This window comes from Brevibacillus sp. MCWH (assembly GCF_013096935.1).
Classification (GTDB): domain Bacteria; phylum Bacillota; class Bacilli; order Brevibacillales; family Brevibacillaceae; genus Brevibacillus; species Brevibacillus aydinogluensis.
This window is the reverse complement of record NZ_SDLF01000008.1, coordinates 115217-172887: the sequence shown is the minus strand read 5'-3', so window position 1 is coordinate 172887 and position 57671 is coordinate 115217. Positions and strand designations below refer to the sequence as shown.

Below are 57671 nucleotides of genomic sequence, written 5' to 3'. Positions count from 1 at the left end.
GGATCGCGGCGAAAGCGGACCGGCTGATACACGGGGGCGGTGGAGCCCAGATCGACGTAGACCGGCTCTCCTCCCCATTCCGGCAGCCGGACGATGACCGCCGTATGGGAGGTTCCCACCGGCACGAGATGTGCAGAAAAGCCCAGCTCGCGCAGCAGCCAGAGGAGATTGGCGTGGATGGCGTAGCAGGTGCCGCCAAACCCGCAGCGGACGGCGTCGGCAACAAACTGTTCAGGCGAGGGGAGGCTCTTGTGCCCCGGCCGCCGGGCCTGCAGCAGTTTGCCGACGTTTTCAAACGGAAACGCCTGCAGATGAGCGCGGCACAGTTCGCTGAGGAAGGCGTAACTGGCCGGGCGCGGCGCTATTCCCAGATGATGGAGATAGGCAGATGCCCAAGCGGGTAACCGCGACATGGAAAACCTCCTTACGAGACAGATTTCCAGGCGTGCACGGCGAGAAGCGCCCAGCCGGCCAGGAACAGGACGCCGCCAAATGGCGTGATTGCCCCGAGCGCTTTGATGTTGGTGAAGCTGAGGGCGTACAGGCTGCCGGAAAAGAGCAGGGTGCCGACAGTGAAGCACCAGCCCGCCCAGGTCAGGACAGACGATTCAGGGTACCATTTGCACAGCAGGGCGACCAGCACCAGCGCCAGCGCATGTGTCGTCTGGTAGGTAACCCCGGTGTGGTAGACGCCGAGCAGGTAGTCGTTCAGTTTGCCTTTCAGCACATGGGAACCAAATGCGCCCAAGGCGACGGAGAGAAAACCGCTGATAGCGCCAAGCAATAAAAAGATACGCACGAAACATTCGCTCCTTTGTGTAACGATATGCATATATAGCGTTATTGTACCGCAATCACGGCGTCCATGCCCAATTGCAAATTGTTGAACGCGAACTTTGGCCTTTCGTCCAGACCGTCTCACAACTTGCGACATAGGATGCAGTAAGGCGGCAGCTTTCTGATGTCGCCGCCGCAGGAGGTGAGCAGCATGGGCAAATGGACAACGCTGGTGGGCGGCCTCGTAGGCGGTTGGTCCTTTTTGAAAATTCCGCTGGAAGGCACGTTCCTCTCCTTTATCGATCCTGTCGTCGATGGTGTTGGTATCGTGGCGGCAGTCGTGTTCTCGGGTGCACTCATTTATTATGGCGTACGCGACTGGATCCAAGGTTAACAACCGGATTAGTGCAGACAGCGGCAAAGACGTCCCGGCAAAAGGGGCGTCTTTGTCATTGGCCAGCTCAAAGGTGGTCGGCTTTACATCGTCGTCTTGTCGAGTGCTCTCATGCAAGCTGCTCCCATATACATAGTGGAGAGAAGAAATGGGGGGAAGCGACATGACCAACGACGAACGCAAGGAACTGGAGCGCTCGATTGAAGAAATCACGGAAATCGCCAAAGGCTTCGGCCTTGACTTTTACCCGATGCGCTACGAGATATGCCCGGCTGACATCATCTACACGTTTGGCGCGTACGGCATGCCGACGCGGTTCTCGCATTGGAGCTTTGGCAAATCCTTTTACCGGATGAAGCTGCAGTACGACCTCAATTTGAGCAAAATCTACGAGTTGGTGATCAACTCCAACCCGTGCTACGCATTTCTGTTGGACGGCAACACGCTGATCCAGAACAAGCTGATCGTCGCCCACGTCTTGGCCCACTGCGACTTTTTCAAAAACAACGTGCGGTTCTCCAACACCAACCGCGACATGGTGGAGAGCATGGCGGCCAGCTCGGAGCGGATTCGGCAGTACGAGATCAAGCACGGCAAGGAGGCAGTGGAGTCGTTTTTGGACGCCTGCCTGTCCATTCAGGAGCACATCGATCCCAGTCTGCTGCGGCCGAAACTGCGCTGGAAGCGGGAGGTGGAGGAGACGACCGGCAAACCGGGCAAAACAGAGCGGACCACGCCGTACGACGACCTGTGGCGGCTGGATCGCACAGACGAACAGCCAGCCGATCAAGGGAAGCCGACCCGCAAGTTCCCGCCCGAACCGGAGAAAGACCTGCTGTTGTTCATCATGGAGTACAGCACTGTTCTGGAGGACTGGCAGCGGGACATCATGACAATCATCCGCGAAGAGATGCTCTATTTCTGGCCGCAGTTGGAGACGAAGATCATGAATGAAGGCTGGGCCACCTACTGGCACTTGCGCATCCTGCGGGAGTTGGACCTGACGGAAGCGGAGACGATCGACTTTGCCAAGCTGCACGCCTCGGTGATCCAACCGTCGCCGACCAGCATCAATCCGTATCATCTCGGGCTGAAAATTTTTGAGGATATCGAGGAGCGCTGGGATAACCCGACCAAGGAAGAGCAGGAGCGCTATGGACGCAAGCCGGGACAGGGAAGGGCAAAGATTTTCGAGGTGCGCGAGTTGGAGTCGGACATCAGCTTTCTGCGCAATTACCTGACCAAGGAGCTGGTCGAAAAGCTGGACTTGTACCTGTTCGGCAAGCAGGGAAACGACTGGGTGGTGACGGAAAAATCCTGGGAACAGGTGCGGGACGGCCTGGCCGCGACGCGTGTCAACGGCGGCTTTCCGTACGTCATGGTCGAAGACGGCGATTACCTGCGGGCCGGCGAGCTGTACCTGAAGCATTACTACGAAGGATTGGAGCTGGATGTCAAGTACCTGGAAAAGACGCTGCCGTACATCTACCAGCTTTGGGGCAAAAACGTCCATCTGGAGACGGTGATCGAGGAGCGTGCGGTGCAGTTTACCTACGATGGAAAAAAGGTGCACAAACGGTTTTTGTAAATGAGTAATGATATAGATAGAAGACAAAAAAAGGCACAGCCCAGACTCCCCCCTCACCGCGGCTTACAAAAGCAAAGCCCCAAACCCCCTGATCAGCAGGGAAGTTTGGGGCTTTGCTTTGCCACAATTTCCCTTTGTTTTCCAAGCGGACTCAAGTATTTTCAATAGCACTTGGTCACGCTCGGGCCTTTGCCTTCGTCTTGCTTGTCAAGAGGAAGGCGGGTATGGCCATTGCCGCGGTCATCACGGTAGCGACAAGAAAGCCGGTGTGATAGGCGGCGGCTTCATGCGGGAGAGCGGGAACGGCTTGCCGCAATTGCAGGGCCACGACCGTTGCCAGTACGCTCGAACCGAAGGCACCGCCGATATTCTGGATAATGCGCGTGGCGACGCTCGCTTGCGGAACTTGATGGCCGGAGAGCCCCGTATAGGAATCCGTCATCACCGGAATCGTGATGCCGCCGACACCGATTCCCCGAATAAACAGTGCAAGGCCGATCTGCCAATAAGGAACGTCCGGCGGGAAAAGGATGAACGGAACGGTTCCCGCGACCGTAATCGCCGTAGCGGCCAGGACAATAAGCCGGGCTCCGATCCGGTCGGTGAGCGTCCCAATAACGGGTCTGGCGAGCAGCATGCCCGCACCTTGCGGAATGAGCGCGAGCGCGGCGGAGATGACGGAGTCGTGCCGAACATTTTGAAAGTACAAAGGCAGCAGCAGCATGGCGCCGTTCGTCCCGAAACCGGCCAGGAACAAGGCGATGACGGACCCGGTGAAGCTTTTGTATCGGAACAGGCTGAGGGGCACGATGACGGCCGAGGAGCGGACAAGGGCGTAAACGATATAGGCGATCGTCAAGATAACGCCCAGCGCGATAAAGCCGATCGAAGCCCCGCCGCCAAAACTGCCGCCTTCCGCCCCCCGCGAGATCCCGTAGATGAAACTTGCGGAAAGTCCGCCCAGCAGCAGAATGCCGGTCCAATCCAGCGCAGCGCGTCTGTTGGTGGCGGGAAATCTCGGCATTTTCATGGAAATCAAAGCCAGGGCGATGATTCCGATCGGGACATTGATGTAGAAAATCCAGCGCCAAGAGGCATACTCCACGAGCAGTCCACCGGCGACCGGGCCGAGGATGGGGCCGAGAATGATGGGCAAGCCCACGATGGCCATCAAGCGCCCCATTTGATCCTGTCCCGCGGCTTGTACAAGCAGCGTGGTCAGCAGGGGAATGATCAGCCCGGCGGCAAACCCTTGCACAATGCGGAACGCAATCAGGCTTTCGATGTTCCAGGACAACCCCGCCAGCAGGGAACTGAGCAGGAACAGCAGCTCCGCGATGAAATATACGGATTTACCCTCAAACCGCTGAACCAGCCAGCCGGAGAAAGGGACGGCGATGGCCAGGGCCAACACATAGCCGGTCATGACCCACTGCACCGTTTCCAGCGAAGTTTGAAAATCCCGGCTGAAATGATTCACCGCGATGTTCACCATGGTGGTGTCCAGCATGGGGGCGACCGCTCCGAACACCAGCACCAGTGCGACGCGGACAAGATCTTTCGGCAGTGTTCCGTCGGTTTGATTCACGTGCGTCCACTCCTTAGTTAAGGTACATGATGTATCTTATTTTCGAAATAAGTATACATGCTTTTTGAATAAGGTGCAACATGTATCTTATTTGTTGTATAATGATTGCAGCATCTTTCGGGAGGAAAAGTCATTGAAAGCGGAACGAAGACGGGGAGAAGAACTGGAAAAGGCGATTCTGGACGCTGCGTACGAAATCATCGAAACATCGGGGTACGAGGAAATGACCTTTCAACGCGTTGCCCGACAGGCGCAAACCAGCCGAACGGTCATTTACCGCCGGTACGAAACGCCCGTTGATTTGCTGCATGCCCTGGTCCAGTACAGGTCCACCCGGGCGATGGGCGGCAGAATGATCGATTTGCTCAGGGACCAGGGAAGTCTGCGCGCCGATTTGCTTGAGGTCGTCCGCATCTACCAGCGGTTTTTCGATGCCATCGGGCAGAAGCTGATGAGCGCCGTGATGACCGAATTCAGCAGAGATTATGAACGGTTCCGGGACTGGTTCGAACAGGCGCTCGACAGCAATGTGAGGATTATGAAGACGGTGGAAGAAAACGCCAAGCGGCGCGGAGAAATCACCCATGATTTTACCGAGTTGCAAATGCGTCTCCCCTTCGATCTTCTGCGTGTCGAAAATGTTATCCGCCACGAGAGGATCACTGCCGCGTATTTGACCCGTCTGGTGGATGAGGTGCTGCTGCCGGTGTTCTCCAAAGATCAGAAACATTAAGCTGCCCGCGTTGACGGATGAGAAGCATCTTAAAGAGCATAATGGGGTCTGCAAAAGCACATAAAAAAGAGAAGGCATTCTCAAGGATGCCTTCTCTTTTTATGCGCGGTGTTGCTCAGCTTATTTTCCTGCCGGTGAGAGTCCGGTCACAGGAGGGGCCAAGCCCCAGTTATGCTAGAACTCGGTCGGAAGGTCAATATCGTTTAAATTAGTTGGTATTGCCAAGAGAGTTTGAGGATTTCGGGAATGCGGGCAGTTCTCTGTCTGGCTCCTTTTTGGAACCGATGAAAAGTTGCAAGAAAATCATCGCTGTGCAGATCACGGCTAGTCCGACGAAGGCGAACACAATGCTGTTTGTCATGTCTTGTATCCATCCAACCAAAAACGGTCCAAGTGCTCCAATCGCATATCCCACCGATTGTGTCATGGCGGACCATGAGCTGGCATCTTGTGCGTTCGATGTTTCGTCAATCGGCAGCATCAACCCTAGAGGGAAGAGACCACCACAGCCAATACCGAGAAGAATCGCAGAAATCCATGGTGAACCAGAAAGGATGACAAGCAGTAACCCTGCCAATTCAAGCAAAGAGCATGCAACCATCCATAGAAGTCGATTTGGATAACGATTAACCAGCATCGGAATCAAGAAGGTTGCCGGAATTTGAACCAATGTGAAAAGTGTAAGCATGTTGCCAGCGTAAATCTTACTGTACCCCATGTTTGAGACGGCTGGTGCAAGCCATGCTGTAATGGAGTAGAACAAAAACGCCATCATTCCGAAAAATACTGTCAAAAGCCATGCCCTATGATTTCTCCAGGGCAACTGCCCCGCGTTTTTCAGAGAAGATGATTGATCAAGATTCGGCTCTACACGTCTTGGTACAAATAACCACCAGGCAGGCAAAGCGATAACGGCAAGTATTGCCCATAAGCCTAATGCTGATCGCCAGGAGCCATTTAAGGCATTTTGGAAGGGAACGGATAGACCTGCGCTTAGGGCTGCTCCAGCCACCATTGCTACGGAATAGACACCGATCATGGCAGCCACCTGGCTGGGAAAATAACGTTTAATGAAACCAGATAGAAGCGGACCCGCAGTCGCAATACCGATGCCAGCGATCAGTGAGGTCAGTAGCAGGAATGTATAAGAAGGCGTAAACCATCGGAGAACAGTAGCTCCGCCCACGAGCACTAGAGCTAACGCTATCATCCGTTCGATTCCATGACGAATTCCCAACTTGACAGCTATCGGAGAGAAGATTCCCATACATAGAACCGGTATAGAGGTGAGAAGACTGGCAGAGGATGCGCTCATTCCGAGATCGCTCCGAATCGTCTCTAATAGCGGCGAAATCGAAGAAATAACCGGCCGCAAGTTTAGAGATGCCAAAAATAGGGCGATTACCAAAAGCGTTGAACGAGGTTTCATTACACTCACTCCTTAAAACATCACTGGCGTGAATACTTTCTTGTGAATGAGGTTAAGTTTAAAATACACAAGTTAATTGATCAATATTATGATTTCTATTAAAATGATAGAAAAAAAAGAATGATTGAAATGGGATGGGGCCATTATGGATCTTAGACAACTAGAATACTTTGTCGCTGTATGCGAGGAACTGCACTTTACCAAAGCAGCGGACAAATTGGGCATATCGCAACCGACGCTCAGTCACCAGATTCGATCGTTGGAAGATGAAATTGGGATGCCGTTGTTTGATCGGATTGGCAAACGAATCGCACTAACCGAAGCAGGCAGACTGCTGCTAGAATACAGTATCCAGATGTTCAGAACCCGAAAAAATGCAATCGACGCCATTGATGAACTGCGCAATCAACAGCGTGGAACACTGGTCATTGGCGCGATCCCATCTGATCTCGATTACAGAATTACACAACTATTAATCGATTTTCACCATGAATTTCCTCATATACGACTAACCGTATTGACATCAATCGAAATCTTGAAGCAAGTATTGGATATGGAAGTGGATATTGGAATTGCAATCCTGCCTCTCCCAGATGAGCGGATTGTGAGAATTCCCTTATCCCGCGAAGAGTATGTGCTGGTCGTATCGGTGAACCACGAATTGGCGGATCGAAGCTCCATCGAGTTGGAGGAACTTCGACATATTAGAACCGTGATGTACCCGAAAGGCACGCTTGGACGCGAGATAGTCGATGATTGTTGTAGAAAGCGTGGCTTCAGCTTAGATCCTATTATTGAAACGACAACACCTTTTTCGCTTATTCGATTAGTCAAAGCGAATATCGGTGCGACAATTCAACCACTGCCACTAATTTTATCCATGAATGATCCCGACTTGCGTGCCATCAAGATCGAGGGAGGCCCAACTCGGGATATCGGTATTATTTATCGCGTTGACAGGTTTCTTAGCCATGCGGCGAAAACATTTATCAAGAGATTACAGGATGAGTTACAAGGGGGAAACTGGGCCAATCGTTGAAAGCATATCCGGTGTAGTCTCCGGCTTGCACATCTCAAGGCCTCTCCGGGTATACACATGCCATCGCTCGCGAACTTTTCCAACCCGCCCCAGCTCGTCAAACCTGTCCGCATAGTATGTAACATGGAAATGGCGATCTCTGCTCTGCGTGTAACAGCTGTTCCGTCCACGAGATTGGAAACGTCCCCCATCCTCTCGAAAAAAACGACATTTTTTTGAGAAAAAATTGAACAAAACGTGAACAAAGTGTGAAAAATGTGTTACAATAGAGCCATCAATCAAAGAAAACGGACAGGGGTTGGATGCGATGGACCAATTGAGCAATGGTATCAAAGCTGCGACAACCTTGAAATGGCTCGCGTGGGCAGCTACAATACTTGGTGCTGTTTTGCTTATGATGAATGTAAGCGATTTCCGTGCGGATAATTTTGGACTGATGGCGGCGATTGGATTGCTGATCGGCGGCATGAACATCTTTTTGCTGAGCACGGTGTTCCAGTTACTTCACACCGAATCGTAGGAAATATACGGCAATTCATGAACTGATCAAATAAAATAATGAAGAATTTGGGTGAAAGCCCTCTCAAGACGAGCGATCTTGAGAGGGCTTTTCTCTTGAAAAATCAACCATTATTAGGTGGCGGTTAGAAAAACAGGATATTGGTAACAAAGTTTTGAGCAAAAAGTGAAGTATATGTGAACACTTTGTCACGAAAAAGCGGCGAATTCTTGAACGGTGTGCAAACGAAGGTACAAAACAAATGCGCTTTTGATACGATATGAAGGCAAAAAGCAAGTTTATTAAAACTGAATGTGAACGGTCGTTTCCTTTCTGTTGGAACGTTAGGAGGGGTAGGAAGAAATGGCAGCTAGAAAGTGGCTCGGACGGGTCCAGTTTTGGATCATGGCGGTATTGGCCTGCGTCCTGTTGAGCGGATGCGGGAGCGAATACCTGGTCCTCAATCCGAAGGGGCCCGTTGCTGAAACGCAGTACAATCTGATTATTACTTCCATTATTCTCGTCTCGATCGTGATCCTGCCGGTGTTTGCGATCACCTTCTACATCGTATGGCGCTATCGGGACAAACCGGGGAACAAGGCTCCGTACCAACCGGAATGGGCGCACAACACCACGCTGGAGCTGATCTGGTGGGGGATTCCTGTCGTCATTATTGCCATTCTTGGTTATTTTACGGTGCGCGATACCTATGCGCTGGTTGAGCCTCCCAAAAAAGACGTAAAGCCGATCACGGTACAGGTTACGTCGCTCGACTGGAAATGGTTGTTTACTTATCCTGAACAAAACATCGCTACTGTCAACTACGTGCATATTCCGACGGACGTTCCCGTTCAATTTGAGCTGACCGCCGAGGCGCCGATGAACTCGTTCTGGGTACCGCAGTTGGCTGGCCAGATCTATACGATGCCGGGCATGGCGATGGGCTTGTGGATGCAGGCGGATGAGCCGGGTGAGTACTACGGCACCGGGGCCAACTTCACGGGGAAAGGCTTTGCCCACATGCAGTTCAAGGTAATTGCCGAACCGCAGGAGAAGTTTGACCAGTGGGTGCAGCAGGTGAAAAACACTGCGCCGGGCATGACCAAACAGGATTACGAAAACCTGGTGAAACCGGGTCTGTCCGACCGCTTGACGTATTCGGCTTTCCCGAAAGGGCTGTTCGAGGAAATCGTGATGAAATACGGCCACGTACACGGCAATCATCCAAACGGCATGAACCACTACAAGAACAATCTGAAAAACAACGACAATCAACACGAAGGACATCAAGGCGGTGGAGCGCACAGCAGCCACGGCGCGAATGACGCCCAGGCTTCACACCAGCATGAAATGTCCGTATCGAACCAGTAACACATAAACGGAAAGGGAGGAGGATCACCGTATGTGGGAGGACATCAAGTCTTTTGCATCCACGTTTTTTGTCACCGGTGACCCGTTGATTTACGGGGCGGATGTGGCTATTGTGCTGACCACCCTGGCCATCGTGTTTGTCCTGACCAAGTACAAAAAATGGGGCTGGCTGTGGCGCGAATGGTTGACAACCGTCGATCACAAGAAGATCGGGATCATGTACCTGATCTGCTCGCTCTTGATGCTGTTCCGCGGCGGCGTGGATGCGCTTCTGATGCGGATGCAGCTCACCATGCCCAATGTGGAGTTTCTTCACTCCGAGCACTACAACGCGATCTTTACGACGCACGGCACGATCATGATTCTGTTCATGGCGATGCCGATGATGTTCGCGCTGTTCAACATCGTCGTGCCGCTGCAGATCGGCGCGCGCGACGTCGCGTATCCGTTTTTGAACGCACTCAGCTTCTGGCTGTTCTTCTTTGGTGCAATGCTGTTCAACCTCTCCTTTGTGATCGGGGGTTCTGCAGAGTCCGGCTGGCTCGCGTATCCGCCGCTGTCGGAGAAAATGTTCAGCCCGGGTGTCGGACAGGACTTCTACATCTGGGGGATTCAGATTTCCGGTATCGGTAGTTTGGCCACCGGGATCAACTTCCTGGTGACCATCCTGAAAATGCGTGCACCGGGCATGTCGCTGATGAAGATGCCGCTGTTCTCCTGGTCGGTTCTGTCGAGCTGTATCACGATTATCTACGCGTTCCCGATCCTGACGGTGACGCTGGCACTGCTCTTCATCGACCGCTTCCTCGGCGCTCACTTCTTCACGATGGACGGCGGCGGGAACCCGATGATGTACGTCAACCTGATCTGGATGTGGGGCCACCCGGAAGTATACATCGTGGTGCTGCCGGCCTTTGGTATCTTCTCTGAGATCGTGGCAACGTTCGCCAAGAAACAGGTTTTCGGTTACAAGTCGATGGTCTTCGCAATGGTGATCATCAGCGTGCTGTCCTTCTTCACCTGGGTGCACCACTTCTTCACCATGGGTGCGGGGGCAAACGTCAACGCGTTCTTTGCGATCACGACGATGGCAATCGCCATTCCGACCGGGGTGAAGGTGTTCAACTGGCTGTTCACGATGTACCGGGGACGGATTCAGTTGAAACAGCCGATGCTGTGGACGATCGCATTTATCCCGTGCTTCCTGGTCGGGGGTGCGACCGGTGTGATGCTGGCTGTCGCTCCGGCGGACTACCAATACCACAACAGTTACTTCCTGATCGCGCACTTCCACCAAGTGCTGATCGGCGGGGTCGTGTTCGGATACCTCGCAGGGATTTACTACTGGTGGCCGAAAATGTTTGGCTTCAAGCTGGATGAACGCTTGGGCAAATGGGGCTTCTGGCTCTGGAACATCGGTTTCTACGTCTGCTTCATGCCGCAGTACGCACTTGGCTTCATGGGCATGACCCGACGCCTTTACACGTACGGATGGGACCTCGGCTGGGCACCGCTCAACATGGTTTCTACCGTCGGCGCGTTCTTGATGGGATTCGGCTTCATCTTCCAGGTATGGCAGATCGCCTACAGCATTAAACACGGCGAGCGCGACACCACGGGCGACCCGTGGAACGCACGCACGCTGGAATGGTCGATTCCGTCTCCGGCGCCGCTGTACAACTTCGCTGTCATTCCGCAGGTCAAAGAGCGGGACGACTGGTGGGCGACCAAGCAGGCGAGAGCAAACGGCACGGCAAACGAAACGCCGGCCAAGCTGGAGCCGATTCACATGCCGAAAAACTCGGGCATTCCGTTTATCATGTCGTTCTTCTGGTTCATTGCCGGATTTGGTTTCGTATGGGGCTGGACCTGGTGGATCGTGATTGGTCTGGCAGGTGTCGGCATCTCGATGCTGGTGCGTTCGTTCCAGTATGACACGGACTACTACATCCCTGTGGACGAAGTGAGACGCACCGAGGCTTCTCTGGGGAGGGCTGTATAATGCAACAAGCGATGGCACATCATGACCACGACCACGGACACGAGGACCACGAATCTCTCAAGGTCGTCGGGTTCTGGATCTTCCTGGTTACGGACTGCGTTCTGTTTGGCACGTTGTTTGCCACCTATGCCGTATTGATGCACAGCTACGCGGGTGGGCCGACCGGTAAAGAGCTGTTCCAACTCCCGGGCGTGATTGCTTCTACGTTTATCCTGTTGACCAGCAGCTTCACCAGCGGGGTGGCGATGCTGGCCATGCACAAGGGAAAAGTGAAACAGGTGATTGGCTGGCTGGCGATCACTGCCATCCTGGGTCTGTCGTTCGTCGTGCTGGAAGTGACCGAGTTTGCACATCTGGTCTCGGAAGGCGCCGCCATTTCCACCAGTGCATTCTGGTCCGCGTTCTACGTGCTGGTGGGTACGCACGGTCTGCACGTGACGCTCGGTCTGTTCTGGATGGCTGCGCTGATGATTCAGTTGGGCAAACACGGCATCACGGCGGTCACCAAGCGCAAAGTCACCAATCTGGGCCTGTACTGGCACTTCCTTGACGTCGTCTGGATCTTCCTCTTTACGGTCGTCTATCTCATGGGGGTGATGTAAGATGATGCAACACGACAGTCATGGTCACGGAGAGGGGCACGGCTCCCTCAAGTCGTACGTCATCGGGTTTGTTCTGTCGATCGTGCTGACCATCATCCCGCTGGTGCTGGTCATGAACAAGGTGCTGACCGGTACTGCACTGGTTGTTGCAATCATGGCGATGGCCGTTCTGCAGCTGTTCGTACAGTTGTTCTTCTTCATGCACATCCGCGAAGGGGAGAAACCCCGCTACAATGTGCAGGCACTGATCCTGGGCGGAGTGATCGTGCTGACGATCGTCGCCGGCTCCATTTGGGTCATGAGCTTCAACACCATGGTGCAGTAAGGTCGAAAGACAAGGCGAAACGAGGCGAAACCTCTTGGGCTATCAAGCTCAAGAGGTTTTTTTGTTGAGACTGGCCCCGATGTGCCCGGTGGATTTTCTTTTTTCCATACTTGGTATATGATTAAGTTGGGTATCATAAAAACTGGAAGGGGGCATGTCAGAATGTACGAGATTGCGATTATTGGGGCAGGACCGGCAGGAGCCAGCGCGGCGCTGTTTACGGCGAAGGCTGGCAAAAAAACGCTGCTGATCGACAGTGACAAGAGCATCACCAAACGAGCCTGGGTGGAAAATCACTACGGCGTAATGGAGATCACCGGGCCTGACCTGGTGGATATCGGGAAAAAGCAGGCGGAAAAATTTGGCGCGGAATTGGTGTCCGGCCAGGTGACCAACATCGTCAAAACGGAACAGGGCTTTACGCTGGAGACAGACAGCGCAGGGACGTTTGAAGCGAAACACGTGATTCTCGCTACCGGCATCCTGGTCGATCTGGCGGAAAAGATCGGCGTGGCGACCAAGCCCGGCACCGAGCCGCGGATCAAAACGGTGATTGACGTCGACCGGGACGGCAAGACCAGTGTGGAGGGCATTTGGGCGGCCGGAACGTGCGCCGGCGTCAGTGTGCATACGATCATCACCGCCGGTGACGGGGCCAGGGTGGCGATCAACGTCATCAGCGAGCTGAACGGCGAGCGCTACGTCGACCACGACGTGCTAAAAAGCTGATACTTGTTGAAATTTCCATATCCTTCTCTCCGTATAGACCAGGAGGGAAGGTTTATTTTTTCCGGGCCACATTGGCAATAATCAAGTTCATAGAGAAGTTGAAAGAGGAGGAGATCGGCGTGATTGCCAAGAAGTCGAATGTGAAATTTGTGGTTGCCGGGCTCCTGCTCGGTCTGTTGATGGCGTCCATGGACAACACGATCGTCGCCACCGCGATGGGTACGATCGTCGGCCAGTTGGGCGGTCTGGACAAGTTTGTCTGGGTCACGTCGGCGTACATGGTGGCGACGATGGCGGGGATGCCCATCTTCGGCAAACTGTCCGACATGTACGGCCGCAAACGGTTTTACGTGTTTGGGTTGATCGTGTTTTTGCTCGGATCGATCCTCTGCGGGACGGCAGGCAGCATTGTTCAGCTCAGCATCTACCGGGCCATCCAGGGGATTGGCGGTGGAGCGCTGATGCCGATTGCCTTTACGATCATTTTTGACGTGTTCCCACCGGAGAAGCGGGGGAAAATGACTGGCCTGTTCGGAGCGGTGTTCGGCACGTCCAGCGTTGTCGGTCCCCTGCTCGGCGCCTACATCACCGATTACTTTGGCTGGCACTGGGTCTTTTACATCAACGTGCCGATCGGTCTTCTGTCGCTCTGGTTCATCTCCGCGTACTACAAGGAGTCGCTGGAACACAGCAAGCAGAGCATTGACTGGTGGGGTGCGATCACGCTGGTGGGAGCGGTGGTCAGCCTGATGTTTGCACTGGAGCTGGGCGGCAATCAATTCGCCTGGGACTCTGCGGTGATTCTCGGTCTGTTTGCCGCGTTTGCCGTGCTGTTTGCCGTGTTTTTGTACGTGGAGAGACGGGCGGCCGAGCCGATCATTTCGTTTTCCATGTTCAGACAGCGGCTGTTTGCCGCGAGCAATATGGTGTCTCTTCTGTACGGCGCGTCCTTCATCATCACGACCGTCTACATTCCGATCTTTATCCAGGGAGTGTTTGGCGGCTCGGCGTCCAACTCGGGGCTGCTGCTCACTCCGATGATGCTCGGATCGGTACTCGGCAGCCAAACGGGCGGGATGCTGACGACGAAGACCAGCTACCGCAACATCATGCTGCTGTCCGCCGCCTTTTTCCTGTCCGGCTTGTTTTTGTTGGGGACGCTGACACCGGAGGTCTCGCGCAGTCTGGTGACCGTCTACATGGTCCTTACCGGGTTTGGCGTCGGTTTTTCCTTCTCCGTCCTGGGCATGGCTGCGATCCACAACTTTGACATGCGTCAGCGCGGTTCGGCCAGCTCGACCAACTCGTTTTTCCGCTCGCTGGGCATGACGCTGGGCGTGAGCGTGTTTGGAATCGTACAGCGCAACCTGTTCCAGAGCGGCTTGGAAGAGGTATTTGCCGGTGGAAGCGGCATTCCGGCAGGGGGGCTGGTTGACCCGCGGGCGGTGCTGACTCCGGAAACCCGGGCGTCCATTCCGGCACCTGTCCTGGAGCAGATTACCGCAGTCCTCTCCTCGTCGATTGCGCAGACGTTCATGTGGGCGCTGATTCCGGCCTGTCTGGCGGTCGTAGGGATCCTGCTGATGGGCAAAGAGCGGATAAGCATACCCGCTGCACAGGTACGGCCCAAAACAGCGGAGCGGGGAAGAAGATAAACTAAAAGGCGAACACAGCCCTCGTGCACCGGAATGATCTCCGGCTGCATGCAGGGCTGCTTTTTTGTGCGTGGAGCATTATCAGATCAGGCCTGATTGGTTCGGGCGGGTTCAATAAATTCCAGCAATATAATATTATAGTAAATATTGGTAGAAGGTAAATGCAAGCGTGACGTGTTTTCGCTGCTGTTCAAAGAACGAAGGGGGACAAACCATTTTGCAAGGAAAAACGTACCTATATCTGATTCCCGCAGTCATGGCCGCGATCCTGGTCGCCTGTTATCCCTTTGATTTATTTGACAGAATCTTCGTACTCCCACCCGAAAGACAGACGGTCCGTGAAGAAGAAGTGCTGCAAACCGTTGCCAGGATAAAAGACAACGTAACAATCGGCTCAACCAAACAAGAAGTCGCCGCACTGTTCGGTGACAGGTACGTTCTCGTGGATGACCAGGGGGATCTCGAAAACGGCTGTGATGAATTCTGGCTGTACCGCTTTTTCACCGAGGAGGATTACCAGTCCTCTGTGCCCGACCATGTCATTGATCAAGAGGGGATTCGCAGCGGAAAAGTAGGAGCCGCCTTCTTCATCGGCTGGAAAGATGAACGAGTCTACCTGTACACCATCGCTTACCTTCAAGGCCCCAATCGCAATCTGCATGTTTACTCCAATGTGAATGGAACCAGAGCAGAAGAAATTTTGAATCCAGATGGCTCGATGGCGCCCGTCGATTAAAAGTCAGCCCATTGCCCGCTCGCTTTTTCCTTCCTATCCACGGCCACTTTTGTTATGATGGAGACAAGTGCCGGTCATGTGCGGCACCGACAACTGCATACGGCAAACAGGTCTTCACCTGCGCGGACGCTTCCGGGCGGGTGAAGTTAAAAGGGAAGTTTGGTGAAAATCCAACGCGGTCCCGCCACTGTAAGAGGGGAGTTTTCCTTCGCGGCGACAGCCATCCACTGCTCCAGCGGGAGTGGGAAGGAGAAGGAAAGCGGCGATCCTCAAGCCAGGAGACCTGCCTGTTTTGCGTGAGCACTGATTTCCTTCGGGTCAAAGGAAAAGGTGAGGATTGTCGTGGACGTCGTGTCGACGCTTTGCTTCCTTTGGTTTTCGAGGAAAGCAAAGCGTTTTTTAATTGTATCTGAAAAGACACCGTGAACGGTAGATGAGCTGGCACAAGGGGCGGACCGTTTGGCATCGCGTCCCTGGTTGGCCGGCCAGAGGGGGAGGAAATGGTCGATGAACAAATCCGACAACAAGCGAGGACTGGTCCTGGTGTACACCGGGGACGGAAAAGGGAAGACAACGGCGGCGCTGGGGCTGGCCGTACGGGCGACCGGCCGCGGCAAGCGTGTGTTGGTGGTACAGTTTATCAAGTCGCCGGAACGCACCTACGGGGAAAAAATCGTCTTTGACCGGTTGGGCATCGAGATGGTGCAAAAAGGCATCGGCTTTACCTGGACGAAAACGCCCGAGGAGCACCGCGCCGCTCTGCGGGAAGCGTGGCGATACGCCAAGGAGCAGGTATTGGGCGGCGAATACGACATGGTGATTCTCGACGAATTGAACAACGCGCTGGCGATTGATCGTTTTCCCGTAGCGGACGTGCTGCCGCTGGACGATGTAGTGGACACGATCAAAAACAGGCCGAGCCACGTGCATCTGGTGATTACGGGACGGGACGCGCGGCCGGAAATCATCGCGATTGCCGATCTGGTAACGGAGATGAAAGCGGTCAAGCACTACTATGACGAAGGCATCCCCGCCGTGCTGGGGGTGGAGTATTGATGACCGCCGTGTTGGAGGTGTTCGGTCACGGCGGCGATCTGGTTACGGCGGCGGAGCGCTTCGGTGTGGAAGTCGGGCAATTTGTCGATTTCAGCGCCAACATCAACCCGCTGGGCCCGCCTGCCCGCGTGCTGGAAGGACTGCGGGAGGTGCTGCCTCGGGTGGTTCACTATCCCGATCCGGGGCACCGGTCGTTTCGCAGCGCATTGGCGGCAAAGCTGAACCTGCCGGCATCGTGGCTTCTGCCGACCAACGGGGCGGCCGAGGCGATGGCCCTGGCGATCCTCGCACTGAAGCCGCAGACGGTCGGCATCGTCACGCCTTGTTTTTCCGAATATGCCCAACTTTCCAGGCAGTTCGGCGCCCGCGTGCTGACCTGCCCGGGGCGGGAAGATCGCGGCTTCAAGCCGGACGAGGCGGAGCTGGACCGGCTGTTTGAACAGGCAGACCTTGTCTTTGTCGGTTCTCCCAACAACCCGACCGGCCTCTTGTATGAACCGGAAGAACTGCTGCGGATGGCCGGCTGGACCGACAGGACAGACACGCATCTGGTGATCGACGAGGCGTTTCTCGACTTTGTCGCGGAGGAGCGTCAGTTTACGCTGGCAGACCAGCTTTCCCGGTTTCCGCGCGTGCTGGTGATGCGCTCGCTGACGAAGATGTTCGCCATTCCCGGGCTGCGCCTCGGCTACGCCGTCGCCGTGCCCGCGCTGATTGAGCGGCTGCGGGAAAAGCAGGTCAGCTGGAGCGTCAACAGTCTGGCGCTTGCGGCCGGGGAGCTTTGCCTGGAGGAAGCGGACTACGAAGCGAAAACCAGACGGCTGATTGCCAAAGAGCGTTCCTATCTGTCCGGTGCCATCGCGCAGGAACTGGGCTGGCGCGTCTGGCCGGGCGAAGCCAACTTTCTGCTCGTGCGCTGTCCGGCTCAGATAACGGCGGCGGAACTGCAGGAGCTGCTGGGCAGACGGGGCATCTTGATTCGCAGTTGTGCCATGTACCCCGGCTTGACGCCCGGTGATTTTCGCATCGCAGTCCGCACCCGGCCGGAAAACGACCGCCTGTTGACGGCCTTGCGGGACGTCTGGCGTGAAAGGAGGGAGCGGCGCTGAGCCTGATCGTCGTTACCGGAGGCGTCCGCTCGGGGAAGAGCCGCTTCGCCGAAAAACTGGCTGCACAGGCGGGAGGCCCCGTCTTGTACGTGGCCACCGGCCAGGCATGGGACGAGGAAATGAAGCAACGGATTGAGCGGCATCGGGCGCGGCGGCCCCGCAATTGGGGACTGGCCGAAACAGATGGCACCCTGGCTGTGACCCTGCCGCAACTGAAGAGGTATCCGGTGGTGCTGTTGGACTGCCTGTCGACGTGGGTCAGCACACGGCTGATGAGTGTGCCGGAAGCGTCCTGGCGGGACGAAGCAATCGGGCGGGCGCTCCTGGAGGAAGCGGAGCAGTGGCTGGATGAAGCCTGCAGCGACGGCCGTACCGTTATCGCCGTGACCAGCGAGGTGGGTCTGGGCGGCGTCGCGATGACCAAGCTGGGCCGCTGGTTTGCCGACGTGCTGGGCGACGTCAACCAGCTGGCCGCCAGCCGGGCTGATACGGTCTATGCCGTTTTGGCAGGCATTCCCTGGAGGATAAAAGGATGAACGCGTTTTTTCATGCACTGTCGTTTTTTTCCCGCATCCCTGTTCCCTGGCTGCGCCCGTCGGAAGAGGCCTGGAAGAAGAGCGTCGTCTGGTACCCGGCTGTCGGACTGGTGATCGGCCTCGTGCTGTGTGGGGTGCATCAGGCGGCCTTGTGGGCGTTTGCGCCGCTGACTGCTGCCGTGTTGACGATGGCCTGCTGGGTCTACATCACCGGCGGACTGCATCTGGACGGCTGGATGGACCTGGCCGACGGTCTGGGCAGCAGCCGGCCGCGGGAACAGATGCTGGCGATCATGAAAGACAGCCGGACCGGAGCGATGGGGGTGCTGGCGGCGATTGTGCTGCTTCTGGTCAAGACGGCGGCGCTGGCCGAGCTCGACCATTGGCAGCTTGCCGCCTGTCTGCTGCTGGTGCCCGCCGCCGCACGCACGCATGTGCTGCTGGCGATCCGCTGCTGGCCGTACGTCACCGGAGAAAAGGGCGTCGGCAAAAGCATCGGCGAGGCGCTCCGTCCTTTCCACATCGGCGCCGGTTATCTTTTTGTGCTGGCGTTGGGCTGGTGGCTTGCCGACATCCGGGCGGTGACGGCTGTCGTGCTGTCGCTCGTCATCAGCCTGCTGTTTGCCCGCTCGGTCGCCGGCAAGCTGGGCGGCCTGACCGGCGACTGCTACGGCGCCCTGATCGAGAGCGCCGAAGCCGTGATTCTGCTCATCCTGATCGGGAGCTGGTGGCCGTGAGGTGGATCTGGGTGAGACACGGACAGACGGAGGAGAACCGCACCGGCCGCTACCTGGGACACAGCGATGTGCCGCTGAACGAACACGGCTGCGCCCAGGCGGAGCAGGCAGCCCGGATGCTCGCTTCGGAACGCCCGGCGGCGCTTTACACCAGCGATTTGCTCCGCTGCCGGCAAACGGCGGAACGGCTGGCAGCTGTCTGGGGACTGGGGCCCCGCGCCGTGCCCGCCCTGCGCGAGCTGTCGTTTGGCGCGTGGGAGCGGCTCACCTATGACGAGCTGATGGCACGGGACGGCGAACTCGCCCGCCGCTGGTACGACAATCCGTTTGACTGTGCGCCGCCGGGCGGGGAAACCCTGACCCAGTTGGGGGAGCGGGTGGATCGCTGGCTGATGCAGCTGATGAGGTCTGTTTCCATGGACGATACCGTCTGTCTGGTGACCCACGGCGGTGTTATCCGCTGGTTTCAGGCGGCCTGGGTGGAAAACGATCCCCGCCGCTACTGGCAGGTGGACGGCGTGGGCCACGGCGGCGTTATCGTCGCTAAGTGGGACGGACGCCGCTGGACGGCGGCACGGATGGAAGACAATCCTTCTGCATCGGGCGAGAAGCATGTTTCCATGCAGAGCAGCTTGTGAGCCCTGCCGCAGAGCGGCGATTTGCGGGAAAAAAAAGCCCATTCCTGCCTCCCGCATGGGTAATAGAACGGAACCACCGCGTGTGGAAACAAAGAGAGGGACGAGATGAACGAGGCATTGATATTGCTGGCAGCGTACGGGATAGACCGGGTGGTGGGCGATCCGCGCAGTCTGCCGCATCCGGTGGTCGGAATAGGCTGGTGCATCATGGGGCTGGAGCGGCTGCTGCGCGCGCTGGTCAAGCGGGAAGAGCACCTGAAAGCGGCCGGTATTTTGTTCCCGCTGTTGATTGCAGGCGGCAGCCTTGTCGTCACCTGGGCACTGCTGTACGCGGCGGGATGGGTCCATCCCTGGCTGGCCATCGCTCTGGAAGTCTGGCTGATTTCCACCACCATTGCCACCAAAGGCTTGGCCGACGCCGGCATGGAGATTTTTCACCACCTGCAAAGAGGTGATTGGGCGGCGGCCCGCCAGTCGCTCTCCATGGTCGTCGGCCGGGACACGGAGCAGCTGGATGAATCGGAAATTTGCCGGGGGGCGGTGGAGACCGTGGCGGAGAACATCGTCGACGCGATCATCTCTCCGCTGGTGTACGCCGCGCTGGGCGGCGCGCCGCTGGCGATGGCCTATCGGGCGGCCAATACCCTGGACTCGATGGTCGGCTACAAGAACGAGAAGTACCGCAATCTCGGCTGGGCGTCGGCGCGGTTTGACGATTTGCTCAATTACCTGCCCGCCCGCCTGACCGCCCTTTTGCTCGTCGCCGTCAGTTGGCTGATACGGCTGGACTGGCGCCAGTGCTGGGCGGTAATCCGGCGCGACGCCAGGCTGCACCCCAGCCCCAACAGCGGGCTGCCGGAAGCGGGCGTGGCGGGCGCGCTCGGCGTGCAGCTTGGCGGACTCAACTACTACCAGGGCGTGCCGTCCAACCGGGCCAAGCTGGGCAATCCTCTCCGGCCGCTCCGCCCGGACGACATCGCTGCGGCGGTCCGGCTGATGAAGCTGGTGTCGGTCCTGGGGCTTGTCTTCTGCATGGCGGCGGCCTTCGCGATTTCGGTGAGCACGGGCCCATAGGGACCGTTATGGAAAGGAGGCTCCTCATGAGCGGAAAATTGTTTGTCGTCGGCTTCGGGCCGGGCAGTTTCGAACACATTACCAAGCGGGCCAGGGAAGCGATCGAGGAAAGTGACGTGATCATCGGGTACACCACCTATGTGGACTTGATCTGCGGCCTCTTGACCGATCAGGAGATCGTCAGCACCGGCATGACCGAAGAAGTGAGCCGGGCGCGGGAAGCCGTCCGGCAGGCGGAAGCAGGCAAAACAGTGGCGGTGATCTCCAGCGGCGACGCGGGCGTGTACGGCATGGCCGGGCTGATCTACGAAGTGCTGGTGGAGCAGGGCTGGTCGCGGGAGGGCGGTGTGGAGGTGGAGGTGATCCCGGGCATCTCTGCAATCAACTCCTGCGGGGCTCTGCTTGGGGCACCGATCATGCACGACGCCTGCACCATCAGCCTGAGCGACCACCTGACGCCGTGGGAACGGATCGCCAAGCGTATCGACGCAGCGGGACAGGCAGATTTCGTCATCGCCTTGTACAACCCGCGCAGCGGACGGCGGACGCGCCAAATCGTGGAGGCGCAGCGCATCCTGCTCAAGTACCGCTCGCCCGACACCCCGGTCGGCATCGTCAAAAGCGCCTATCGAGAGCGGCAGCGGATCGAGCTGACCACGCTGGGCAAGATGCTGGAGCACGACATCGGCATGCTGACGACGGTCATCATCGGCAATTCCTCCACCTTTGTCTACGACGGGCTGATGATTACCCCGCGCGGCTATCAGCGCAAGTATACGCTGTCGTCAGACGAACAGGCGCTGAAGCCGCACCAGCGACTGCGGGTGGAAAACGAGCCGTGGTCGCTGGAAGCACAGGCAGGCAGCGGCCTGGTTCAGGCGGCGCCATCTCCTGCCGCGGAGGAGTCCGCCGCGGCTGTCGCGGACATGTCGGCCGGTCAGCGAGAGCAGCCTGACGCCGTCCGGACGCCGTACGACTGGGCGATGCAGGCACTTGCTGCGCTTCATGGGGACGAGGGAGCGGCAACCGCTGCTCCGCCAGCTGGCAGGCCCCCCAGCGGGTTTGTGCCCGAAATGATTTTCGAGTGCGCAGTCAGCCCGGGGGTGGCAAACAAGAAGTTTACGCCTCGGCAGATGCTCGCGCTGGCCGAACTGGCAGGAGAAAAAGGGGAAATCGAATACACGCCGCATCACCAGATCATCCTGCGCGTCCCGACCGCCGATCCCAATACGGTGACAGAACGCCTGCGCCAGCTGGGGCTGCTGCTGATGCCGACCGGTGACGTGGTGCAGGTGAAGGCGTGCGACTTCTGCGACGGGGAGAAAAAGGACGGGATTCCCTACGCAGAGGAGCTTCAGCAAAAGCTGGGCGGCCAGACGATGCCCAAGGAACTGAAGATCGGGGTCAACGGCTGCGGCATGGCCTGCTACGGCGCAGTCAAGGAAGACATCGGCATCGTCTTTCGCAAGGGAAAGGTTGACCTGTTCCTCGGCGCCAAAACGGTGGGGCGCAGCGCTCACGCCGGCATACCGGTGGCGGAGGGTATTGAGCCTGAGGAGATCGTGCCGCTCATTGAGCGGATTGTGGCGCGGTACAAGCGGGATGCCTTCCCGAACGAACGGTTTCACAAGTTTTTTCAGCGCGTCGGTGAGATTGAGGGATTTGTCTGGCAGGAGATGCCTGCGCCAAAGATTGAAAACGCCGTCTGCGGGGATTGAGTCTGCTCGCCGGTCTGGAGCGTGCCCGCGGGCGAATAAGGAGGACGAGACATGGACGCGGTGTTGTTTGTCGGCCACGGGAGCAAGGACCCCGAGGGAAACGAAGAAGTCAGGCAGTTTGTGGCCGCGTTGGCCCCGGAGTTGGACATACCCATCATCGAAACGTGTTTTCTGGAGTTTGAACAGCCGGACGTGCTGCAAGGACTGGACACCTGTGTGAAGCGAGGGGCGACCCGGGTGGCGGTCATCCCGATCATCCTGTTTTCCGCCGGCCACGCCAAGATTCACATTCCGGCGGCCATCGACGAGGCGAAGGAAAAGCATCCGCACGTGCAATTTATCTACGGGCGGCCGATTGGCGTCCACGAGCAGGTGCTGGACATATTGGCGGCGCGCATGGCGGAAGCCGGATTCGCCTCCGGGGCGGATGACGAGGAGCTGGCCGTGCTGGTCATCGGCCGGGGCAGCAGCGATCCGGACGCCAACAGTGACATCTACAAGATGTCCCGCCTGTTCTGGGAGCGATGGCGGGCGAAATGGGTGGAGACGGCCTTCATGGGCGTCACCTTTCCCCTGTACGAAGAAGGAGTGGAGCGCTGTGTCAAGCTGGGGGCGCGCCACGTGGTGGTGCTGCCGTACTTTCTGTTTACCGGCGTGCTGATCAAGCGGATGGCGGATCAATTGGGGCACTTTCGCGCGCGTTATCCCGAAGTCCGCTTTACCCTGGCGGAATATTTCGGCTACCACCCGCTGCTCAAGGCGGTGCTGAAAGAGCGGGTGGAAGAGGCGCTGCACGGCGAAGTAAGGCTGAACTGTGACACCTGCCAGTACAGGCTGGCGGCGATGGAGCACATCGGCCATCATCACCACCATCATCACGACCACGATCATGGCCACGGGCATCATCACGGCCACAGTCACGATCATGACCACAGCCACGATCATGACCACAGCCGCGGCGGCAGCCATGACCACCATCACGAGCACATGCCGCAGGGGGCGAAGTAGGAGGGACGAGCGATGATTCTCATATTGGCCGGAACCAGCGACGCACGGGAGTTGGCCCTGCGGATCATGGCGGCGGGATACGACCTGTTGACCACCGTCGTGACGGAGAACGCTGCCAAAAGCATGGCCGAAGCCGGTTTGCCGGTGCAGGTGGGCCGTCTGAACGCGGAGGACATTTGCCGGTTGATTACAGCCAAAGGCGTGCAGGCCGTGGTGGACGCAAGCCACCCCTACGCGGAAGAAGCGTCGAAAAACGCCATGGCCGGCGCCAGGGAGGCGGGTGTCCCCTACATTCGCTACGAGCGGGAAAGCGTCGCCTCACCCGGGCATGACAACATCACCGTGGTGAAGGATTACGTCGAGGCGGCCGAAGTGGCGGCGCAGAAACGCGGCGTGATCATGCTGACGACCGGCAGCAAGACGCTGAAGATTTTCACCGACCGGCTGCTCGGCCTGCCGGACACGACGCTGGTCGCCCGGATGCTGCCGCGCGTGGACAACATGCAGAAGTGCGAGGAACTGGGCATCGAGCAAAAGAACATCGTCGCCATGCAGGGGCCGTTTTCCAAGGAACTGAACAAGGCGCTCTACAACCATTACGGCGTGACGCTGATGATCACCAAGGAGAGCGGCCGCGCAGGCGCGTTTGACGAAAAAGTGGAAGCGGCCCTGGAAATGGGCATCGAGACGATTGTGATCGCCCGGCCGCAGATTGAGTACGGCACTGCGTATACCGATTTTGACGGCGTCATCGGGCAGCTGCGGGAATTGGCTGTCCCTGCCGTGGGATAAACAGCCCCGGGACCCGGGATCCGGGGCCGCTTTCGCGGGACGGGCCCGCTGACGAGATCGAAAGCTGCCTGCAAAGAAAGGGAGGAGCGCGACATGGACTTTCGCACGGAGTTTAGACCGCTGACGGTGCAGCCGCAGGAGATCGAGGACAAGAGTTTTCAGATCATTACGGAGGAACTGGGAGAGCATCCGTTTACCGAGGAGCAGTTCCCGGTGGTGCAGCGCGTGATACACGCTTCTGCCGACTTTGAGCTGGGACGCAGCCTGGTCTTTCACCCGGACGCCGTCCGCGCGGGCATTGAAGCCATCCGCAGCGGCAAAATCGTTGTGGCCGACGTGCAGATGGTGCAGGTGGGGATCAGCAAACAACGGATCGAAAAGTTCGGCGGTCAGGTGAAAGTGTACATCTCCGACAAGGACGTCATGGAAGAGGCGAAGCGGCTCAACACGACGCGGGCGATCATCTCCATGCGCAAGGCGGTCAAGGAGGCGGAGGGCGGCATTTTCGCCATCGGCAACGCGCCGACCGCATTGTTGGAGCTGATCCGCCTGGTGAAGGAAGGAGAGGCCAAACCGGGCCTCATCATCGGTATGCCGGTCGGATTCGTCTCCGCCGCCGAATCAAAGGAAGAGCTGGCCAAACTGGACGTGCCGTTTATCACCAACATCGGGCGCAAGGGCGGCAGTCCGGTCACCGTGGCGGCGGTCAACGCACTCTCGCTGATGGCGGAACGGTTGGGATAGGTCATGGCGGCAAAAGCGGCGACGGAAGAAAAGGAAGCCAAACCGCTCCGCCACGGCTACACCACGGGCGCGTGCGCGGCTGCGGCGACCAAGGCGGCTCTCACCGCCCTGATCACCCAAAAGCGGCAGACGCAGGCCACCATTCCCCTGCCGGCCGGCATGGATGTGACGTTTCAACTGGAGAGCTGCGAGTGGACTGCCGACGAGGCGACAGCGGGCATCATCAAGGATGGCGGAGACGACCCCGATGCGACTCACGGCGCCTTGATCCTCAGCACGGTCACCTGGCGGGACGAGCCAGGCATGGAGCTGGACGGCGGCGTCGGCGTGGGCCGGGTGACCAAGCCGGGACTGCCGGTGCCGGTCGGCGAGGCGGCGATCAACCCTGTCCCCCGGAAAATGATTCGAGAGGCGGTTCAGTCCGTGCTGGGAGAGTACGGCGTGGAGCGGGGCGTGCGCGTGGTTATTTCCGTGCCCGCCGGAGAGGAGATCGCGAAAAAGACGATGAACGGGCGGCTCGGCATCGTCGGCGGCATTTCCATTCTCGGCACGCGCGGCATTGTCGTCCCCTTTTCCACTGCCGCCTACAAGGCCAGCATCGCTCAGGCGATCAACGTGGCCCGCGAGGCGGGATGCGCGCACCTCGTGCTGTCCACAGGCGGCAAAAGCGAGCAGTTCGGCATGCAGCTGTACCCCGAACTGCCGGAGGAAGCATTCATCGAGATGGGGGATTTTGTCGGGTTTTCCCTGCAGCAGTGCAAGCGTAAGCAGGTGAAAAAGGTAACCCTGGTCGGGATGATGGGGAAGTTCTCCAAAGTGGCCCAAGGGGTGATGATGGTTCATTCCAAGAGCGCGCCGGTCAATTTTGATTTTCTCGCCGGGCTTGCGGCCGAGGCGGGGGCGCCCGACGAGCTGGTGCGGCAGGCGAAAGAAGCCAATACAGCAGCACAGGTGGGCGACTTGATGGCGGATTGCCCCGCTTTTTTTGCCAAGCTGTGCGAAAGCTGCTGCCGCGCCGGCCTGAAGGAAGTGGGCGGCGGCATGGAGATTGAGACTGTGTTGATTACGATGAAAGGGTCCCTGTTGGGAAGGGTGACAGTGAATGACACAGGCGATTAAGGTGATCGGAATCGGGGACGACGGACAGCAGAGCTTGCTGCCGTTGTACCGCACATGGATCATGGAGAGCGAACTGTTGGTCGGGGGAGAACGGCACCTCTCCTTTTTTCCCGAGTACACGGGCGAAAAGCTGGTGCTGAAGGGAGGCCTCATGGCGCTGGCGGACCGGTTGCGCGAGGAGAAGCGGAAAACGGTAATCCTCGCCTCGGGCGATCCGCTGTTTTACGGCGTTGGCAGCCTGCTGGCCAAAAAGCTGCACGTGGAAATTTACCCGCATCTCAGCTCGATTCAGCTCGCCTTTGCCAGAATGGGCGAATCGTGGCAGGATGCCTACTTTGCCAGCGTGCACGGGCGCAGCATGAAGGGACTGGCGCAGCGGATCGACGGCAGGGACAAGGTGGCCCTTTTGACCGATCGCCAGAACAATCCCGCCGCCATCGCCCGCTACCTGCTTTCGTTTGGCATGACCGAGTACGACGCGTTTGTAGGCGAAAACCTGGGCAGCCAGGAAGAGCGGAGCGGCTGGTACACGCTGGAGGAGATGGCGGAGGGCACCTTTTCCGACCTGAACGTGGTGATCCTGCGCAGGCGGCGGGAGAGTCCTGTCTGGCCGCTCGGCATCGCCGACGAAGCGTTTGCCCAGCGCAAGCCGGACAAAGGGCTGATTACAAAAAAGGAAGTGCGCATACTCAGCCTGGCGCAGATGCAGCTTCACGTCAAAAGCGTCGTCTGGGACATCGGCACCTGCACCGGTTCGGTGGCGATTGAAGCGGCGCGGATCGCCCGGGAAGGCGAGGTGTACGCGGTGGAAAAAAACGCGGACGATTTGGAAAACTGCCGCCAGAACATGGCCAGGTTCCGCACCGATTTCACCGTCGTGCACGCCAGAGCGCCGGAGGGCCTGGAGCAGTTTCCCGATCCGGACGCGGTTTTTATCGGCGGCAGCGGCGGCGAACTGCGGGAGCTTTTGCGCGTATGCTGCAGCCGCTTGAGGCCAAACGGCCGGATCGTCGTCAATGCGGCCACGATCGAGACGCTGTACGCGGCGCTGCAGGCGTTTGCGGAGGAACACTTTGAGACGGCGGTGACGCTGACGCAGCTGTCGCGCAGCAAGCCAATCCTGAACATGACCCGGTTCGAGGGGCTCAACCCCGTCTACATCATCACTGCCTGGGCCAAGCAGGAGTGGAGACAGAGAGGAGGAGACAGCGCATGAGCGGGATTGGAACCCTGTACGGCATCGGCGTCGGCCCCGGCGATCCGGAGCTGATTACGGTCAAGGCATTTCGCCTGCTGCAGCAGGCGCCGGTGGTCGCCTACCCGAAAAAGCGGATGGGCAGCAAAAGCTACGCCCACCAGATTGCCGAGTTGTACGTCAAGCCTTCGGACGGCAAGGAGATGCTCGGACTGGTCTTTCCGATGACCAAGGACAAGGACGTGCTGGAGCGGGAGTGGGCCAACACAGTGAAGATTGTCTGGGAGCGGCTGCGCCAAGGCAAGGACGTCGCCTTTGTCACCGAGGGCGATCCGCTGTTTTACAGCACGTTTATTCACATGATGCGGGTGATGCAGGCGGCACATCCCGAGGTGCGGATCGTCTCCGTGCCGGGCGTCTCCTCGTTTCTCGGCGCCGCTTCCCGGCTCGGCCTGCCGCTTGCGGACGGCGATGAGCAGATCGGCATCATTCCGGCCACGGACGACCGGGAGGCGATGCGACAGTCGCTGCTTTCGCACGACTGCGTCGTCTTTTTGAAGGTGGCCAAGGTGCTGCCGATGATCATCGAGCTGCTGCGCGAGCTGGATCTCGTCGACAAGGCGGCCGTCGCCACGAAAGTGACCTCCGCCGAAGAAATGGTGTGGACGGACGTCCGCGAGCTGGAGCGGGCAGAGCTTGGTTACCTTACACTGATGGTGGTGAAAAGGACATGAAACTGTACATCGTGGGAGCGGGTCCTGGCGATCCCGATCTGATTACCGTAAAAGGGCTGAAACTGCTGCAGCAGGCGGATGTCGTCCTCTACACCGACTCGCTCGTCAGCGGCGAACTGGCGGCTAAGGCCAAGCCGGGCGCGGAAATCCTGCAAAGCTCCGGCATGGCACTGGAAGAAATGGTGGACTTGATGGTCGACCGCGTCCGCCAGGGGAAAACAGTGGTCCGACTGCACACCGGCGACCCGTCCGTCTACGGCGCGACGATGGAGCAGATCGCTCTCCTGAAACAGGCGGGCATAGACGTGGAGATCGTGCCGGGCGTCAGCTCCGTCTTTGCCGCGGCGGCGGCGCTGGGGGCGGAATTGACCATCCCCGAGCTGACGCAGACGCTGATCCTCACCCGAGCGGAGGGGCGCACTCCGGTGCCGGAACGGGAAAAGCTGCGTGCGCTGGCGGAGCATCACTGCACGATCGCCCTGTTTTTGAGCGCCACCCTGACGAAAAAAGTGGTCCGCGAGCTGACGGAAGCTGGCTGGAGCGAAGATACACCGGTGGCGGTGGTGCAGCGGGCAAGCTGGCCGGACCAGGTGATCGTCCGCACCACGCTGAAAGATCTGGACGAAGAGATGGCCAAGCACGGCATTCGCTCGCACGCGATGATTCTGGCCGGCCGGGCGCTTGACCCGTCGCTACACGAAAAGAGCAGGCAGCACCGCTCCAGGCTGTACGACAAATCCTTTACCCATGGGTACAGAAAAGGTGTGACAGAGGGATGATCATCGAATTGACGGAAGGAGAGATTCCCGCCATCCGGCAGAAAGGGGAGTACGCGATCATCGCCATCACCAAGCACGGTGTGGAGATGGCGCGCCGGCTCTACGCATCGTTTCCGGGGACGGATCTCTACTACATGAGCAAGTTTGCCAAGGGCGACGAGGAAGCAAAGGGCATCCAGCTGTTTTCCGGCAGCGTTCGCCTGCTGTTTCCCGCGCTTTGGCCGGCCTACAAGGGACTGATCGTGATTATCTCGCTCGGTGCCGTCGTGCGAATGATCGCACCGCTATTGACGGACAAAAAGACCGATCCCGGTGTGGTGGTGATCGACGACAAGGGAGAACATGTGATCAGCGTGCTGTCCGGACACCTCGGCGGCGCTAACGAACTGGCGCGGGAAGTGGCTGCGGTGATGGGAGCGCGGCCGGTGATCACGACCGCCTCCGACGTGCAGAAGACGATACCTGTCGACCTGTTTGGCCGCCGTTTTGGCTGGGAGTGGGAGTCCGCAGATAAGCTAACCCCGGTCAGCGCCTCCGTGGTCAATGAGGAACGCGTCGCCGTAGTGCAGGAGTCGGGGGAGCGGAACTGGTGGATGCACGACACGCCGATGCCCCCCAACATTCGGGTGTACGAGACCATACCGGATGCGCTGGCTGACCGGCCGCAAGCGGCGCTGGTGGTGACGCACCGTCTGCTTACCCGCGAGGAACAAGCCATTTTGGACAACGGGGTCCTGTACCGGCCCAAGGTGATTGTGCTCGGCATCGGCTGCAACCGCGGCACGTCGGCGGAAGAGATCGAGGCGGTGATCAAGGAAACGCTGGAGGAGCTGCAATTCTCCGTGAAGAGCGTCAAGGCGGTGGCCACGATCGACTTGAAAAAGGATGAAGCAGGTCTGATCGCCGTGTGTGAAAAATACGGCTGGCCGTTTGTCTGGTATGCGCCGGATGAGCTGAACCGCGTGCCGATGGAGGAGCCGTCGGACACGGTGTTCAAGTACACCGGCGCGTACGGGGTGAGCGAACCGGCGGCCAAGCTGTACGCGGGCGTGGAGAAACTGGTGCTGACCAAGAAAAAATCGGGCAACGTCACCATATCTGTGGGACTGATGCCGTACGGCGAGGAGGGACGTCCATGCGTGCCAACGACCGCCGGATCGTGATCGCCGGAACGGGCAGCGGTGCCGGCAAGACGACCGTCACCATCGGCCTGATGGCGGCCTTGAAGAAAAAAGGGTACGTCGTCCAGGGGTTCAAGTGTGGCCCGGATTACATCGACCCGACCTACCACACGGCAGTGACAGGAAGGGTGTCGCGAAACCTGGACAGTTGGATGCTGCCGCACGACACCGTCCGGGAGATTTTTGCCCGTGGTTCGGAAGGGGCGGACATCGCCGTGATCGAGGGCGTGATGGGCATGTACGACGGCAAGGAGCCGACCAGCGACCGGGGCAGCACGGCGGAAATCAGCCTGCTGACGGCATCGCCCGTGCTGCTGGTGGTCAACTGCCAGAGCATGGCCCGCAGCGCGGCAGCCATCGTCAAGGGCTTTCAAATGCTCAACCCGCAGGTGAAGATCGTCGGCGTGATCGCCAACAAAGCGGGCAGCGAGGGGCACTATCAGATCATCAAGGCTGCCGTCGAGCAGGAGTGCGGCGTGCCGGTCGTGGGCTACCTCAGGCGGGAGGACGGCCTGGAAATCCCCGAACGCCATCTCGGCCTGGTGCCGTCGGTGGAACGGGGCGAACTGCAGCCGCTGTTTGACCGTCTGGCCGAACGGGTGGCGGAGTCTGTGGATGTAGACCGCGTCTGGGAGCTGGCGCAGGCAGAACCGTTTTCTGCGGAGCGGAAGCTGTTTGCTCCCGTCCCCGCTGTTCCCAAAGAGAAGCGGGTGAAGATCGCCGTCGCCAGGGACGCGGCATTCCACTTTTACTATCCGGAAAACCTGGAGCTGCTGGAGGCAAACGGAGCGGAACTGCTCTTTTTCTCCCCGCTGGCTGGCGAGCCCGTGCCGCAGGAGGCGGACGGCCTCTATATCGGCGGCGGGTTTCCCGAGGAGTTTGCCGCCGAGCTGTCGCGCAGCCGGACGGTGTTGGAGTCGATCCGCCGGGCTGTGCGCGATGGACTGCCGACGCTGGCGGAGTGCGGCGGATTCATGTACCTGACCGATGCGATCGTGACGACGGACGGACACACCTACCCGATGGCCGGAATCATCCCCGGCGCGGTGACGATGCAGAAACGGCTGGCCGCGCTCGGCTACCGGGAGGTGCGGGGGACAGCGGAAAACTTCCTGATCGGCCCGGACGAACTCGTCCATGGGCACGAGTTTCACTACTCCACGTTTGCGCCTGAACACACGATGCCGTACGCGTATCAGACAAAGGGACTGCGCGGCACGAAACCGGAGGGGTACGCCCGCGGCAATCTGGTGGCCGGCTACACCCATCTGCACTTCGCTTCCAACCCTGCCCTGCCCAAGCGCTGGGTGGAGCGGTGTCGGGAGGTGAAGGCGCGTGGCTAAGGCATTGCCGCTAATGATTCAGGGAACCAGTTCTGACGCCGGGAAGAGCGTGCTGGCGACGGCCTTTTGCCGCATCTTTGCCCAGGACGGCTACAAGACAGCTCCTTTCAAATCGCAAAACATGGCGCTCAACTCCTACGTCACCCTGGACGGCAAGGAGATCGGACGGGCGCAGGGCGTGCAGGCGGAGGCGGCCGGCATCGTCGCCACCACCGACATGAATCCAATCCTGATCAAGCCGACCAGGGACGCGGAATCGCAGATTGTGGTCAATGGCGAACCGTACGCCAACATGAAGGCGCTCGCCTACCGCAGCGATTTTTTTGAGGAGGGACTGCGCGTGATCCGGGAAGCGTACGGCCGGCTGGCTGCTGCGTACGAGCGGATCGTGATCGAGGGAGCGGGCAGTCCGGCCGAGGTCAACCTGAACGATCGGGAATTGGTCAACATGCGGGTGGCTCGCCTCGCCAACGCGCCGGTCATCCTGGTGGCCGACATCGAACGGGGCGGCGTCTTCGCCAGCCTGGTAGGTACGCTGCAATTGCTGGAGCCGCAGGATCGGGAGCGGGTGATCGGCGTGATCATCAACCGGTTTCGCGGCGATTTGTCCCTGCTCAAGCCGGGGCTGGACTGGTTTGAACAGTATACGGGCAAACCGGTGCTGGGCGTCGTTCCGTTCATTCCCGACCTGTGGATCGACGCGGAGGATTCGCTCATCCTGCACCGCTACCAGGGGCAAACGGAAACGGCCCGGGAGATTGATGTCGCCGTGATCCGCTATCCGCGCATTTCCAACTTTACCGACGCCGATCCGTTTTTCGTCGAGCCGGACTGCACCGTGCGCTATGTCTCCCGGCCGGAAGAGCTGGGGCAGCCCGATCTGATTCTGCTCCCCGGCAGCAAAAACACGCTGGAAGACCTCTTGTTCCTGCGTAAGACGGGTTTGGAGCGGGCAATTCTCGCGCTGCATGAGGCAGGACGCTCGTATCTGGTCGGCCTGTGCGGCGGCTATCAGATGCTGGGCCGGACGATCAACGACCCGGACGGGGTGGAATCCCCGCGTCAATCGGTGGAAGGCATGGGCTTGATCCCGATGACGACCACGCTGGAGCGGCGCAAGATCACCGTTCAGAGCAGCGGCGAAGCGTCATTTGCAGGCAGGCGGATTCGGCTGGAGGGATACGAAATCCACATGGGGCGTTCCGTATTTGCCGACGGGGCGGCTCCGTTCATCCGGCTTGCCGATCGCGCCGAGGGGTTTTATGATCCCAAGCGGCGGGTGCTCGGCACGTATCTGCACGGATTGTTTCACAACGATGAATTCCGCTGGATGCTGCTCGATGAGCTGCGCGCACGGAAGGGACTGGCGCCGCTTGGCGAACGGCCGTCATTTGTCGCGCTGCGGGAGCGCGGCTTCGACCTGCTGGCCGACTGCGTCAGGCGACACGTGCGGCTGGATCTGATCGAGGAGCAGATGAGAGCGTTTCAGGAAAATGGGGTGGGAAAATGAACACAAACAGGACACAACCGTATGGAAAAATAGAACCGCTGAACGAAGCGGCTGCGATCGAGGCCAGACGCCGCGTGGATCAGCTAACAAAACCGCTGGGCAGCCTGGGCCGGCTGGAAGAGCTGGCTGTCCGGCTGGCGGCGATGACGGGTAACGCGCTTCCTTCCGTAACGCCGCCCGGCGTGCTGGTCTTTGCCGCCGACCACGGCGTGGCCGCCGAAGGAGTCTCCGCTTATCCGCAGGAAGTGACTGTCCAGATGGTCGCCAACTTCGCGGCCGGGGGAGCGGCGATCAACGTCTTTTCCCGCCAGATCGGAGCTCTGCTGCACGTGGTGGACGTGGGGGTGGCTGCCGATGTGGAAGTGCCTGGTGTGTGGCGAAAAAAAATCAGGCCCGGCACCGGCAACATGCTGCGGGAGGAGGCCATGACCCTGGATGAGGCGGAGCGTGCCATCCGAGTCGGCCTGGAGAGCGCCGAAGCGATCATCGACGAGGGAGCAAAGCTGTTGATCATCGGTGAGATGGGAATCGGAAACACTACGGCCAGCAGCGCCCTGCTGGCGGCGCTTACCGGTGCGCAGCCGGACGAATTGGTGGGCCGTGGGACAGGTGTCGACGACGCGGCGTGGGAGCGGAAAAAAGCAGTCGTCAAACAGGCCCTCGACCGGCATCGCCCCGACCCGGATCGGCCGCTGGAGGCGCTGGCCAAAGTAGGCGGTCTGGAAATCGGCGCCATGGCAGGAGCCGTGCTCGGAGCCGCGGCACGCCGCATCCCCGTGCTGGTGGACGGCTTCATCTCCACGGTGGCGGCACTGCTGGCCGTCCGTCTCAATCCGGGAGCGGCTGAATACCTGATTGCGGGCCACCGCTCCCAGGAACCGGGTCATCTCCACGCGCTCCGGGCACTGGGCATGGAGCCGCTGATCGACCTGGGCCTCAGGCTGGGCGAAGGAAGCGGGGCGGCGGTGGCGTTTCCGATCGTGGAGGCGGCCACCCGGATGATTCGGGAGATGGCGACATTTGAGTCGGCAGGGGTGAGCAATCGATGACGCAGCGCGGCAAGGTGTACCTTGTCGGTGCGGGCCCGGGCGATTCCAAGCTGATCACCGTCAAAGGGCTGGAGTGTTTGCGCGCGGCGGATGTGGTCATCTACGACCGGTTGGCCAATCCGGCGCTGCTGGAGCACGTCCGGGAAGACGCCGAACGCATCTACTGCGGCAAACTGCCGCGCAACCACACGATGCGGCAGGAGGCGATCAACGAGCTGCTGGCGGAAAAGGCGTTGGAGGGCAAAACGGTCGTCCGGCTCAAGGGCGGTGATCCGTGCGTGTTTGGCCGGGTTGGTGAAGAAGCGGAGCATTTGGCGCAAAGAGGCGTTCCGTTTGAAATCGTTCCCGGCGTTACGGCCGGCATCGCCGCTCCCGCCTACGCCGGCATCCCGGTCACGCATCGGGAGCACGGCTCTTCCTTTGCCATGGTGACCGGGCACTTGAGCGGCGGCAAATCGGCAGAGGAGGAGGAAAGGTGGCGGGCGCTGGCACGCGGCGTGGACACAGTCGCCTTTTACATGGGGATTGCCAATCTGCCGCTGATTTGTGCCCGGCTCCTGGAACATGGACGCCGGCCGGACACGCCCGTCGCCGTGATCGCCAGGGGGACGCTGCCGGAGCAGGCGACAGTGACCGGGAGTCTGGCCACCATCGTGGAAACAGTCCAGCGCCACCCTGGCATCTCCAACCCCGCGATCATTCTGGTCGGAGACGTGGTACAATTGCGGGAGAAGATCAAGTGGTTCGAGGAGTGAGGCAGGGTGCGGCTCTACCCGATGATGGCGAATCTGCGGGACAAACAGTGTCTTGTCGTCGGTGGAGGACGTGTGGCGGAGCGAAAGATTGGCGGCCTGCTGAACACAGGAGCCGTCGTCACGGTCGTCAGTCCCGCCTGCACGCCGACAGTCCAGTCGTGGGCGGAAGCGGGGCGCATTACGCTGCACCGCCGCCGGTTTGACCCTGACGACGTGCGGGACGCGGTCGTGGTGATCGCAGCCACGGACGATCCCGGCGTCAATCTGGCCGTTCACCGGGCGTGCTGCTCGCACCAGTGGGTCAACATTGTGGACCGCCCCGACTTGTGCACGTTTACCGTCCCGTCCGTGGTGGAGCGGGGCGACTTGCAGATCGCCATATCCACGGGCGGACACAACCCCGGTCTGGCAAAAAAACTGCGCCGGCAGTTGGAGGAGCAGTTTGGTCCGGAGTACGCAGAATACACAGCCTTTTTGGGCGCGATGCGGGACAGGGTGCTCGCGCTCGGACTGGACGAGACACAGCGCCGGGCCGTTCTGGCCGAACTGCTGGACGACCGCTTCCTGCGGTTGACTGCGGCGGGAGAAACGAAGCGGCGCGATCAGGAAGCGGAGCAGGTGATCCGAACCCTGGGGAAACCTTGAACGAAATCTCGTGAACCGGAAGCCCGGACAACGGGTGTTCCGGTTCTTTTGCTTTTTCCGGCCAAAGTTGTATAATTTTAGCGATATCTGTTTCATTTCGCAACATATTGGGGGCAAGAACATGGCGAAAATCAAGGTAAAAGGCATCGCGCCGTACCCGGGCTTGCGTGATTTGCTGCTGGACATTGCAAAAGAAGACGACCGGATCGAGATGGATGTGGAAATCGCCGATCTGGAAGAGGCTCTGCCCATTGTGCTGCAGGCCGAGAAGCAAAGGTATGACGCGATTGTCAGCCGCGGCGGAACGGCTCAGCTCATCCGCAAGCACGTGTCCATTCCGGTCGTGGACATCCCCGTCTCCGGATACGACATCCTGCGTGTGCTCACATTGATCAAGGATTCCAACAGCAAGCCGGCCATCATCGGCTTCCCGGGAATCTGCCTGGGGGCGGCGACGGTCTCCAGCCTGCTCAACCTTGAAATTCCCGTTTACCCTGTTCACCATGAGTCGGAAGTCAGAGGCGCGCTGGAGCGTGCGACCAATCAGGGCGCGCAAATCGTACTGGGCGATGTCGTCACGGTGAGGACCGCACAGGAAATGGGTTATCACGGCATCCTCATCACGTCTGGCCGCGAGTCCGTCCAGGAGATGTTGACGGAGCTGGTGTACGTCCACGATATCTACATGAAGGGGCTGGAAAAGGCGCGCTTTTACGAGGAACTCCTGCAGCACGACACGACAGGCGTGCTGGCGGTGCGTGCGAACGGCGACATCCTGTACGCGAATCCGGCGGCGCAGGCGTGGCTGGGCAATGCCGACGCGATTCCGCCGGCAGTTGCGTCCCTGCTTTCCGCCGACCAGCCGGACGGCACAACGGTCACAGCGGAACACGTGGCGATACAAGGCCGTTTGTGCGATATCCGGATTGCTGCCCGCACAAAGGAGGAGCCGTCCGCTTTCATGCTCTACCTGCAGGAAAGCAAGGGCGTGCCGCCACAGCCATTCCGGGAGATACAGACGCCGGAGCGGCTGGCTGCGTTTGCGCAGGTGATCGGGTCCAGCCGGGAGATTGCGAAAACGGTAAAGCGGGCCCAGACATACGCGCAGACGAACAAAAGCGTCTGGCTCACCGGGGAGATGGGCAGCGGCCGCATGCATTTTGCCCAGGCTATCCACGCAGCGAGCAGACAAGGCCGGCACCGATTCTATTCCGTCTGCTGTTCATCCGCAGAGGAAGAGAGGCTGGCGGAAGAACTGTTCGGAACGGAAGGAAAACCAGGTTTGCTTGCAACCGCATCTGGAGGAACCCTGTACCTGGGGGAAGTGGACAAGCTGCCTGTTCGCCTGCAGGATCAGTTGGCGGCCGAGCTGCAAAAAGGGGGGCGGCTGCGGCTGATTGCCTCCTCCCACCTGTCGCCCGGACAGGTCGCGAAACGAGGCGGCTTTTCCCCTCATCTGCTCCACCAGCTCGCCGAGTGCCAACTGCGCATTCCTCCGCTGCGGGAACGCGTTGAGGACATAGGAGAATTGGCGCGTGTGCTCATTGCCCATCACAATTCGGCGTACGGCAAGCACATCGTCGGCATCAGGGAAGAGGTAATTGAACGGCTCGCCGAATACGACTGGCCCGGCAACCTGAAAGAATTCCAAAACGTCGTGGAAGAAATGCTGCTGCTGACGGAGGGCCACTATGTGGGCCTGGAAGAATGGCAGGAAGCGTGGCAGCGGTACAGTGCGGAAACACGGGCCGGAAACGCGGGGCTGCCCCTGGGCGAATTGAATTTGGAGGGAACGTGGGAAGAAATTGAACGGCAAATTTTGCTGCACGTGCTGAAAGAAGAAGGCATGAATCAATCACGCGCGGCCAAACGATTGGGCATCAATCGAACAACGCTGTGGAGAAAATTAGGAGATGTGTTGAAAAAATAAACAGTTTGAATATTGAATCTCCCCTTTGATTCGTCTTACAATGACTATTGAAAACGATTTCAAATAGTTATTGTTTCATTTTTAAACAATGACATCAAAGGGGGCACTTGCGCATGAAAATTAAAGCATCCATTGAACGGATTCCGGGCGGGATGATGATCATTCCGCTGCTGCTCGGTGCGGTGATCAATACCGTGTTCCCGAGGCGGCGAAGACGTTTGGTTCGTTTACAGGCGCGCTTTTGACCGGCTCACTCCCGATTCTGGCTGTTTTCTATGTGTGCATGGGCGCGACCATCGACTTCAAGGCGACGCCGTATATCGCGAAAAAGGGCGGTGCCCTGCTGGCTGCCAAAGTGGGGACGGCTGTCGTGCTTGGCTTTATCGCAGCGAAATTTCTCGGCGAAGGCATGATTGAAAGCGGATTCTTTGCCGGAGTGTCCGTATTGGCGATCGTGGCCGCGATGAACGACACGAATGGCGGCATGTACATGGCCCTGATGGGACAGTTCGGGAAAAAGGAAGACGTCGGGGCGTACTCGATCATGAGTCTGGAGTCGGGGCCGTTCCTGACGATGGTGACGCTGGGTGTGGCAGGTCTTTCCGCCTTTCCCTGGGAAACGCTGGTCGGCGCCATTTTGCCGCTCGTCGTCGGCATGATCCTCGGCAACCTCGACAAAGACATGCGCGACTATCTGGGCAAAGCCGTGCCGGTACTGGTGCCGTTCTTCGCCTTTGCGCTCGGCGCAGGTCTGAATCTTCAGAATGTGTGGAAAGCCGGCCTGCTGGGGGTATTGTTGGGAGTGGCGGTGGTCGCCATCACCGGCATCGTGCTTTTTGCCGCAGACAAATTGACCGGCGGCAACGGCATTGCCGGTTTGGCTGCAGCCACCACCGCAGGTAACGCCGTGGGTGTGCCGGCCGCAGTAGCTGCCGCCAATCCCGTGTACGAACCATTGGTGCCGTCGGCAACGGCGCTGATCGCTTCCTGCGTGATCGTGACCGCCATTCTGGCACCGATCGTAACGGCTTGGTGGGCGAAGCGGATCGGCGTCAACAGCAACACGGCTCAATGATGAGCCATCGAGAAGAAGGGAGGGTCCCGCGGCAGGCGGCTCGGGACGCTCCGCTTCGATCGTCAGACGAAAAAGGCTCCCGGCTGGCTGTCCTGCTATTTCGCTGTGGCTCGGCCGATGATGTGCGGACGGTTTGGCCAGACAGCCCGGGAGGGGAGAAACATGGACAGAAGGCGAGGCAACAGTCATGAGAAAAATAGGCATCATCGCAGACGATCTGACAGGCGCCTCGGATTCAGGCGTTCAGTTTGCGCGGATGGGCTTGGAGACACGCGTTCTTTTTGATTGGAAAAACGCAGCTGCGGAGTGCGTCGATGCGGACGTCGCGGTCATGGATACGGACAGCCGCTCCCTCCCGATGTCAGACGCGTACGCCAGGGTGAGGCAAGCGGCGCAGTATTTGCGTGAACTGGAGTTCCAGCATGTTTACAAAAAACTGGATTCGACGCTGCGCGGCAATCTTGGGGCGGAAATTGACGCGGTGATGGACACGATTTCGTTTGATTTCGCCGTCGTCGCCCCGGCATATCCCAAAATCGGCCGTGTGACGAGAGACGGGAGACACTATCTCAACGGGACGCCGATCGACCAGACGGAGATGGCCCGCGATCCCAAATGCCCGGTAAGCGAATCGGACATCCTCAAGCTGCTCGCCTCTCAATCCAAACGGAAAACGGGACTGGTCCCGCTGGCAGTGCTGCGGGAGGGAGAGGAAGCCGTTCGGGCACAGGTGGACAGACTGCGGCAGGACGGCGTGGACGTGATGGTCTTCGACGCCGAGTCGGACAGCGACATGCAGCGGATTGCGTCAATCATGTCGGGGTACAGGGCACGAATCTTGTGGACCGGCTCTGCGGGTTTGGCCGATGTTCTTCCCGTGACGCTTGGGCTTGCGGGACGCCTCCGGCCGAAGGTGATAATTGCTCCGTCCGGAAAACCGGTACTGCTGGTTGCGGGAAGCATCTCGCAAACGACACAGGATCAGGTGAGGCGCGTTTGCGAAGAGCCGCACGTGGCTTGCGTGGAACTGAATCCCCTCGCCCTGCTGGCAGGGGAGGACGAGCAGCAGCGGGAACTAAAGCGGTGTGTCCATGAGCTGGAGGAAGCGGTCCAGAGCGGACGGAATGCGGCGTTCTATTCCCTTGCCACCTCCGCCCATGTAAAAGGAGCCAAGGCGTTGGGAGAGGCGCGGGGGATGACGGACACGGACATCTCCAACCGGATCGCGGATGCGCTGGGCACCGCCGCCGCAGCCATTGCCGCCCGGCATGACCTGCAGGGGTTGATTCTCACCGGAGGAGACACGGCAAAAGCCGTATGCCGCCACTTGGGTGTCAGCGGCATTCAGCTCCTGGACGAGATTGAGCCGGGGATTCCGCTCAGCCGCATCGTTGGTGCACATCCGCTGTTTGTCGTTACGAAGGCGGGAGCTTTTGGCACCAGGCACACGCTGCTTCATGCGTTACATGTTTTGAAAGGAGATCGGCAACATGAGTAAACCGATTGTAGGCATTACGATGGGCGATGCCGCCGGGATCGGTCCGGAAATTATTGTAAAGGCGCTGGCAGATCCGGCTGTCTATCAGATGTGCCGGCCGCTTGTCATCGGCGACGCGAAAATGTTGGAACGCGCCAACCGCATCACGGGAGCCGGGTTGTCCGTGAGCCGGGTCAGTGATGCGGGCACGGCGAAGTACGAACACGGCGTGATCGACTGCCTCGACCTTGACCTGCTGCCGGAAGACCTGCCGTTTGGACAGGTATCCGCCCAGGCCGGGGACGCCGCGTTTCGCTTCCTGGAAAAGGCGATCGACCTGGCGAAATCCGGGGAGATCGACGCCATCTGCACGGCGCCGCTCAACAAGGAAGCGCTGCACAAGGGCGGGCACATCTACCCGGGTCACACGGAAATACTTGCGGAGCTGACCAATACCAAGGATGTGTCCATGATGCTGTCCGCTCCCAAACTGAGAGTGATCCATGTGACCACCCACGTGGGGTTGATCGATGCGGTGAACATGATCACGCCGGAGCGGGTCTACAAAGTCATCGTCATGGCTCATGAGACCTTGAAGAAGGCGGGGATCTCCTCCCCGAAGATAGCCGTTTGCGGAATCAACCCGCACGCGGGCGAAAACGGGTTGTTCGGATACGGTGAAGAAGAGGAAAAAGTGGTGCCCGCGGTGCGGCAGGCGCAGCAGGAGGGCATTGACGCGGTGGGACCGCTCCCGGCAGACACCCTCTTTTTCCGCGCGACGCGGGGAGACTTCGACATTGTCGTCGCGATGTATCACGATCAGGGACACGGCCCTGTCAAGGTGCTCGGCCTGGAAGCCGGGGTGAACATTACCGTCGGACTTCCGATTATCCGCACCAGTGTCGATCACGGCACAGCGTTCGATATTGCCGGAAAAGGCGTGGCTGACGAGCTGAGCATGAAAGAGGCGATCCGTCAGGCGGTCGAACTGGCGCCGAAACGGGCGTAACGCCCGTTCGCGGTGTCGGCTCTGCTGTAGAAGCATGGTCTGGCCTGAACCGAGGCAACACTCGCAGACTGTCATCAGGCTACGGAACGGAGGGAAACGTCCGGGAGATTTGATATCTCCCGGACGTTTTTGAAAATAATCAAAATAGATAGACAATTAAAAATGGATACAATATCCTAAAAGAAAAATCCTTTTCGTACGAGGGAAAACCTATGTCCACCATTAATCCACAAACAGAAAAGGAACGTGTCGCGGTTCAGCAGAAGAAAAAAGGGATGTGGCTCGTGCTGAAAAAGCCGCTCTGGTTCGCACTTTCGGCACTGGCCTTCCTCCTCGTGTACGTTGGCCTATGGGACTACATGGAGTACGCGCCGCGGGTGACGCTGGCGATTACGCTCGCGGTCATCGTCTTGTGGGTGCTGGAGCCGATTCCGTTTTCCATGACGGCCGTGATCGTCTTATTTGCTTTGCCCATGGCGGGGGCGGTTTCCACCGATTTGATCCTGTCCGGCTTCGCCTCGCCGGCCATATTCCTCATCGTGGCGGGCATGATGATCGCCAGCGCGGTGGAGCAGACCCCGCTTGGCAAGCGGTTGGCGTTCCAGCTGCTGTATTGGTTCGGGGAAAAGAAGGGCGGTGTCCTCGCCGGCATCATCCTCATCCCGCAGGTGATGGCCTTCTTCATCCCGGCGGCTGCGGTTCGCACCGCCATGCTGCTGCCGATCGTGTTTTCAATCACTTCCATCCTGGGCGTGAAGGCGGGCGATGTGCAGGGGAAAACATGGATGATGGGCGTGGTGGTCGGCTGCGGCATCAGCGGAACCGCCGTGCTGCCGGCGGCGATCGGCAACGTCATCACCGTTGATTTGATCAACACCTACCTGCAGCAGCGCGTCACCTACCTGGACTGGCTGCTGCTGGCGCTGCCGATGTGGCTGATCCTGGTTCCCGTCTCCTGGTGGGTGCTGTACCGCTGTTTTCCCGAGAAAGACGGAATCCCCACAGGGCTCAAGGCAAAAATGAAGGAGATGATCGCGGAGCTCGGGCCGATGACTGCGCGGGAAAAACGGCTCCTGGCCATTCTCTGCGCCGTCTGCGCAATGTGGGCGCTGGAAGGCATCCACGGTTGGCCTCCTGTGATTCCGGCACTGATCGGTGCCGTGCTGATGGCCTGGCCCGGCATCAAGGTGGCCGACTGGGACAAAATTCTCGACATCCAATTTGCCCCCTTGATCATGCTGGGAGTTACGCTTTCGCTGGGCAGGGCGCTCTACGAGACGGGGGTGACGGACTACTTGTCCAGATGGATGGAGAACGACCTCACGCTGTACCTCTTTTCTAATCCGGCGTTGGCGGTCCTGACGGTGACGATTCTGACCCAGCTGATTCACAAGGTGACGTCCAACGTGTCCACGGCTGTCATCGCGACGGTTCCGGTGGTGATGGCGCTGTCCGCCCAGGCGCAGAGTGCGCCCGCCCTGCTGCTGGCGTTTGTCGCGGGGCTAACGTGTCTGTTCGGCTTCATCCTGGTGGTGGAGACGATCCCGGGCGTGATGGTGCACGGGACCGGCTGGGTGACGCAGCAGGATTTCTTCAAGCCCGGTTTCTGGCTGACGCTGGCGACGACGGCGATCACCTATCTGATGGCCGTAACCTGGTGGTCCTGGCTTGGCTACATGTAGCCGTTTTTTAATGAAAGCGCTTTAATAAAAGGATTGACAAGGATTTGATGGGAATACTATCATGATCATAAGAATTGGATCCAATATCCATTAAGTCTGGAGAGAGGAGGAGCCATGAGCATACAGGAAGGATGGACAGGGCGGTTTTACGAGGATTTCGAGGTGGGGGACGTGTATCCCCATCCGCTCGGCCGGACCGTGACGCAGACGGACAACATCTGGTTCACCCTGCTGACACAGAACACCAATCCCATCCACTTTGACGCCGAGTACGCGGCCAGGACCGATTTTGGGCGGCCGCTGGTGGACTCCACGTTTACGCTGGCGCTGGTCACCGGCCAATCGGTGGCGGACGTCTCGCAGAACGTGATGGCCAATCTCGGCTGGGACGACGTGCGGCTTCCCGCCCCCGTCTTTGAAGGTGACACCATCTACTCGTACAGCGAGGTGTTGGAGAAGCGGGAGTCCAAGTCCCGCCCCCACGTCGGCATCGTCAAGGTGAAAACGGTTGGCTACAACCAGCGCGACGAGGTGGTCATCCAGTTTACCCGCACCTTCATGGTGTACAAGCGCGGTCACGGTCCCGAATCGGTCAGCGAACGGGTCCGGCGCGTGCGGAATCAGGTGTTGAAGCAGGAGTAGCCTTGGCGCAAATCGTGATGGTTCGCAGGAGACAGCGGATACATCGGGGAAAGCAGGTCGTCTGCGAAAATTTTTCGGAATTTTCAGTATTAACGAACGTCAGGTTGGAAAGCGATCCATACCAAAAAAGGGGGTCTTCGCATGAAAAGAGGTTGGCACGCATGGATGGCAGGCTGTCTCGCTGCACTGCTGCTGACAGCGGCGGGATGCGGCGGTTCCAAGCCGCAGGACAGTAACGCCTACACGAAAGAGAATCCGCTGATCGTCAAGTTCTCTCACGTCACCACGGCTGATAGTCCAAAGGGCAAGGCCGCGAACAGGTTCGCCGAACTGCTGGCGGAAAAGACCGGCGGCAGGGTAAAGGTGGAAGTATATCCGTCTTCCCAACTGTACGGCGACAAGGACGAACTGGAAGCGCTGCAGGCGGGGAACGTCCATGTCATCGCTCCTTCGGCGACGAAGCTGGTCGGCTTCAACCCTTCCTTCCAGATTGTCGACATGCCGTTCCTCTTTAAAAACCACGAGGCGGTCATCAAATTCTGGGACGGGGAGCTGGGCAAAAAGCTGATGAATTCCCTGGAAAGCAAAAATCTGCAGGGGCTGGCCATGTGGGAAAACGGGTTTAAAGTGTTCACCTCCACCAAACCGATTGCCAAGCCGGAAGATTTCAACGGGCAAAAATTCCGCACGCAGGCGGGCAAGGTGCTGGAAGCGCAGTTCAAGGCGCTGGGAGCGGGGGCCGCAACCATTCCGTTCGGGGAAACCTACACCGCCCTGCAGCAGGGAACGGTGGACGGCCAGGAAAACACCTGGAACAACATCGACACGCAGAAGTACGAGGAAGTGCAAAAGTACCTGCTGGTGTCCAACCACGGGCGGATCGACTACATCGTCCTGACCAACAAGCAGTGGTACAGCGCCCTGCCCGAAGACATCCGCAAGGCCTTCGACGAATCGATGGCGGAAGCGACCGCATACGAGCGGGAGCTGGCCGTCCAGTTGGACAAAGGCTCCGAAGAGAAGCTGCGCGGCTCCGGTAAAATGCAGGTGATCGATCTCAGCGAAGCGGAACGGGAAAACTTCGTCAAAGCAATGGAAGCGCTCTACAGCGAGTTTGAAAAGACGATCGGCAAGGAGTTTATCGACGGCGCCCGTCAGCTGTAACGACCGCGGGCGGCTTTCAAGAAACAGACGGGGCACCGTTTCCGCCGGGGACCGGTGCCTTGGGGGAACCAACCAAACCGGGGAGGTTGAAAGTGATGTCCAAATGGCGGGAACGGTATGCTGCTTTTGAAGATTGTCTCGCCGGCTCGCTGATCGTGATCGGCGTTGCCTTGATTTTCTATGGAGTGGTGTGCCGCTACTTGTTTAACAGCCCGAAAGCGTGGGTCGACGAAATTTCCACCTACTTCGTCGTCTGGGGAACGCTGATCGGCTCGGCGGTTGCCTTGAGGGAAGGGCATCACATCCAGGTGGACGTCCTGTACGACCGCCTGCCTTCCTCCCTCCAGAAGGCGTGCAACGTGTTTGCCAATGCGCTTGGCGTTCTCTTCTGCCTCTGTTTCATCTTTTTCGGCGGCAAACTGCTGGCGCTCTACTGGAAGACGCAGCAGCAGTCCACCGATGTGGGGATTTTCCTCTGGATCGTCTATCTGGTGATCCCGCTCAGCGGACTGATGCTGGGCTACCGATTCCTTGACAACCTGCTGGCCAGCCTGAAACAAGAGGTGAAGATCGAGTGGAATGGATAGTGTTTCTCGTCTTTTTTCTGCTGCTGCTCCTGCGGGTTCCGGTGGCGGTCTCGCTGGTGGTGTCGGCCGCGCTCGCGCTCATGGACAGCGGGTTCAACCTGGACGTGCTGCCGCAAAAAATCTTTTCGTCGCTCAACGTTTCCACGCTGATGGCCATCCCCGGCTTTATTCTCGCCGGCGTCCTGATGGCGCGCGGCGGCATCTCCAAAGCGCTGATCGACGCGCTCAGGGCGTGGGTGGGCCATTTTTCCGGCGGGCTGTCCGTCGTCACCGTTCTCGCCTGTGCGGTCTTTGCCGCCATCTCCGGTTCCAGTCCGGCGACCGCCGCCGCCATCGGAGCGATCATGATCCCGGGAATGGTGGAGGCCGGGTACAGCAAGCGATACGCGATGGGCCTCGTGGCCGCCTCCGGCACGCTGGGGATTCTCATCCCGCCGTCCATTCCGCTGATCGTGTACGGAACGGTGGCCGAGGAGTCGATCGGCAAGCTGTTTATGGCCGGGTTTTTGCCGGGACTGTTTCTGACTGCCGTCCTCGTGGTGGTGGCCATCGTGTACGCCCGCTGGAAAAACTTCGGCCGCCTGCCGAAAGCGAGCTGGCACGACCGCTTCGTCTTGAGTGTCAGGGCGCTTCCCGCCGCACTGCTGCCGCTCTTGATCCTCGGCTCCATCTACAAGGGGATCGCGACGCCGACGGAAGCCTCCGTGGTCGCCTGCGTCTACTCCCTGCTCGTCGCCGTGTTCGTCTACCGCCAGATCACGTGGAAGGACGCGCGGACGATCCTGCGGGAGACGGTCAACACCAGTTCGATGGTGTTCTTCATCATCGCCGGCGCCACCGTCTTCGGCCTGTACCTGACCAATGAGCAGGTTCCGCAAAACATCGCCGCCTGGATCATGGAAGGCGACATCAACAAATGGACGTTTTTGATCGCGTGCAACATCCTGTTCTTCATCATGGGCATGTTCCTGGAGCCGACCTCCATCATCCTGATCACCCTGCCGATCTTCCTGCCGATTTTAAAGCTGCTGGGGATCGACGTCATTCACTTTGCAATCATCATGACCGTAAACATGGAATTGGGGATGGTGACGCCTCCTGTCGGCCTGAACCTGTTTGTGGTCAGCGGCATCGCCAGGGCCAAGCTGGAAGAGGTGGTCAGGGGGATCATGCCGTTTATCGCCCTGATGATCCTCGTCCTGGTCGTCATTGTCGTCTGGCCGCAGCTCTCACTCTGGCTGCCGGTGCAGATGGCCAACTGAGCGGGAATTGACTGGAAGCGGCCGATTCTGTAAAAATGGGAGATAGTTGCCAACAGGCGTACGGGAAAAGCACACGATTGTCAGGAGGATACACCCATGAAGCGAAGCCACTTGCGATTACATGACCGTTCCACGCTGCTTGAGCGGGTCGTCTCCCGTCTAAGGGAAGCGATTCTCAGGCGGGAGTTTCAGCCGGGGGAACGGCTCGTGCAGGAGGAGCTGGCCGAAGCCATGGGCGTCAGCCGGATGCCGGTCCGGGAGGCGCTGCGCCAACTGGAAAAAGAGGGGCTGGTCACGCTGGAGCCGCACAAGGGAGCCATCGTGACACCGGTGACATCCGATGACATCGAAGAGATTTACTATCTGCGCTCGGTGCTGGAAGCGATCGCGGTGGAACGCTCCCTGCCCCATCTGACCGATGACGACAAACGGATGCTTGGGCAGTTGGTCGAAGAGATGGAGCAGGCCGTCAAACGGGAGGACGCGGAGCAGTTCATCGCGAAAAACGCCGAATTTCACCGTTTGATCCGCAAGGGATGTCGCTGGCGCAGGGCGCACATGATCCTGGAGATGCTGTGGCACGGCTTTCCGCCGCACACGCCCGGCATGCTGCCGGGGCAGATGGAGCGGTCGCAGGCCGAGCACAAGGAGATGCTGGAGCTGATCGAATCAGGTGATGCCAAGCGGCTGTCCGAAGTGATCCGCAAACACATCTTGCGTACGGGGGAAGCGTTTAAGGAACACCTGGCGCAGGACGAGTAACCGAGCGATACATGTGTGGGGATTGTTTTTTCAATCCTTCACAATTTTTCTTTGCATTGGATCCAATATCCAATATCCGAGTTGAGCCAGAGGAGGAGCTTGTAATGGGAAAGGTTTTGGAACATCACAGCAAACGGTTGATTCGTCAGGTTGGCGTCCCGACGCCGGAACACTGGGTGGCGGACACCGCCGCGGAGGCGGAAGCAATCGCCAAACGATTCGGCAAGCCGGTGGTGCTGAAAGCGCTGGTCCCGGTCGGGAAGCGGGGCAAGGCGGGGGCCGTCACCTTTGCAAAGACGCCGGAAGAAGCGAGAGAGCGGGCCCGGGAACTTTTGGGCATGACGGTCAGCCACTTTCCGGTCGACAAGATCCTGGTCGAGGAAATGCTGGAGATTGCCAAGGAACTGTACGTCTCCATCACCATTGACAAGCAGAAACAACTGCCGGTGATCATCGCCTCGACCGAAGGGGGCGTGGAGGTGGAAGAGCTGGTGGCCGAGCATCCCGACAAGGTGGTGATCGAGCACGTCGATCCGCTGACGGGGCTGGCCGACTACAAGACGAGAGAGGTGTGGAGCCGCCTCGGCTTAAACGGCAGGGAACTGCTGCAGGCGAGCGACGTCCTCGCCAGGCTGTACGCCGCTTTTCTCCGCTACGACTGCCAACTGCTGGAGATCAATCCGCTCGCCGTCACCGCACAGGGCTCGCTGGTGGCCGCCGCATCGGTGATGGCCGTCGACGACGCCGCGATGTTTCGGCAGAAGGGGCTGGAGGGGCTGGTCGAAGTGGGCGGCGAACGGGCGTGGCGTCCGCTGACGGAGCTGGAAAAGCGAATGATCGCCGTGAATGACGCCGATTACCGGGGGACCGCCCGCTACACGGAGATGGACGGCGGGGATATCGGCTTCATGTGCGGCGGCGGCGGGGGCAGCCTGCTCAGCTTTGACGCGCTGGTCGACCTGGGCGGCCGGCCGGCCAACTACTCGGAAACGGGTGGCAATCCCCCGGAAGAAAAAGTGTACGGCCTGACCAGAGGAATCCTCTCCAAGCCCGGCGTCAAAGGGCTGTTTGTCGCCCACAACATCACCAACAACACGCAGATCGACGTAATGGCCCGGGGGATCGTACGCGCGTTGGCCGACATGGGCATCGATCCCCGGACGTTTCCCGTCGTCGTGCGGGAAGCGGGCGTCAACGACGCGCTGGGCAGACAGATATTTACCGAGGCGGGCGTGGAGTACTACGGCGAAGAGGTGACGATTTGCGAAGCGGCAGCTGCGATGATCGCGCGTATGCAGTCCGCCTATCCGGACTTGTACGCGTAAAACGGGAAAACGAGGGGGAGAGAGTATGGCCATTTTGATAGACAAGCGCTCGCGCATTGTCATCCAGGGAATCACCGGGCGGGAAGCGACGATGGTGACCCGCCACACGCTCGATTACGGCACCAACGTTGTGGCCGGGGTGACGCCGGGGAAAAAGGGGCAGCACGTGCACGGGGTTCCCGTGTACAACACGGTGCGGGAAGCGGTTGACGCCCATCAGGCGGACACCAGCCTGGTTGTCGTGCCGCCCGCCTTTGCGCTGGATGCCGTGCGGGAAGCGATCGACAACGGCATCAAGGTGATCGTGGTGACGACGGAGAACATTCCGCAGCTGGACACGGTCAAGATGCTTCACCTCGCCAGGCAGAACGGCGTCCGGATCATCGGCCCCAACACGGTGGGCATGATCAACCCGAAAGACCGGGTGAAGCTGGGCTCGATCGGCGGCGACAACCCCGACCGCTGCTTCGTGCCGGGGCATGTCGGCGTGATCTCCCGCAGCGGCGGGATGACGGCGGAAACGTCGTGGATGGTAAAGCGGGCCGGATTTGGCGTCAGCACCAGCGTGGGCATCGGCGGCGACGCGCTGATCGGCACGACGATCCGCGACCTGCTGGAATTGTTCGAACGAGACCCGGATACGCATGCGGTCGTGACGTTTTCCGAACCGGGCACGACGTTTGAGGAAGAGGCGGCCGAGTTCGTCAAAAGCGGCGGCTTTCGCAAACCGCTGATTTCCTTCATCGCCGGGCGGTTTACAGAGCGGATGCCGGAGGGAACGGTGTTCGGCCATGCCGGGGCACTGATCTCCGGCAATGTGGGACGCCCGTCCGGCAAGGCGCAAAAGTTGCGGGAGGCGGGGGCCCACGTGGTGGAGCGATACGATGATTTGATCGAGGTCCTGCAATCCGTATTGGCGGCAAAGGAGGCGAAGTAAATGTCACTGAGCAGACAACTGGCCGGTTTTATCGCCTGGACCCGCTATGAAGACCTGCCGGCGGAGACGGTGGCGTTCACCAAACTGTGCATCCTGGACTGGCTCGGCTCCGCGCTGGCCGGCGCGGCCAAACCGCCGGTGCGGATGATTGACGAGCTGGCGAGGGAGTTGGGGGGGAGCGGACAGGCGACGCTGGTCACCGGCGGCAGGTCGTCGGTCGCCAACGCGGCACTGGTCAACGGAGCCGCCTCTCACGTCGTTGAACTGGACGACATCCACAAGCAGTCGATCATTCACGCCGCCACCGTCGTCATCCCGGCGGCGCTGGCCGTTGCCGAGTGGCTGAACAGAAGCGGCAAAGAACTGATCGCGGCGGTCGCGGTCGGCTACGACGTCTGTTTCCGCGTCGGCGAGGCGGTCAGCCCGTCTCACTACCGTTTCTGGCACAACACCGCCACCTGCGGCACGTTTGGCGCAGCAGCGGCAGCGGCCTCCCTGCTTCGACTGGACGAGGAGCAGATCGTCCACGCGCTGGGCAATGCGGGGACGCAGGCGGCGGGACTGTGGGAGTTTATCGTCGACGGTGCGATGTCCAAACAGCTTCACACCGGCAAAGCGGCGATGAACGGGCTTTTGGCCGCCCTGTTGGCGCAAAAAGGGTTTACCGGCCCCTCCCGCATCCTCGAAGGGGAGCGCGGCTTTTTCCGGGCGATGGCGGAAACCGTTGACGAGTCGCGGATTACCGACCGGCTGGGGGAGCATTTCAAAATTACAGAAAATTCATTCAAGATTCACGCTTCCTGCCGCCACACCCATCCCGCCGTCGATCTCGCCCTCAAGCTGCGTCAACAGTCCGGCATCCGTACGGAGGAGTTGCGCCGAATCCGGGTGGGCGGCTATCGGTCGGTGCTGGCGATCACCGACAATCCCGACCCGCAGACCGTGTACGCGGCCAAGTTCAGCCTGCAGTTCTGCGTCGCGCTCGCCCTCGTCAAGGGCAGGGCGGGACTGGCCGACTTCAGCGGGGAGACGCTGCACGATCCGGCAGTCCGCTTACTGATGGAGCGGGTGGAGCTGACGCTTGACCCCGACGTGGATGCCGCTTATCCGGAGCGGTGGGGATCCAGCATGGAAGCGGAGACAGTGGCGGGAGAAGTGCTGCGCCTCGTGGCTGATTACCCGAAGGGGGACCCGGAAAACCCGGTGACGGCTGCGGAATTGACGGATAAGTTCCACGACCTGGCCGCCCATTTGCCCGAGGACACAAGGCGAAGCTACCTGGAGACGATCCTGCACCTGGAAACGATCGCGGACGTCGGCCGATTTTGGGACGAAAGGAGCCGCGTGTCGTGAACGAACTGTCCACCCGCCGCTTCTTTCTCGCCCGGCTGCACTCCCTGACCGGACTTGTGCCGCTCGGCCTGTTTTTGCTGGAACACCTCTACTCCAACGCCATCGCCTTGATGGGACAGGAGGCGTACGACCGGCATGTCCAGACGTTGTCGGGCATCCCCTTTCTGCCGGTCGTCGAGGTGCTGTTCATCGCGCTGCCGCTCTTGTATCACGCGGTGTACGGCATCTACATCGGGATGATGGCGAAAGTCAATCCGTACCGCTATGCCTACCGGCAGAACTGGCTGTTCGTCGCGCAGCGGGTGAGCGGGGGGATCACGCTGGTGTTTGTGCTCTACCACATTTGGGCGTTTCGCCTCTCCAGCCTGCTGTTTGATGCGCCCGTCAACTACGAGGCTGTCCAGGCCCATCTGCAAAACCCGTTCATTTTTGCCTTTTACGTGCTGGGTGTAATCGCCACCACGTTTCACTTTTCCAACGGATTGTGGACCGGTTTGATTACCTGGGGAATCACCGTCGGCCCGCGGGGGCAGCGGATTTCCTCGGTCCTGCGTACGCTCTTGTTCGCCGGCCTGTGCGGCGTCGGGGTAGGGGCGCTGATCGCATTTTGGTAAGAAGGGAGGATGTGTCATGAACGAAAGCATCATCGTCGTCGGCGGCGGACTGGCCGGCCTGATGAGCGTGATCAAGATTGCGGAAGCGGGAGGAACGGTCAAGCTCTTTTCTGTCGTGCCGGTCCGCCGCTCCCACTCCGTCTGCGCGCAGGGGGGCATCAACGGCGCGGTGAATACGAAAGGGGAAGGCGACTCCGCCTGGGAACACTTTGACGACACGATTTACGGGGGAGACTTTTTGGCCCATCAGCCGCCGGTTAAAGCGATGTGCGAGGCGGCACCGGAGATCATCTACCTCTTGGACCGGATGGGTGTGCCATTCAACCGCACGCCGGAAGGGCTGATCGACTTCCGCCGGCTCGGCGGGGCCAAGTATTCCCGCACCGCCTTTGCCGGCGCCACCACCGGCCAGCAGATTCTCTACGCCCTGGATGAGCAGGTGCGCCGCTTCGAATCGGAAGGGCGGGTGGAAAAGTTTGAATATTGGGAAATGCTTTCCCTCATCCTCGATGACGAAGGGGTCTGTCGAGGCATCGTCGCTCAGGATCTCAAGTCGATGGAGATCAAGGAGTTCCCCGCCGATGCGGTAATCCTGGCGACCGGCGGCATCGGGATGATTTTCCGGAAGAGCACCAACTCGCTGATCAACACCGGCAGTGCCCACAGCATCGCCTACCAGCAGGGGGTGCATTACGCCAACGGCGAGTTCATCCAGATTCATCCGACCGCCATCCCCGGCGACGACAAGCTGCGGCTGATGTCGGAATCGGCGCGCGGGGAGGGAGGGCGCATCTGGGTCTACAAGGACGGCAAGCCGTGGTACTTTCTGGAGGAAAAGTACCCGGCATACGGCAACCTGGTGCCGCGGGACATCGCCACGCGGGAGATTTTCCACGTCTGCGTCGACCTGAAACTGGGCATCAACGGAGAGAACATGGTCTACCTCGACGTGTCCCACCTGCCAAAGCGGCAGTTGGAGCAGAAGCTGGGCGGCATTCTCAGCATCTACGAGAAGTTTGTCGGCGACGATCCGCGCAAGGTGCCGATGAAGATTTTCCCCGCGATGCACTACTCCATGGGCGGTCTGTGGGTGGATTACAACCAGATGACCAACATCCCCGGCCTGTTCGCCTGCGGCGAGTGCGAATTTCAATACCACGGCGCCAACCGGCTGGGGGCCAATTCGCTGGTGTCGGCGATCTACGGCGGGATGGTGGCGGGGCCGAAAGCGGTCGAGTACGTCCGCGGCCTGAAGAAGTCGGCCCAGGACCTGTCGCCCAACCTGTTCGCCGCCGAGCGCAGGCGACAGGAAGCGTACATGGAGCGCATCTGCCGGATGGACGGCTACGAGAACCCGTACCAGCTCTATGTGGAGATGAGCGACTGGATGGTGGACAACGTAACCGTGGTCCGCTACAACGACCGCCTGCAAAAAACGGACGAGAAGCTGCAGGAGCTGCTGGAGCGCTGGCAGAAGATCGGCGTGGACGATACCTCCGACTGGTACAACCGGACGGTGACGTTTGTCCGCCAGTTGTGGAACATGCTGCAGTTGGCCCGGGTGATCACGCTGGGAGCGCTCCACCGCAACGAGAGCAGGGGCGCTCATTACAAGCCGGAGTTTCCCGAGCGCGACGACGCCAACTGGCTGAAGACAACGCTCGCCATTTACACGCCGGAGGGGCCGCTTTTCCGCTACGAACCGGTCGATCTCGCCTACATCCAGCCGCGCCCCCGGCGCTATGACATCGTGAAGGAAGCGGCGGACCGGGCATCCGACCGGGGCTCCGCGGCCGCCCGTCAACAGGCTTAGAGAGGAGGGTGCCGGGATGAACACGGTGCAGATGAAGGTAAAGCGGCAGGACCAGCCGGACGGCGAACCGTACTGGGAGGAGTTTGTCGTCCCGTACCGGCCGAACATGAACGTGATCGCCGCGTTGATGGAGATTCAAAAGAACCCGGTGAATGCGGCGGGCCGACAAGTGAGGGCCGTCGTCTGGGAGTCCAACTGTCTGGAAGAGGTGTGCGGAGCGTGCAGCATGGTGATCAACGGCAGGGTCAGGCAGGCGTGCTCCGCTTTGGTCGACAAGCTGGAACAGCCGATCTGCCTGGAGCCGATGGCCACGTTTCCCGTCGAAAAAGACCTGGCGGTGAACCGCAAGCGAATGTTTGACGCGCTGCAGAGCATCAAGGGCTGGATCGCAATCGACGGCACCCACGCCCTGGGCCCGGGACCGCGTGTCTCGCAGGAGCAACAGCAGGAGCTGTACGCGTATGCCACCTGCATGACCTGCGGCTGCTGTCTGGAGGCTTGTCCGAACGTCAACGACCGCTCCCCCTATCTCGGGCCGCAGGCGATGGCGCAGATCCGCTATTTCAACGCCCATCCCACCGGGGCGATGATGAAGGAACAGCGCCTGGACGCAGCGATCAGCGACGGGGGGATCGCCAACTGCGGCCAATCGCAAAACTGCGTCCAGGTCTGCCCCAAAGGGATTCCGCTGACCACGGCCCTGGCTGAAGTAAATCGGGATGCCAACCGGCATGCCTGGAAGAGGTGGTTTTTCTCATGAGAGAAATCAAGTATGACGCCATTGTGGAGGCAGTGGCTGACATGTGCCAGCGGGCCAACTACGACCTCGGCGCGGATGTCGTCCAGGCGTTCCGGCAGGCGCTTCGTTCGGAAGTGTCGGAGACAGGCCGGGACGTGCTGTCACAGTTGATGGAAAACGCACAGATCGCCGCCCGGGAACGGGTGCCGATGTGCCAGGATACCGGCGTTGCCGTCTTTCTCGTGGAAGTGGGGCAGGACTGCCGGATCGTCGGCGGCAGCCTGTACGACGCGATCAACGACGGGGTGCGCAAGGGATACAGAGAGGGGTATCTGCGCAGTTCCATCGTCGGTCACCCGCTGGAACGGGTCAATACAGGAGACAACGCTCCCGCCGTCACGCACGTGGAACTGGTGCCGGGCGACAAACTGACCATCCACTTCTCCGCCAAGGGCGGCGGCAGCGAAAACATGAGCGCGCTCAAAATGCTGAAGCCGTCCGATGGGGTGGAGGGGGTCAAAGCGTTTGTACTGGAGACGGCGCGGAACGCGGGTCCCAACGCCTGCCCGCCGATGGTCGTCGGCGTGGGCATCGGCGGAACATTTGAAAAGGCGGCCTACCTGGCGAAGAAGTCTCTGTTTCGGCCCATCGGCGAGCGCAGCCCCCGGCCGGAAATCGCCGTACTGGAGGAGGAACTGGTGGAGATGTGCAACAAACTGGGAATCGGCCCGCAGGGAATGGGCGGCCGGACGACGGTACTGGACGTCAAGATCGAGATTTACCCCTGTCACATCGCCTCCCTGCCCGTTGCCGTCAACATCAACTGCCACGCCAGCCGGCACAAGGAAGCCGTACTGTGAAACGGAGCAAGATAGCCAACCGGGAGGAGGAGCAACACGATGGCAGTCAAACACATTACTGCCCCGTTGACGGATGAGGCGGTGGCCAGCCTGCGGGCGGGCGACCGGGTGCTGATCAGCGGCGTGGTCTACGCGGCGCGGGACGCCGCCCACAAGCGCATGATCGAAGCGTTGGATCGCGGAGAGCCGCTCCCGTTTGACGTCAGCGGGCAGGTGATCTACTACGTCGGTCCAACTCCGGCCAAACCGGGGCAGGTGGTCGGCTCGGCCGGCCCGACGACGAGCGGCCGCATGGACAAATACGCGCCCAGGCTGCTCGCGCTGGGGTTAAAAGGGATGATCGGCAAAGGCTATCGCAATCAGGAAGTAAAAGAGGCGATGGCGAAACACAAGGCGGTTTACTTTGCGGCGGTAGGCGGCGCGGGCGCGCTGCTGGCGAAAGCAATAAAGGTGCAGGAGCTGGTGGCCTACGAAGACCTCGGCCCGGAAGCGGTGCGCAAGCTGGTGATCGAGCAGTTTCCGGCCGTGGTGATCAACGATATGTACGGCAATGACCTGTACCGGCAGGGCGTGGAACAGTACCGGGAAGAGTGGGGAGGGGGCGGAAGATGATGCTGGTTCGTTCGTGGATGTTTGTGCCGGGCAACAACCGGCGGCGGCTGGAAAAGGTGAGGGAGCTGGCGGCTGACGTGATCATTTACGATTTGGAAGACGCCGTGCCGCTTCAGGAAAAAGCGAGCGCACGGGACATGGTGCGCCAGGCGGTACAAGAAAACGGCAGCCGTCCCCAATACGTGCGGGTGAATGACCCGACCACGCCGTTTTACCTGGACGACCTATACGGCATGATCGGGCACGGACTGACGGGAATCGTTTTGCCAAAAGCGGCAAACCGTCAGCAGATTCTGGCTGTGGAAGCCCACCTGACGCAGCTGGAGAATCACGGGAATCTGCCGTGCGGCTCGATGGAGATCGTCCCCCTGATTGAAACGGCGTCTGGTCTCTACCACGCCTATGACATCGCCTCGGCTAGCGCCAGGGTGAAGCGGCTGGCGTTCGGTTCGGTCGACTTTGCCCTCGATATCGGCGCCCGGTTGACGCGGGAAGGAACGGAACTTTTGTTTGCCCGCTCCCAGTTGGTGGTGATCTCCCGGGCAGCCGGCATCGAACCGCCGATTGACGCCGTTTTCGTGGACGTCAAAGATGCGGAGGGACTGCAAAATGATGCCCGCCTTGCGAGACAGCTCGGTTTTCAGGGCAAGCTGGTGATCCATCCCGACCAGATCCCGATTGTCCATGACGCGTTTTCCCCGACGGCGGAGGAAATAGCGGAGGCGAAAGCGGTCGCCGCCGCCTTTGACGAAGCGCTCGCTTCCGGCAGCGCCGCCATTTCTGTCAACGGAAAACTGGTCGACTACCCCGTGGCGGAGCGGGCCAAGCGGATCCTCCGGCAGGCGGAAGCGCTCCAGCACCTCCGCACTTGACCCCACGGTCCCGATGTGATACAGTACGACCAAATGGAATAGCACTTGTTTTCTAGGGTTCCGCAGCATTGGCTGGTCTGGTCCGAGAGAAAACACACAGCGGCATTGGCTGTGACACGGAGGGATAAAAGCCCGGGAGATATCGTTGTGCTGGCGATACCCCCGGGTTTTTTGCTGCGCTGGAAAAAACGAGAGGATAGGAGGAGAGAGACGTGAACAGAGAATGGGCCATGGTGTTTATCGCGGCTGTGTTCGAAGTGCTGTGGGTGATCGGGCTGAAACACGCGTACGATCTTTGGACGTGGCTGGGAACAGCTGTGGCCATTGGCGTCAGCTTTTTCCTGATGATCAGGGCTGGTCAGACGCTGCCGGTGGGCACCGTATACGCCGTCTTTGTCGGCATGGGCACGGCCGGCACGGTATTGGCCGACATCGTCTTTTTCGGCGAGCCGTTTCAGTGGTTGAAAGTGCTCCTGATCCTGCTGCTGCTGGGGGGTGTCGTCGGATTGAAGCTGGTGACCCATGAGAAACCGGCAGAGAACGTGAAAGGAGGGGAGACATAATGGCCTGGCTCTGTCTAATCGCCGCTGGACTTTTCGAGATGACGGGTGTCGCGATGATCAACAAATGGAACCGCGATCGGACCTGGCTGACGCTGATCCTGCTGCTCGCCAGTTTCGGAGCCAGCTTTTTGTTCCTTTCCCTCGCGATGAAAACCCTGCCGATGGGGACGGCCTATGCGGTCTGGACCGGCATCGGCACGGCAGGCGGCGCCATTCTGGGCATGGTCCTGTACGGCGAGTCTGCCGATTGGCGTCGGGTGCTGTGTATTGGCGTCATCCTTGCCGCTGCGGTCGGATTGAAGCTGATCTCCTGACCGCCCCCATCTGTCTGTTGACATTCAACATGGCGTCGGTGATAATGGCGTCCGACACACCGGGTGCCTGCATTATGGCTGCCGTCATCGCTGTAACTGCGACGTCCACCGCCAGATTGACGCCGACAGCACGACCACCCACAACAAAAGGGGGCTGGGGGGATGTGTTGTGCGGCAAGTGGACGTTTGTCATACTGTTGCTCGGACAAGCTGACAGTCATCAGTCCGCAAAGGAGGAACGCACATGAAATTCATCGACAATCGAGGAATCACCGATCCCCGCATCAACCTGGCAATCGAGGAATACGCCTTAAAGCACCTGCCTGCCGATGAAGATTACCTGTTGTTTTACATCAACGAACCGTCCATCATCATTGGGAAAAACCAGAATACGATCGAAGAGATCAATGCCGACTACGTCAACGAACACGGGATTCACGTGGTGCGCCGGCTGTCGGGAGGCGGCGCCGTCTATCACGACCTCGGCAACCTCAACTTCAGTTTTATTACCAATGACGACGGGGAGTCCTTTCACAACTTCCGCAAGTTTACCGATCCGGTCGTTCGCGCTCTGCGCCAGATGGGCGTCGACGCGGAGCTGACGGGCCGCAACGACATCCAGGTGGGCGAGCGGAAAATTTCCGGCAACGCCCAGTACGCCGCCAAAGGACGCATGTTCAGCCACGGCACGCTGCTGTTTGACTCCGACCTGGAGCGTGTCGTCTCCGCGCTGAACGTGAATCCCCTAAAAATCCAGTCAAAAGGGATCAAGTCGATTCGCAGCCGGGTCGCCAACATTTCGGAATTTCTGCCCAGCCCGATGACGATCGAAGAGTTCAAGCAGGAGCTGCTCGTCTTTATCTTCGACGGCAAACCGGTGGAGGAATATC

57 protein-coding genes, 1 pseudogene and 2 riboswitches (2 of these 60 running past the window's edge) are annotated in these 57671 nt (G+C 59.4%); of the genes and pseudogenes, 54 read left to right on the top strand and 4 right to left on the bottom strand.

The features are described from left to right. Window positions 1–413 carry the 5' portion of an arylamine N-acetyltransferase gene (locus tag ETC00_RS10050; protein WP_171565860.1) on the bottom strand. It extends 433 nt beyond the left edge of the window, so the window shows 413 of its 846 coding nt (coding positions 1–413); its start codon is at window positions 411–413; its stop codon lies off the left edge, out of view. Window positions 414–424: 11 nt separating this feature from the next. Then, the gene (locus ETC00_RS10045) at window positions 425–799 is read right to left on the bottom strand and encodes a DUF423 domain-containing protein (RefSeq protein ID WP_171565859.1); all 375 of its coding nucleotides are present in this window, start codon (window positions 797–799) and stop codon (window positions 425–427) included. A gap of 189 nt (window positions 800–988) precedes the next feature. On the opposite strand from ETC00_RS10045, the gene ETC00_RS10040 reads away from it, so the two are divergent. Together ETC00_RS10040 and ETC00_RS10035 are read left to right on the top strand one after the other, a co-directional pair. Then, window positions 989–1171 carry a hypothetical protein gene (locus tag ETC00_RS10040; RefSeq protein ID WP_171565858.1) on the top strand — a complete coding sequence of 61 codons (183 nt, stop codon included), beginning with the start codon at window positions 989–991 and terminating at the stop codon, window positions 1169–1171. 163 nt (window positions 1172–1334) lie between these two features. Continuing rightward, on the top strand, window positions 1335–2759 hold the full coding sequence (locus tag ETC00_RS10035) for a SpoVR family protein (RefSeq protein WP_171565857.1): 1425 nt from the start codon (window positions 1335–1337) through the stop codon (window positions 2757–2759). Between the two features lie 175 nt (window positions 2760–2934). On the opposite strand, the gene ETC00_RS10030 is transcribed toward ETC00_RS10035, so the two are convergent. Further along, on the bottom strand, window positions 2935–4347 hold the full coding sequence (locus tag ETC00_RS10030; RefSeq protein ID WP_304414596.1) for an MDR family MFS transporter: 1413 nt from the start codon (window positions 4345–4347) through the stop codon (window positions 2935–2937). 133 nt (window positions 4348–4480) lie between these two features. On the opposite strand from ETC00_RS10030, the gene ETC00_RS10025 reads away from it, so the two are divergent. Further along, window positions 4481–5080, top strand: a complete 600-nt coding sequence (locus ETC00_RS10025; protein WP_171565856.1) for a TetR/AcrR family transcriptional regulator — start codon at window positions 4481–4483, stop codon at window positions 5078–5080. Window positions 5081–5288: 208 nt separating this feature from the next. Here ETC00_RS10025 and ETC00_RS10020 read toward each other — a convergent pair whose 3' ends face one another. Next, entirely contained in the window at window positions 5289–6509 is a 1221-nt protein-coding gene (locus ETC00_RS10020) for an MFS transporter (protein ID WP_171565855.1), read from the bottom strand. A gap of 145 nt (window positions 6510–6654) precedes the next feature. On the opposite strand from ETC00_RS10020, the gene ETC00_RS10015 reads away from it, so the two are divergent. The 51 genes and pseudogenes from ETC00_RS10015 to lplA form a co-directional block, all read left to right on the top strand. Next, window positions 6655–7548, top strand: coding sequence for a LysR family transcriptional regulator (locus tag ETC00_RS10015; protein WP_171565854.1), 894 nt, complete (start codon window positions 6655–6657; stop codon window positions 7546–7548). A 307-nt stretch (window positions 7549–7855) separates the two neighbouring features. After that, window positions 7856–8068 (top strand): hypothetical protein, encoded by a 213-nt coding sequence (locus tag ETC00_RS10010; protein ID WP_230076590.1) that lies wholly within the window; start codon window positions 7856–7858, stop codon window positions 8066–8068. Window positions 8069–8410: 342 nt separating this feature from the next. Further along, window positions 8411–9418 (top strand): cytochrome c oxidase subunit II, encoded by a 1008-nt coding sequence (gene coxB, locus ETC00_RS10005; RefSeq protein ID WP_171565853.1) that lies wholly within the window; start codon window positions 8411–8413, stop codon window positions 9416–9418. A 31-nt stretch (window positions 9419–9449) separates the two neighbouring features. Then, window positions 9450–11420 (top strand): cbb3-type cytochrome c oxidase subunit I, encoded by a 1971-nt coding sequence (locus ETC00_RS10000; protein WP_171565852.1) that lies wholly within the window; start codon window positions 9450–9452, stop codon window positions 11418–11420. Next, window positions 11420–12022 (top strand): cytochrome o ubiquinol oxidase subunit III, encoded by a 603-nt coding sequence (gene cyoC / locus ETC00_RS09995; protein ID WP_230076591.1) that lies wholly within the window; start codon window positions 11420–11422, stop codon window positions 12020–12022. Before ETC00_RS10000 ends, cyoC begins: the two co-directional genes overlap by 1 nt. A 1-nt stretch (window position 12023) precedes the next feature. Next, complete coding sequence (cyoD, locus tag ETC00_RS09990; protein WP_171565851.1) at window positions 12024–12347, top strand: cytochrome o ubiquinol oxidase subunit IV; 324 nt, start codon at window positions 12024–12026, stop codon at window positions 12345–12347. 162 nt (window positions 12348–12509) lie between these two features. After that, complete coding sequence (locus ETC00_RS09985; protein WP_171565850.1) at window positions 12510–13076, top strand: FAD-dependent oxidoreductase; 567 nt, start codon at window positions 12510–12512, stop codon at window positions 13074–13076. A gap of 119 nt (window positions 13077–13195) precedes the next feature. Beyond that, entirely contained in the window at window positions 13196–14731 is a 1536-nt protein-coding gene (locus ETC00_RS09980; RefSeq protein ID WP_171565849.1) for an MDR family MFS transporter, read from the top strand. A gap of 217 nt (window positions 14732–14948) precedes the next feature. After that, window positions 14949–15467, top strand: a complete 519-nt coding sequence (locus ETC00_RS09975) for a hypothetical protein (protein ID WP_171565848.1) — start codon at window positions 14949–14951, stop codon at window positions 15465–15467. 91 nt (window positions 15468–15558) lie between these two features. Then, a riboswitch (cobalamin riboswitch) is annotated at window positions 15559–15772 on the top strand. 202 nt (window positions 15773–15974) lie between these two features. Further along, window positions 15975–16523 carry a cob(I)yrinic acid a,c-diamide adenosyltransferase gene (gene cobO, locus ETC00_RS09970; RefSeq protein WP_171565847.1) on the top strand — a complete coding sequence of 183 codons (549 nt, stop codon included), beginning with the start codon at window positions 15975–15977 and terminating at the stop codon, window positions 16521–16523. Next, complete coding sequence (gene cobD, locus ETC00_RS09965) at window positions 16523–17632, top strand: threonine-phosphate decarboxylase CobD (protein WP_171565846.1); 1110 nt, start codon at window positions 16523–16525, stop codon at window positions 17630–17632. The genes cobO and cobD overlap by 1 nt, the downstream gene beginning before the upstream one ends. After that, on the top strand, window positions 17629–18168 hold the full coding sequence (gene cobU / locus ETC00_RS09960; protein ID WP_171565871.1) for a bifunctional adenosylcobinamide kinase/adenosylcobinamide-phosphate guanylyltransferase: 540 nt from the start codon (window positions 17629–17631) through the stop codon (window positions 18166–18168). Before cobD ends, cobU begins: the two co-directional genes overlap by 4 nt. Next, window positions 18165–18905, top strand: coding sequence for an adenosylcobinamide-GDP ribazoletransferase (gene cobS / locus ETC00_RS09955; protein ID WP_171565845.1), 741 nt, complete (start codon window positions 18165–18167; stop codon window positions 18903–18905). Before cobU ends, cobS begins: the two co-directional genes overlap by 4 nt. Further along, complete coding sequence (locus ETC00_RS09950) at window positions 18902–19543, top strand: histidine phosphatase family protein (protein WP_171565844.1); 642 nt, start codon at window positions 18902–18904, stop codon at window positions 19541–19543. Before cobS ends, ETC00_RS09950 begins: the two co-directional genes overlap by 4 nt. Window positions 19544–19648: 105 nt before the next feature. Next, a complete protein-coding gene (gene cbiB, locus ETC00_RS09945; protein ID WP_171565843.1) occupies window positions 19649–20617 on the top strand; it encodes an adenosylcobinamide-phosphate synthase CbiB in 969 nt (322 codons plus the stop codon). A gap of 26 nt (window positions 20618–20643) precedes the next feature. Continuing rightward, the gene (cobJ, locus tag ETC00_RS09940; RefSeq protein ID WP_171565842.1) at window positions 20644–22335 is read left to right on the top strand and encodes a precorrin-3B C(17)-methyltransferase; all 1692 of its coding nucleotides are present in this window, start codon (window positions 20644–20646) and stop codon (window positions 22333–22335) included. 51 nt (window positions 22336–22386) lie between these two features. After that, window positions 22387–23343, top strand: a complete 957-nt coding sequence (locus tag ETC00_RS09935) for a sirohydrochlorin chelatase (RefSeq protein ID WP_171565841.1) — start codon at window positions 22387–22389, stop codon at window positions 23341–23343. Between the two features lie 12 nt (window positions 23344–23355). Next, a complete protein-coding gene (cobK, locus tag ETC00_RS09930; protein WP_171565840.1) occupies window positions 23356–24135 on the top strand; it encodes a precorrin-6A reductase in 780 nt (259 codons plus the stop codon). A gap of 93 nt (window positions 24136–24228) precedes the next feature. Further along, window positions 24229–24879: a precorrin-8X methylmutase gene (locus tag ETC00_RS09925; RefSeq protein WP_171565839.1), complete on the top strand. Its 651-nt coding sequence runs from the start codon at window positions 24229–24231 to the stop codon at window positions 24877–24879. A gap of 3 nt (window positions 24880–24882) precedes the next feature. Beyond that, window positions 24883–25998, top strand: a complete 1116-nt coding sequence (locus ETC00_RS09920) for a cobalt-precorrin-5B (C(1))-methyltransferase (RefSeq protein ID WP_171565838.1) — start codon at window positions 24883–24885, stop codon at window positions 25996–25998. Next, window positions 25982–27214, top strand: coding sequence for a precorrin-6y C5,15-methyltransferase (decarboxylating) subunit CbiE (cbiE, locus tag ETC00_RS09915; RefSeq protein WP_171565837.1), 1233 nt, complete (start codon window positions 25982–25984; stop codon window positions 27212–27214). The genes ETC00_RS09920 and cbiE overlap by 17 nt, the downstream gene beginning before the upstream one ends. Further along, window positions 27211–27927 (top strand): precorrin-2 C(20)-methyltransferase, encoded by a 717-nt coding sequence (gene cobI / locus ETC00_RS09910; protein ID WP_171565836.1) that lies wholly within the window; start codon window positions 27211–27213, stop codon window positions 27925–27927. Before cbiE ends, cobI begins: the two co-directional genes overlap by 4 nt. Then, window positions 27924–28706, top strand: a complete 783-nt coding sequence (gene cobM, locus ETC00_RS09905) for a precorrin-4 C(11)-methyltransferase (protein ID WP_171565835.1) — start codon at window positions 27924–27926, stop codon at window positions 28704–28706. Before cobI ends, cobM begins: the two co-directional genes overlap by 4 nt. After that, entirely contained in the window at window positions 28703–29869 is a 1167-nt protein-coding gene (locus tag ETC00_RS09900; RefSeq protein WP_171565834.1) for a cobalt-precorrin 5A hydrolase, read from the top strand. Before cobM ends, ETC00_RS09900 begins: the two co-directional genes overlap by 4 nt. After that, the gene (locus ETC00_RS09895; protein WP_171565833.1) at window positions 29842–31230 is read left to right on the top strand and encodes a cobyrinic acid a,c-diamide synthase CobB; all 1389 of its coding nucleotides are present in this window, start codon (window positions 29842–29844) and stop codon (window positions 31228–31230) included. The genes ETC00_RS09900 and ETC00_RS09895 overlap by 28 nt, the downstream gene beginning before the upstream one ends. Beyond that, complete coding sequence (locus tag ETC00_RS09890) at window positions 31223–32740, top strand: cobyric acid synthase (RefSeq protein ID WP_171565832.1); 1518 nt, start codon at window positions 31223–31225, stop codon at window positions 32738–32740. Before ETC00_RS09895 ends, ETC00_RS09890 begins: the two co-directional genes overlap by 8 nt. Beyond that, entirely contained in the window at window positions 32737–33789 is a 1053-nt protein-coding gene (gene cobT, locus ETC00_RS09885; protein ID WP_171565831.1) for a nicotinate-nucleotide--dimethylbenzimidazole phosphoribosyltransferase, read from the top strand. Before ETC00_RS09890 ends, cobT begins: the two co-directional genes overlap by 4 nt. Beyond that, on the top strand, window positions 33786–34544 hold the full coding sequence (cobA, locus tag ETC00_RS09880) for a uroporphyrinogen-III C-methyltransferase (RefSeq protein ID WP_171565830.1): 759 nt from the start codon (window positions 33786–33788) through the stop codon (window positions 34542–34544). The genes cobT and cobA overlap by 4 nt, the downstream gene beginning before the upstream one ends. A gap of 6 nt (window positions 34545–34550) precedes the next feature. Next, a complete protein-coding gene (locus ETC00_RS09875; protein WP_171565829.1) occupies window positions 34551–35189 on the top strand; it encodes a precorrin-2 dehydrogenase/sirohydrochlorin ferrochelatase family protein in 639 nt (212 codons plus the stop codon). A 121-nt stretch (window positions 35190–35310) separates the two neighbouring features. Continuing rightward, window positions 35311–37119, top strand: coding sequence for a sigma-54-dependent Fis family transcriptional regulator (locus tag ETC00_RS09870; protein WP_171565828.1), 1809 nt, complete (start codon window positions 35311–35313; stop codon window positions 37117–37119). A gap of 113 nt (window positions 37120–37232) precedes the next feature. Continuing rightward, window positions 37233–38194: pseudogene (locus tag ETC00_RS09865) on the top strand (2-keto-3-deoxygluconate permease). Between the two features lie 187 nt (window positions 38195–38381). Next, window positions 38382–39692: a four-carbon acid sugar kinase family protein gene (locus ETC00_RS09860; RefSeq protein ID WP_171565827.1), complete on the top strand. Its 1311-nt coding sequence runs from the start codon at window positions 38382–38384 to the stop codon at window positions 39690–39692. Next, complete coding sequence (gene pdxA, locus ETC00_RS09855) at window positions 39685–40680, top strand: 4-hydroxythreonine-4-phosphate dehydrogenase PdxA (RefSeq protein ID WP_171565826.1); 996 nt, start codon at window positions 39685–39687, stop codon at window positions 40678–40680. Before ETC00_RS09860 ends, pdxA begins: the two co-directional genes overlap by 8 nt. Window positions 40681–40892: 212 nt before the next feature. After that, a complete protein-coding gene (locus ETC00_RS09850; protein ID WP_171565825.1) occupies window positions 40893–42362 on the top strand; it encodes an SLC13 family permease in 1470 nt (489 codons plus the stop codon). 114 nt (window positions 42363–42476) lie between these two features. Beyond that, window positions 42477–43004 carry a MaoC family dehydratase gene (locus ETC00_RS09845; RefSeq protein ID WP_171565824.1) on the top strand — a complete coding sequence of 176 codons (528 nt, stop codon included), beginning with the start codon at window positions 42477–42479 and terminating at the stop codon, window positions 43002–43004. Between the two features lie 141 nt (window positions 43005–43145). Beyond that, on the top strand, window positions 43146–44168 hold the full coding sequence (locus ETC00_RS09840; RefSeq protein ID WP_171565823.1) for a TRAP transporter substrate-binding protein: 1023 nt from the start codon (window positions 43146–43148) through the stop codon (window positions 44166–44168). Window positions 44169–44263: 95 nt separating this feature from the next. Next, on the top strand, window positions 44264–44755 hold the full coding sequence (locus ETC00_RS09835) for a TRAP transporter small permease (protein WP_171565822.1): 492 nt from the start codon (window positions 44264–44266) through the stop codon (window positions 44753–44755). After that, entirely contained in the window at window positions 44743–46017 is a 1275-nt protein-coding gene (locus tag ETC00_RS09830; protein WP_171565821.1) for a TRAP transporter large permease, read from the top strand. The genes ETC00_RS09835 and ETC00_RS09830 overlap by 13 nt, the downstream gene beginning before the upstream one ends. A 96-nt stretch (window positions 46018–46113) precedes the next feature. Beyond that, entirely contained in the window at window positions 46114–46779 is a 666-nt protein-coding gene (locus tag ETC00_RS09825) for a GntR family transcriptional regulator (RefSeq protein ID WP_171565820.1), read from the top strand. Between the two features lie 104 nt (window positions 46780–46883). Then, window positions 46884–48104, top strand: coding sequence for a succinate--CoA ligase subunit beta (locus ETC00_RS09820; protein ID WP_171565819.1), 1221 nt, complete (start codon window positions 46884–46886; stop codon window positions 48102–48104). Between the two features lie 25 nt (window positions 48105–48129). Next, a complete protein-coding gene (locus tag ETC00_RS09815; RefSeq protein WP_171565818.1) occupies window positions 48130–49041 on the top strand; it encodes a succinate--CoA ligase subunit alpha in 912 nt (303 codons plus the stop codon). Next, the gene (locus ETC00_RS09810; protein WP_171565817.1) at window positions 49042–50394 is read left to right on the top strand and encodes an MmgE/PrpD family protein; all 1353 of its coding nucleotides are present in this window, start codon (window positions 49042–49044) and stop codon (window positions 50392–50394) included. Then, window positions 50391–51008, top strand: a complete 618-nt coding sequence (locus tag ETC00_RS09805; RefSeq protein ID WP_171565816.1) for a succinate dehydrogenase cytochrome b558 subunit — start codon at window positions 50391–50393, stop codon at window positions 51006–51008. Before ETC00_RS09810 ends, ETC00_RS09805 begins: the two co-directional genes overlap by 4 nt. A 16-nt stretch (window positions 51009–51024) precedes the next feature. Then, window positions 51025–52821: a succinate dehydrogenase flavoprotein subunit gene (gene sdhA, locus ETC00_RS09800; RefSeq protein ID WP_171565815.1), complete on the top strand. Its 1797-nt coding sequence runs from the start codon at window positions 51025–51027 to the stop codon at window positions 52819–52821. A gap of 16 nt (window positions 52822–52837) precedes the next feature. Continuing rightward, a complete protein-coding gene (gene sdhB, locus ETC00_RS09795) occupies window positions 52838–53581 on the top strand; it encodes a succinate dehydrogenase iron-sulfur subunit (RefSeq protein WP_171565814.1) in 744 nt (247 codons plus the stop codon). Further along, window positions 53578–54420, top strand: coding sequence for a fumarate hydratase (locus ETC00_RS09790; RefSeq protein ID WP_171565813.1), 843 nt, complete (start codon window positions 53578–53580; stop codon window positions 54418–54420). The genes sdhB and ETC00_RS09790 overlap by 4 nt, the downstream gene beginning before the upstream one ends. 39 nt (window positions 54421–54459) lie before the next feature. Further along, window positions 54460–55032 carry a Fe-S-containing hydro-lyase gene (locus tag ETC00_RS09785; protein ID WP_171565812.1) on the top strand — a complete coding sequence of 191 codons (573 nt, stop codon included), beginning with the start codon at window positions 54460–54462 and terminating at the stop codon, window positions 55030–55032. Beyond that, window positions 55029–55904, top strand: coding sequence for an HpcH/HpaI aldolase/citrate lyase family protein (locus ETC00_RS09780; protein ID WP_171565811.1), 876 nt, complete (start codon window positions 55029–55031; stop codon window positions 55902–55904). Before ETC00_RS09785 ends, ETC00_RS09780 begins: the two co-directional genes overlap by 4 nt. A 41-nt stretch (window positions 55905–55945) precedes the next feature. After that, window positions 55946–56045, top strand: a riboswitch (guanidine-I (ykkC/yxkD leader). A 71-nt stretch (window positions 56046–56116) separates the two neighbouring features. Beyond that, the gene (locus ETC00_RS09775; RefSeq protein WP_311837789.1) at window positions 56117–56467 is read left to right on the top strand and encodes a DMT family transporter; all 351 of its coding nucleotides are present in this window, start codon (window positions 56117–56119) and stop codon (window positions 56465–56467) included. Beyond that, entirely contained in the window at window positions 56467–56781 is a 315-nt protein-coding gene (locus ETC00_RS09770) for a DMT family transporter (protein WP_171565810.1), read from the top strand. The genes ETC00_RS09775 and ETC00_RS09770 overlap by 1 nt, the downstream gene beginning before the upstream one ends. Window positions 56782–57025: 244 nt before the next feature. Beyond that, window positions 57026–57671, top strand: the 5' portion of a protein-coding gene (gene lplA, locus ETC00_RS09765) for a lipoate--protein ligase (protein WP_171565809.1). The gene runs 341 nt beyond the window's last position; only the first 646 of its 987 coding nucleotides appear in the window; the start codon lies at window positions 57026–57028; its stop codon lies beyond the right edge, outside the window.

Coding starts and splice junctions, on each gene's coding strand:
- ETC00_RS10040 (WP_171565858.1), top strand. CDS start 989: ATGGGCAAATGGACAACGCTGGTGGGCGGCCTCGTAGGCGGTTGGTCC.
- ETC00_RS10035 (WP_171565857.1), top strand. CDS start 1,335: ATGACCAACGACGAACGCAAGGAACTGGAGCGCTCGATTGAAGAAATC.
- ETC00_RS10020 (WP_171565855.1), bottom strand. CDS start 6,509: ATGAAACCTCGTTCAACGCTTTTGGTAATCGCCCTATTTTTGGCATCT.
- ETC00_RS10015 (WP_171565854.1), top strand. CDS start 6,655: ATGGATCTTAGACAACTAGAATACTTTGTCGCTGTATGCGAGGAACTG.
- ETC00_RS10010 (WP_230076590.1), top strand. CDS start 7,856: ATGGACCAATTGAGCAATGGTATCAAAGCTGCGACAACCTTGAAATGG.
- coxB (WP_171565853.1), top strand. CDS start 8,411: ATGGCAGCTAGAAAGTGGCTCGGACGGGTCCAGTTTTGGATCATGGCG.
- ETC00_RS10000 (WP_171565852.1), top strand. CDS start 9,450: ATGTGGGAGGACATCAAGTCTTTTGCATCCACGTTTTTTGTCACCGGT.
- cyoC (WP_230076591.1), top strand. CDS start 11,420: ATGCAACAAGCGATGGCACATCATGACCACGACCACGGACACGAGGAC.
- cyoD (WP_171565851.1), top strand. CDS start 12,024: ATGATGCAACACGACAGTCATGGTCACGGAGAGGGGCACGGCTCCCTC.
- ETC00_RS09985 (WP_171565850.1), top strand. CDS start 12,510: ATGTACGAGATTGCGATTATTGGGGCAGGACCGGCAGGAGCCAGCGCG.
- cobO (WP_171565847.1), top strand. CDS start 15,975: ATGAACAAATCCGACAACAAGCGAGGACTGGTCCTGGTGTACACCGGG.
- cobD (WP_171565846.1), top strand. CDS start 16,523: ATGACCGCCGTGTTGGAGGTGTTCGGTCACGGCGGCGATCTGGTTACG.
- cobS (WP_171565845.1), top strand. CDS start 18,165: ATGAACGCGTTTTTTCATGCACTGTCGTTTTTTTCCCGCATCCCTGTT.
- cbiB (WP_171565843.1), top strand. CDS start 19,649: ATGAACGAGGCATTGATATTGCTGGCAGCGTACGGGATAGACCGGGTG.
- cobJ (WP_171565842.1), top strand. CDS start 20,644: ATGAGCGGAAAATTGTTTGTCGTCGGCTTCGGGCCGGGCAGTTTCGAA.
- ETC00_RS09935 (WP_171565841.1), top strand. CDS start 22,387: ATGGACGCGGTGTTGTTTGTCGGCCACGGGAGCAAGGACCCCGAGGGA.
- cobK (WP_171565840.1), top strand. CDS start 23,356: ATGATTCTCATATTGGCCGGAACCAGCGACGCACGGGAGTTGGCCCTG.
- ETC00_RS09925 (WP_171565839.1), top strand. CDS start 24,229: ATGGACTTTCGCACGGAGTTTAGACCGCTGACGGTGCAGCCGCAGGAG.
- ETC00_RS09920 (WP_171565838.1), top strand. CDS start 24,883: ATGGCGGCAAAAGCGGCGACGGAAGAAAAGGAAGCCAAACCGCTCCGC.
- cbiE (WP_171565837.1), top strand. CDS start 25,982: ATGACACAGGCGATTAAGGTGATCGGAATCGGGGACGACGGACAGCAG.
- cobI (WP_171565836.1), top strand. CDS start 27,211: ATGAGCGGGATTGGAACCCTGTACGGCATCGGCGTCGGCCCCGGCGAT.
- cobM (WP_171565835.1), top strand. CDS start 27,924: ATGAAACTGTACATCGTGGGAGCGGGTCCTGGCGATCCCGATCTGATT.
- ETC00_RS09900 (WP_171565834.1), top strand. CDS start 28,703: ATGATCATCGAATTGACGGAAGGAGAGATTCCCGCCATCCGGCAGAAA.
- ETC00_RS09895 (WP_171565833.1), top strand. CDS start 29,842: ATGCGTGCCAACGACCGCCGGATCGTGATCGCCGGAACGGGCAGCGGT.
- cobT (WP_171565831.1), top strand. CDS start 32,737: ATGAACACAAACAGGACACAACCGTATGGAAAAATAGAACCGCTGAAC.
- cobA (WP_171565830.1), top strand. CDS start 33,786: ATGACGCAGCGCGGCAAGGTGTACCTTGTCGGTGCGGGCCCGGGCGAT.
- ETC00_RS09870 (WP_171565828.1), top strand. CDS start 35,311: ATGGCGAAAATCAAGGTAAAAGGCATCGCGCCGTACCCGGGCTTGCGT.
- ETC00_RS09860 (WP_171565827.1), top strand. CDS start 38,382: ATGAGAAAAATAGGCATCATCGCAGACGATCTGACAGGCGCCTCGGAT.
- pdxA (WP_171565826.1), top strand. CDS start 39,685: ATGAGTAAACCGATTGTAGGCATTACGATGGGCGATGCCGCCGGGATC.
- ETC00_RS09850 (WP_171565825.1), top strand. CDS start 40,893: ATGTCCACCATTAATCCACAAACAGAAAAGGAACGTGTCGCGGTTCAG.
- ETC00_RS09845 (WP_171565824.1), top strand. CDS start 42,477: ATGAGCATACAGGAAGGATGGACAGGGCGGTTTTACGAGGATTTCGAG.
- ETC00_RS09840 (WP_171565823.1), top strand. CDS start 43,146: ATGAAAAGAGGTTGGCACGCATGGATGGCAGGCTGTCTCGCTGCACTG.
- ETC00_RS09835 (WP_171565822.1), top strand. CDS start 44,264: ATGTCCAAATGGCGGGAACGGTATGCTGCTTTTGAAGATTGTCTCGCC.
- ETC00_RS09825 (WP_171565820.1), top strand. CDS start 46,114: ATGAAGCGAAGCCACTTGCGATTACATGACCGTTCCACGCTGCTTGAG.
- ETC00_RS09820 (WP_171565819.1), top strand. CDS start 46,884: ATGGGAAAGGTTTTGGAACATCACAGCAAACGGTTGATTCGTCAGGTT.
- ETC00_RS09815 (WP_171565818.1), top strand. CDS start 48,130: ATGGCCATTTTGATAGACAAGCGCTCGCGCATTGTCATCCAGGGAATC.
- ETC00_RS09810 (WP_171565817.1), top strand. CDS start 49,042: ATGTCACTGAGCAGACAACTGGCCGGTTTTATCGCCTGGACCCGCTAT.
- sdhA (WP_171565815.1), top strand. CDS start 51,025: ATGAACGAAAGCATCATCGTCGTCGGCGGCGGACTGGCCGGCCTGATG.
- sdhB (WP_171565814.1), top strand. CDS start 52,838: ATGAACACGGTGCAGATGAAGGTAAAGCGGCAGGACCAGCCGGACGGC.
- ETC00_RS09790 (WP_171565813.1), top strand. CDS start 53,578: ATGAGAGAAATCAAGTATGACGCCATTGTGGAGGCAGTGGCTGACATG.
- ETC00_RS09785 (WP_171565812.1), top strand. CDS start 54,460: ATGGCAGTCAAACACATTACTGCCCCGTTGACGGATGAGGCGGTGGCC.
- ETC00_RS09780 (WP_171565811.1), top strand. CDS start 55,029: ATGATGCTGGTTCGTTCGTGGATGTTTGTGCCGGGCAACAACCGGCGG.
- ETC00_RS09770 (WP_171565810.1), top strand. CDS start 56,467: ATGGCCTGGCTCTGTCTAATCGCCGCTGGACTTTTCGAGATGACGGGT.